This is a genomic window from Paracoccus sigandri, from assembly GCF_003709565.1.
GTDB classification, from domain to species: Bacteria; Pseudomonadota; Alphaproteobacteria; order Rhodobacterales; family Rhodobacteraceae; genus Paracoccus; species Paracoccus siganidrum.
Genome location: NZ_QNRC01000020.1, coordinates 1 through 56408, shown reverse-complemented (window position 1 = coordinate 56408; position 56408 = coordinate 1). Strand labels below are relative to the sequence as shown.

Sequence of the window (56408 nt, the reverse complement as noted above, 5' to 3'; positions counted from 1 at the left end):
GGGGCTGATCCTCTTCGCCATCGCCGTCTTGGTCACGGTGGCCGGCGGGCAGGCCTCGGCCCTGACGGCGGCCTGCGCCTGGATCTACCTGGGCGCGCGCCTGCTCTACATCCCCGCCTATGTCCTCGGCTGGGTGCCCTGGCGCTCGGTCATCTGGGCCCTGGGCTTCGCGGCGACAATGCTGATGATCCTGGCGAGCCTCATCTGACTTCGCCTTGGTCCAAATATCCTGCGGGGGTCCGGGGGTGCAAAACCCCCGGCTTGCCGCCACAGACGGAAGGAACGAGAAATGTATGATCTGATCGTCATCGGCGCCGGCCCCGGCGGCTATGTCTGCGCCATCCGCGCCGCGCAGCTGGGCCTGAAGGTCGCCTGCGTCGAGGGCCGCGAGACGCTTGGCGGCACCTGCCTGAACGTGGGCTGCATCCCCTCGAAGGCGCTCTTGCATGCCAGCCACATGCTGCACGAATCGCATGAGAATTTTGAGAAGATGGGCCTGACCGGCGCCAAGGTGAAACTCGATTGGGCGAAGATGCAGGGCTACAAGGCCGAGACCGTCGGCGGCAATACCAAGGGCATCGAATTCCTGTTCAAGAAGAACAAGATCGACTGGCTGAAGGGCTGGGGCAGCATCGAGGCGCCGGGCAAGGTCCGCGTCGGCGAGACCCTGCACGAGGCGAAGAACATCGTCATCGCCTCGGGCTCGGTGCCGTCCAGCCTGAAGGGGGTCGAGGTCGACAACGACAAGGGCATCGTCGTCGATTCCACCGGCGCGCTGTCGCTGCCGAAGATCCCGAAATCCATGGTCGTGATCGGCGCCGGCGTGATCGGGCTGGAGCTTGGCTCGGTCTATGCGCGGCTGGGCGCCGAGGTCACGGTGATCGAATATCTGGACGTGATCACGCCGGGCATGGATGCCGAGGTGCAGAAGCAGTTCCAGAAGGTGCTGACCAAGCAGGGGCTGACATTCATCCTGGGCGCGGCGGTCTCCGGGGTCGAGCATGGCACCGGCAAGGCCGAGGTCAAATACAGCCTGAAGAAGGACGGCAAGGAACAGGCGCTGAAGGCCGATTGCGTGCTGGTCGCCACCGGCCGCAGCCCCTTCGTCGACGGGCTGGGGCTGGACAAGCTGGGCATCGACCTGGATGCGCGCGGCTTCATCCCGGTGGACAGGCATTGGCAGACCTCCGCCTCCGGCATCTATGCCATCGGCGATGCGGTGCCGGGGCCAATGCTGGCCCACAAGGCCGAGGACGAGGGCATGGCGGTGGCCGAGGTCATCGCCGGCAAGCATGGCCATGTGAATTACGACGTGATCCCCGGCGTGATCTACACCATGCCCGAGGTGGCCAGCGTCGGGCTGACCGAGGCGGCGGCCAGGGAGGCCGGGCGCAAGGTCAAGGTCGGCAAGTTCCCCTTCATGGGCAATGCCCGCGCCAAGGCGGTGATGCAGGCCGACGGTTTCGTCAAGCTGATCGCGGATGCCGAAACCGACCGGATCCTGGGCTGCCACATCATCGGCCCCAATGCCGGCGAGATGATCCACGAGGTCTGCGTGGCGATGGAATTCGGCGCCTCGGCCGAGGACCTGGCGCTGACCTGCCACGCCCATCCGACGACCTCGGAGGCGGTGCGCGAGGCGGCGCTGGCCTGCGGCGACGGGGCGATCCATGTCTGAAGCGGCGGGGTCGGGAACGGCCGGCGGGGAAAGGGGGGCGCTGCCCCCCTCGGCGCTGGCGCGCCTCACCCCCCGGGGTATTTCGGCAACAGAGAAGATGGGACGGCGCGGGGTGCTGCTGGCGGTCCTGGCGCTGGCGGCCTGCGGCGGGGGCGGCAGGCGCGAGGAGCGCGGCGGGGCGGGGCTCTATCCCAACGAGACGCCCTATCTGCGGTCGCGGATCAATTACTGGGCGGCGCATCATCGTGTGCCGCCCTCGCTGGTGCAGCGGGTGGTCATCCGCGAATCCGGCCATCGGCCCGATGCGCGCAACGGGCCTTATTACGGCTTGATGCAGCTTCTGCCGCAGACCGCGCGGACGATGGGCTATCGCGGGCCGGACAGCGGCTTGCTGGATGCCGACACGAATCTGCAATACGGGGTGAAATATCTGCGCGGCGCCTATCTGGTGGCGGGCGGCAATCACGACGCGGCCGTCGGCTGGTATGCGCGCGGCTATTACTATGAGGCCAAGCGCAAGGGCCTGCTGGAGGAGACCGGGCTGCGCGGCTGATCCGCGCGGGGGCTTCGTGCGAAGGCGCCCCCTTGCGGAGGGCGCCTTCATTGTTCCGTGAGCGGCAGCGATCAGCGGGCGGTTTCGCGCACGACCTCTCCGGCGCTGTCGAGTTCCAGGGTGACCGGCTCTCCAGCGGGGTTCTGCGCTTCGAGAACCAGGCGCGGGCCGTCCTGGCGCAACAGGCCGAAGCCGGAATAGCCGGCCTCGGTCAGGCGCTGGTTGACCTCGACCGGGTCGAAGGCCAGTTCCGGGGCTTCTGCGCGCGGACCGCCCGAACGGCGCGGATCGGGGCGCATCCCTTCGCCGTGGAAGCGCGCGCGGGGGGCGTCGCCATGCGCGCCGCGTTCACCATGCGCGCCGCGTTCCTGCCAGCCGCCAGGGCCCTTGCGGCTGCCATCGTCGCGTCCGAAGCGCAGCAGCCGGCCGTCCTGGTCGACCATCACCCGGACATGCTGGCCGGTCTCGTCCCGGCCCTCGACGCGGAACCGGCCTTCGCCATGCAGCTTGATCTCGTCGATGCTGGCGAACTGGCCCAGCACGTCGCTGCCCAGCACCGCCTGGGGCAGCAGCGCGTCGACCAGCGATTGCGGCAGCGCGGTGTCATCGGCATCGATCGCGACCAGCCGGCCCTCGGCGTCGAATTCCAGCTCCAGGTCGTCGCCGTTCTGCTGATAGCCCTCGACCTCGATCCTGCCACGCTCGGTCTTGATGTCCTGGATGCGGGCGAACAGCCCCATCGCCTCGTGGCCGCGCACCGCGTCGGGCAGGACCGCGTCGATCACCTGCTGCGGCAGGGGCACGTCGTCGGCCTCGATCTCGACCGGGTTGCCGTCGCGGTCCAGCTTCACCTCGATCTTGCCGCCGCCGGGCAGCCGGCCCTCGATTTCCTGCCCGCCCTGCCGCTTCGTCTCGGTCTGCACGTTCTGCAGATCCAGCCCCTGCAGCCAGGCCGGCATCCGGGCCGCGTCCTGCGCCAGCGCCGCCCCCCCCAGCGCGCAGCCAAGCGCCACGATCGCGGCCGAGGTCGTCAGTCTGATCCTGCTCATAGGTCTTTCCTTCCTTGAATTCCCGTCCCGTCGGGCCATGCGAATCCGCGCCCCGGACGAATCAGGTTCTAGCGGGCCCTGTCCGAACGAACCGCCAACGCGCCATTTGGTTTCCATTGGGGCCGCGCCGCGCATGATCGCCGCCATGACGCGCCTTTCGACCAGCCTTGCCCTGATTCTGGCGGCCCTTTCCCCCGCGGCCCTGCCGGTTGCGGCGCAGGAGCCGCCGCCGATCTTCGACGAGTTCCGCCCCCTGCCCCTGCACGAGATCGCCCGCCGCGTCAGCGACCGCTATGTCGGCCGGCTGATCGCCGCCGAGGCGCGCCCGCCCCTGCCGCAGGAGCGTGATCTGGGCGCGGCGCTGGTCTACGAGTTCCGGCTGGTCACGCCGCGCCGGCAGATGCTGCAGATCCGCGTCGATGCGCGCGACGGGCGTTTCCTGGAGGTTGCGGGCCGGGGCCAGATCGAGGCATTGAGGACCGGCGCAAGATCCGGGCCGGGGCTGGGGCCGCGCGGGCGCCCGCATGGGCAGCCTTTCGGGCGCGGCATGAGGGATGAGGACTGAATGCGGGCATTGATCGTCGAGGATGATCCGGTGCTGGCCGGGCAGCTTGCCGCGGCCATGCAGGATGCGGGTTTCGTGACCGACCGCGCGGGCGACGGCGCCGAGGGCGAGTTCCTGGGCGCGACCGAAAGCTATGACGTGGCGATCCTGGACCTGGGCCTGCCGGGAATGCCGGGGATCGAGGTGCTGACCCGCTGGCGCGACCAGGGCATCGCCATGCCGGTGCTGATCCTGACCGCACGCGGCGACTGGACCGACAAGGTCGCCGGTTTCCGCGCCGGCGCCGACGACTATGCGGTCAAGCCCTTCCGCCTGGACGAGGTCGTGCTGCGATGCCAGACGCTGATCCGCCGCGCGGCGGGCCATGCGCGGCCGGTGATCGGCGCCGGGCGGCTGCAGCTGGACAGCCAGCTGGGGGTCATCACCCGCGACGGCGTGGCGCTGAAGCTGACCCCGTTCGAGACCCGCATCCTGGCCTATCTGATCCATCACCAGAACCGCATCGTCAGCCGAACCGAGCTGTCCGAACATCTCTACGAGGCCGATGCCGACCGCGATTTCAAGTCGATCGAGGTGGTGATCGGCCGGCTGCGCCGCAAGATCGGCGAGGGCGTGATCGAGACCCGGCGCGGCGAGGGATACGTGCTGCGGACGGATGGCTGATGCGCTCGATCCGCGCCCGGCTTCTGGTCCTTGCGGCGGTCTGGCTGACGGCGGCGCTGCTGGCGGCCTTCCTGTTCCTGTCGGCGCTGCTCGAGGATTTCGTCACCGACCGCTTCGATGCCGAGGCCGGGGCGCTGGCCGATGCGCTGATCGCCAGCCTGGAGATCGAGAGCAGCGGCCGGATCGAGGTCGACGACCCGCCCGCCGATCCGCGCCTGACCCTGCCGCTGACCGGCTGGTACTGGCAGGCCGAGGCCGACGGGCAGGTCTTCGCGCGCTCGGCTTCGCTGCTGGACGGGCGGCTGGCGGGACCGGGCGGCGAATTCACCGGCGGGCGCGGCATGGGCGCCGATGGCGCGGCGCTGCGGGTGCTGCGCCGCGAACTGACCATCCCCGACAGCGACGCGCTGATCGCCATCACCGTGACCGCGCCGCAGCAGCAGATCGAGGAAAGCCTGCGCCAGATCCGCGGCCCGCTGGGGCTGGCGCTGATCGTGCTGGGGCTGGGGCTGGCGGCGGCCAGCGTGGTGCAGGTGACGGCGGGGTTGCGCAGCCTCGACCGGCTGGGCGCGGATCTGCGGCAGGTGCGGGCGGGCAAGGCCGAGCGGCTGGGCCTGCCGGACGTGTCGGAACTGCGCCCCCTGACGACCGAGATCAATGCCGCGCTGGACCAGAACGCCACGCTTCTGGCCCGGTCGCGCCAGCACCTGGGCAACCTGGCCCATTCGCTGAAGACCCCCTTGGCGGCGCTGGCCAATGAACTGCCGGACGGCCATGCGGGCCACAAGCTGATCACTCGCATGGACCGGCTGATCGGCTGGCACCTGCGCCGCGCCCGCGCCGCCTCGCCCCGGATCCTGGGTCAGCGCACGCCCGTCGCGCCGGTGATCGGCGACATCATGCTGGTGCTGCGCTGGCCGATGGAGGACAAGGGCATCCGCCCGCTGATCGACTGCCCGCCCGACGCCAGCTTCGCCGGAGAGCGGCAGGACCTGGAGGAGATGATCGGCAACCTGGCCGAGAACGCGGTGAAATGGGGCCGAAGCCGGCTGGCCCTGCGGGTGACGGGTGGCGATGGCCGGCTGGTGATCCGCATCGAGGATGACGGCCCCGGCATGGCCGAGACCGACGCCCCCCGCGCGCTGATCCGCGGCGCGCGCCTGGACGAACAGGGCCCGGCCGGAAGCGGGCTGGGCCTGGCCATCGTCGCCGACCTGGCCGCCCTGCATGGCGGCGAACTGCGGCTGGGCCGCGCGGAAATGGGCGGGCTTGCCGCGATTCTGGACCTGCCCGCCTGAAATCCGGGCAGAAACCCCGCGCCGTGATTTTACCCTTTGATAAAATTTCGGACCTGTGCCAGCCTGAACGGACCAACAGGAGTGCCAGGAGACGCAAATGTCCCAAGCCAGACTGTCGCCCGGAGTGCTGCCCGGCCGCCTGAGCGCCGCGGAACTGGCGGCGAATTTCGCCGATGTCGCCCCGCCGCTGGATGCCCACGAGGCGCAGGTCGCCGCCGACCGCTGCTATTTCTGCCACGACGCGCCCTGCGTCACGGCCTGCCCGACCTCGATCGACATTCCGCTGTTCATCCGTCAGATCGCCACGGGCACGCCGGATGCGGCGGCGATGACGATCTTTCACGCCAATATCCTGGGCGGCATGTGCGCCCGCGTCTGCCCGACCGAGAACCTTTGCGAAGGCGCCTGCGTGCGGATGGAGGCCGAGGGCCAGCCGGTCGAGATCGGCGCGCTGCAGCGCCATGCGACCGACGGGCTGATGTCGCGCCAGGGCCATCCCTTCCGCCGCGCCGAACCCACCGGCAGGCGCATCGCCGTGGTCGGCGCCGGGCCGGCGGGCCTGTCGGCGGCGCATCGGCTGGCCGCCAAGGGCCATGACGTGGTGATCTACGAGGCCCGGCCCAAGCCCGGCGGGCTGAACGAATACGGCATCGCCAGCTACAAGGCGGTGGACGGTTTCGCCCAGGCCGAGGTGAAATGGCTTCTGGGCATCGGCGGGATCGAGCTGCGCCACGACCAGAGCCTCGGCCGCGACATCACGCTGGAGGGGTTGCGCGCCGAACATGACGCGGTGTTCCTGGGCATGGGTCTTGGCGGCGTCAACCGGCTGCGCACCGAGGGCGAGGAACGCGGCAACGTGCTGGACGCGGTGTCCTTCATCCGCGATCTGCGCCAGGCCGGGGACCTGACCGCCCTGCCCATCGGCCGCGACGTGGTGGTGATCGGCGGCGGCATGACCGCCGTGGACGCGGCGGTGCAGGCCCGGCTTCTGGGCGCCGAGAACGTCACCATCGTCTATCGCCGCGGCCGCGACCGCATGGGCGCCAGCCGGCACGAGCAGGACCATGCGACCAGCGCGGGCGTGCGGATCATCTGCAACGCGGTGCCGGTCGCCATCCACGGCAACGGCGCGGTGGCCGAGGTCGAATTTTCCTATTCCGAGGACGGCCCCGATGGGCTTATGCTGACCGCGAACCGGTTCCGCCTGAGGGCCGACCAGCTGTTTCGCGCCATCGGGCAGAGGCTCGACGGCATCCCCGAAGGACTTGCGCTGCAGGGCGGCAAGATCGCCGTCGACGCGCGCGGCCGGACCTCGGTTCCGGGCGTCTGGGCGGGCGGGGACTGCGCCTCGGGCGGGGACGATCTGACAGTCACCGCGGTCGCCGAAGGTCGGGACGCCGCCGAGGATATTCACGAGTTCCTGAATGAGCCAGACTGACGATTCTCTGCTGCTGGGCATCAGCGCCCCGATCTTCCGCGACGCCGCGGGACGGCTTTTCATCGAAAGCCAGACGATTTCGGGCCTGAAAGCCTGGCGCGAGAATTTCGCCCGCGTCACGGCCTTTTCCATCTGCCATGACGCCCCGCCCCCGGCCGGCTGGGCGGATGCGGCGGCCGAGGGGATCGCGGCGCCGGAAATCGCCATCGTGCCGCTACCCGACACCTATGACCTGAAGACCCTGCTGCGCCAGCGCCGCACGCTGTCCGGCCAGATGCTGCAACTGATGCGCGAGACGCAATATCACACCTTCGCCTATGGCGGCTGGATCGGCGATCCGGGCGAGATCGCGGCCTCGGTCGCGCGCCGGCACGGCATTCCCCATGCGGTCTGGTTCGACCGGGTCGAATCGCAGGTGGTTCGCGCGGAAAGCGGCAAATCGCTGCCCGCGCGGCTGAAATCGGCGCTGCGCGCGGCGATCTTCACCCGCAACGAGAACCGCGCCGTCCGCAGCGCCGACCTGAGCCTGCTGCATGGCGCGACGGTCTTTCGCCATTTCAGCAAGATCGCCCGGAATCCCCATCAGGTGGAGGACGTGCATTTCACCGATGGCGACCGGGTCGATGCGGATGTCATAGCGGCCAAGGCGAATGCCGCCGCCGAGGGTCCGCTGCGCATCCTCTATTGCGGGCGGGCGGCAGCGATGAAGGGCCCCCTGGACTGGATCCGGGTGCTGGTCGGGCTGAAGGCGCAGGGCGTGGATTTCGAGGCCCATTGGCTGGGCGAGGGCGAGATGCTGGCCGAGATGCGCGCCGCCGCCGCCGAGGGCGGGCTGACCGAGACGGAGCTGCGCTTCGAGGGCTTCGTGTCGGACCCGGCGCGGGTGCGCGACTTCTATCGCAGGGCGCATCTGCTGCTGTTCTGCCATCTCAGCGACGAATCGCCCCGCAACCTGATCGAGAGCCTGCATTCCGCCACGCCGCTGGTCGGCTATCGCGATCCCTATTCGGCCGAGCTGACCGGCGAACAGGGTGCCGGGCTGCTGGTGCCGCGCGGCGATACCGACGCGCTTGTCGCCTCGCTTGCCGCGCTGGATGCCGACCGGCCGCGGCTGTCCGAGCTGATCCGGCGCGCCGGGGCCTCGGCCGCCCATCTGACCCGCGACGAGGTCTTCCGCCACCGAAGCGACATAATCCGCAGTCAACTGAACCAGCCACATCGATGATGCAGCCACAGGGGGTGACATGGCAGATCTTCGCAGCGATTTCATAGGGATCAAGTCCCCGAACCCGTTCTGGCTGGCCTCGGCGCCGCCGACGGACAAGGAATACAATGTCCGCCGCGCCTTCCAGGCCGGCTGGGGCGGCGTCGTGTGGAAGACGCTCGGCGCGGAGGGCCCGCCGGTCGTCAATGTCAACGGCCCGCGCTACGGCGTGATCCACGGTCCCGACCGGCGCGTGCTGGGCCTGAACAATATCGAGCTGATCACCGACCGGGCGCTGGAGGTGAACCTGCGCGAGATCAAGCAGGTCAAGCGCGACTATCCCGACCGGGCGCTGGTCATCAGCCTGATGGTGCCCTGCGACGAGCAGAGCTGGCGCGACATCCTCGCCCGGATCGAGGATACCGGCGCCGACGGGGTCGAGCTGAACTTCGGCTGCCCCCACGGGATGAGCGAGCGCGGCATGGGTTCCGCCGTGGGCCAGGTGCCGGAATATATCGAGATGGTGACGCGCTGGGTGAAGCAGTATTCGCGGATGCCCTGCATCGTGAAGCTGACGCCCAACATCACCGATGTCCGCAAGCCGGCCGAGGCGGCGAAACGCGGCGGCGCCGATGCGGTCAGCCTGATCAACACGATCAACTCGATCACCTCGGTCGACCTGGACCTGTTCGCGCCGGAACCGACCATCGACGGCAAGGGCGCGCATGGCGGCTATTGCGGGCCCGCCGTCAAGCCCATCGCGCTGAACATGGTGGCCGAGATCGCCCGGCATCCCGAAACCCGCGGGCTGCCGATCAGCGGCATCGGCGGGGTGACGACCTGGCGCGACGCGGCCGAGTTCCTGGCGCTCGGCGCGGGCAACGTGCAGGTCTGCACGGCGGCGATGACCTATGGCTTCAAGGTGGTGCAGGAGATGATCACCGGGCTGCGCGACTATCTGGACAGCCACGAGATGGCATTGTCCGACCTGATCGGGCGCGCGGTGCCCAATGTGACCGATTGGCAATACCTGAACCTGAACTATGTCACCAAGGCGCGGATCGACCAGCAGGCCTGCATCAAATGCGGCCGCTGCTATGCCGCCTGCGAGGATACCAGCCACCAGGCCATCGCCATGAAACCCGGCCGCATCTTCGAGGTGATCGAGGAGGAATGCGTGGCCTGCAACCTGTGCCTGGACGTCTGCCCGGTGGAGGATTGCATCACCATGCGCGAACTCGCGCCGGGCGAGGTGGACCTGCGCACGGGCATCGCACGCGGCGGCTATGCCAACTGGACCACCCATCCCAACAACCCGATGGCGAAGGCGGCGGAATAAGCGCACGACCGGCATTGCGTCCCGCGACGGCGGGGGGCTTGACGCCCCCCGCACCCCCCTCGGGTATTTTCGCAACGAAGAAGCGGATGCGTTAATCCTTTTTCAACCGCGCCCGCCTAGGATCGGCGACGCGGTACAGGCTGGGGAGCCGATGACCGCCAACGGAGAAGCCGCCCCGGTCCCTGGGCCGATAACGCCTTACCCGCCGCAGGGCGGGAGGGGCCGGGGCGCAATCCCTGCCACTTCTTCCTTGCCGTTTCTTCGTTGCAGAAATACCCCAGCCCGGCCTACAGCCCGTAGATCCGGCCGAATTTCTCCTCCAGGTAATCCAGCAGCGGCTCGGGGCTGATGGGGCCGCCGGTGGCTTCCTCGATCAGGCGGCGCGGCGGCAGCAGGCCGCCGTGGCGCTGGACGTTCTCGCGCAGCCATTCGACGCCGGGGCCGGCATCGCCGCGGGCCAGGGCGTCGTCAAGGTCGGGCACGGCGGCGCGCATCGCCGCGTTCAAGCCGCCGGCGAGGACATTGCCGAGCGCATAGGTGGGGAAATAGCCGAACAGCCCCACCGCCCAATGGACGTCCTGCAGCAGGCCATTGGCCGGGCGGTCTACCGCGATGCCGAAATCCTTGAGGAAGCGGGCGTTCCAGGCCTCGACCAGGTCCTCGGTATCCAGCCGGCCCGAGATCAGGTCGCGTTCCAGGTCGAAGCGCAGCATGATGTGCAGGTTGTACTGGACCTCGTCGGCCTCGGTGCGGATATGGCCCGGCGCCACGCGGTTGACGGTGGCGTAGAAAGCATCCTCGTCGGCGATGTTCAGCCCGTCGAAGGCATCCGACATCCGCTTGAACAGCCAGCCGGTGAAGGCGCGGCCGCGGCCCATCTGGTTTTCGTAGATGCGGCTCTGGCTTTCATGCACGCCCATCGAGACCCCGCGCCCCAGCGGCGTGAAGGCGTAGTCGGGATCGATGCCCAACTCGTAGCTGGAATGCCCGACCTCGTGGATGGTCGAATAGAGGCAGTTGAAGGGGTCGGTCTCGACCACCCGCGTGGTGATGCGGCTGTCCTGCCAGCGGCCGCTGCTGAAGGGATGCACGGCCAGGTCGATGCGGCCGCGGGTCCAGTCATAGCCGAAGGCGGTAGCGCAGATGCGGGCCAGGCGCAGCTGGGTCTCCTGCGGGAAATGGCCGCTGAGCGCCTGCGGCTGGCGCTCGGCGCCCAGCACGTCCTCGCGCAACGCCACCAGACGCGGGCGCATGGCGTCGAACAGCGCCGCGAGCCCGGCCCCGGTCATGCCCGGCTCGTAATCCTCCAGCAGCGCGTCATACAGGTCGCCGCCATCGGCCAGCGCCGCCGCTTCCTCGCGCTTCAGCATCAGCACCTGGTCCAGCACCGGCAGGAAGTCGGTCGGATCGTCATTGGCGCGCGCCTCGGCCCAGATGCCCTGGGCCAGCGAGGTCAGCCGCGCCAGTTCCGTGGCCAGCCGCGCCGGCACCCGGCTGGCGCGGGTGAAGTCGCGGGCGATCAGCTCGATGATGCGGGCGTCGGCCTCGGATTGCGGCTGGGCGGCCTCCAGCCATTCGCCCAGGCGCGGATCGGTTCGGCGTTCGTGCAGCAGCGTCTCCATCGCGGCCATTTCCTCGGCCCGCTGTTCGGTGGCGCCGCGCGGCATCACGGTTTCCTGGTCCCAGCCCAGCCGCTCGGCGATCGAGGACAGCGCCTCGGTCTGGCGCTGAAAGGCAAGCAGATCGTCGAAGGCGCTCATTTCCTGGTCCCCCTGACCGAGGTTTCGATGGGATAGCGGGCGTGGTGGCGGGCACGCAGGATCAGCGAGAACAGCACCACCGCGCCAAGCTGATGGATCAGCGCCAGGGGCAGCGGCGAGGCGTGCAGCACGTTCAGGATGCCAAGCCCGATCTGCGCGGCCATCGCCACCAGCATGGCGGTAAATGCGCCCCGTGTCACCGGATGGGGCGAGCGGCGGGCGCGCAGCCAGACCACCACGGCGAAGATCGCCAGCAGATAGCCCGCCATGCGGTGGATGAACTGGACCGTCGCCGGGTTCTCGAAGAAGTTGCGCCAGCCCAGATGCGATTCCCAGATCAGCTCGGGGATCCATTCGCCGCCCATGGTCGGCCAGCCGGTATAGTGGCGCCCGGCATCGATCCCGGCGACCAGCGCACCCAGCAGGATCTGCACGAAGGCCAGGTGCATCAGCCCGGTCGAGATCCCGAACAGCCGCGGCTCGCCCGCCCGGCGGGCGCGCAACAGTTCGGCCTCGCTGCGCGACAGCTGCATCACATACCAGGCGATCAGGCCCAGGATCACGAAGGCCAGCCCCAGATGGACCGCCAGCCGGTAGGAGGCGACGCGGGTCATGCCCTCGACCAGGCCCGAGCTGACCATCCACCAGCCGATCGCGCCCTGCAGCCCGCCAAGCGCGCCGATGCCCAGAAGCCGCGGCGTCCAGCCGACGGGGACCTTGCGCGCCGCCAGGAAGCCCAGGAAGCCCGCCGCCCAGACCAGCCCGACCAGCCGGCCCAGCAGCCGGTGCGACCATTCCCACCAGTAGATCTGCTTGAATTCCGACAGCGACATGCCGGCATTCACCTCGGTATATTGCGGGATCTGCCTGTAGGCGTCGAATTCGGACTGCCAGTCGGCGTCGGACATGGGCGGGATCGTGCCGGTGACCGGCGCCCATTCCACGATCGACAGGCCCGAGCCGGTCAGCCGCGTCGCCCCGCCCAGAACGATCATCGCCAGGACCAGCGCGAACAGCACCACCAGCCACAGCCGGATCGCGCGGCGCGCGCCCTTCGGCGCGGCGTCGATCATGCCGGTGGTCTTCACGGGGCGGCTGGCGGTCGGGTCCGAGACTTCCTCGAAAACGGGGCGCTTGGCCATCGCTTGCTCCTTCAGGGTCGGGCGGACAGTAGGTCGCGCCTAGCGGCGGGTCAATTGGCGCAAGATGCCGTGCAGGATGCGCACGTCGCCCCGCGTCAGCGACAGGCGCGACCACATGTTGCGCAGGTTCAACCGCATCGAGGCGGCCTTGGTTTCCGGAAAGAAAAACCCCGCCGCCTCAAGGCCTTCCTCATAGCGGTCGCCCAGCCGCTCGATCTCGATGCGGTCGGCGGGGGCGTCGCTGTCGGAACGGCGCGCATGGGGGGCGGGCTCGGGCGGCAAATGGTCGCGGCCCCATTCGTAGCCCATCAGCAGCACCGCCTGCGCCAGGTTCAGCGAGGCGAATTCCGGGTTGACCGGCACCGTCACGATGGCATTGGCGCGGGCGACATCCTCGTTCTCCAGCCCGGCGCGCTCGGGGCCGAAGATGATCGCGCAGTTGCCGTCATGGGCGCGGGCCTTTTCCATCGCGCTGGCCGGGGTGAAGACCGGCTTGGTCAGCTCGCGCCCGCGCGCGGTGGTGGCGAAGGCATAGTCGATGCCCTCCATCGCCTCGGCCAGCGTGGGATAGACGCGGGCCTGGTCCAGCACCCGCCCCGCCGCGCCCGAGGCCATCGCCACCGCCCTGGGGTTCGGCCAGCCGTCGCGCGGCGCGACCAGCCGCAGCCGGGTCAGGCCGAAATTCAGCATGGCGCGGGCGGCCGCGCCGATATTCTCGCCCATCTGCGGGCGGACCAGGATGATGACGGGTTGACGCAAATCGCTCATGCCCTGCCGCATAGTCCGTCTGGCCGCGGGCGGCAAGCTGCGCTATCTGGGACGCAACGACTGGAGTATGCCATGACCGACGCCCCGCAGCTTTACCTGATGACCCCCGCCGGCGCGCTGGCCTCGGCCCTGGGGCCCCTGCTGTCCGAGGTCATGGACCGCTTTCCCCCCGCTTGCCTGCGCATCCGCGGCGGCGCCGAGGAGGAGGAACTGGGCCGGCTGGCCGACCTGGCACGCGAGATCGCCCATGGGCGCGACGTTGCCGTGGTGATCGACGACCATGTGCGGCTGGCGCAGCGGCACGGGCTGGACGGGGTGCATCTGACCGACGGCGCGCGCGGCGTCCGGGCGGCGCGCAAGGAGCTGGGCGCGGATGCCATCGTCGGCGCCTTTTGCGGGTCCTCGCGCCACGAGGGGATCAACGCGGCCGAGGCCGGTGCGGATTACGTCAGCTTCGGCCCGGTGGGCGACACCGCGCTGGGTCGCGGCACCCCGGCGCCGCTGGAGCTGTTCCAGTGGTGGTCCGAGATGATCGAGGTGCCGGTCGTCGCCGAGGGCGCGCTGAGCCGCGAGCTGATCGCCGGGCTGTCGCCGGTCTCGGACTTCATCGCCATCGGCCCCGAGATCTGGGGCCAGGAAGACCCGGTCGCCGCGCTGGCGGGGTTGTGGGGGTGAGGCGCGAGGGGTGAGGGGATAAACTTGCGACTTGAAGCGCGACACCCTCTGATGCCGCAAGACGGGATGGACACCACCTGATGCCGTTCGAGAACTGGATCGCCTATGTGATCGCCTATGCCGTGATCTCGATCATTCCCGGCCCCAGCGTGTTCATGGTGATCGGGCAATCCCTGTCTCGTGGAACCAGAGCCGCCTTTGCCTGCATCATGGGCGACCTTGCCGGAGGTATGGTCGTCATGACGGCATCCTATCTGGGGCTTGGTCTGCTGCTGGCGTCGTCCAGCATCGCCTTCATGGCGCTGAAATGGGCAGGCGTCATCTATATGGCTTGGCTGGGCATCATGCAGATCCGGGCGGCGCGCAACCTGCTGGAAGTCAAACCCACCAGCACTTCTTCCACCCGGGGAAGCCTCGGTGCCGGCTTCCTGACCGGTGTCCTCAATCCGAAAGCCATCATGTTCTACATGGCGTTTCTTGCCCAATTCATTGAGCCTACCGCCCCGCAACTTCCCCAGTTCATGATCCTCATGGCGACTTCCACTTTGGTTGTCGCCCTCGTGCTTGGTGGGTATGCTCTGCTGGCAGCACGGGTCAGCGCCCGCCTTCAAAGCCTCAGGGCACGGAAGAGAATGGGCTACCTGGGCGGCTCGTGCCTCCTCGGTGGAAGCGGCCTGATGGCGGCAACACGTTAGTGTGCTGCGGGGCACCAAGCCACGCCCAGCTAGAGCTCCAGGACGCCATTCTCCCCTGCCGCGAAGCGTCGCAGCACTTCCGGATAGAGCCGATGCTCCTGCGCCAGCACGCGCGCGGCCAGGGTCTCGGGCGTGTCGCCGGGCAGGATCGGGACCCGTGCCTGGCCGAGGATCGGGCCCGAATCCAGCTCCGGCGTGACCAGATGCACCGTCGCGCCGGCCTGCGCGTCCCCCGCGGCGATGGCGCGGGCATGGGTGTCGAGGCCGGGGTATTTGGGCAACAGAGAAGGGTGGATGTTCAGCATCCGGCCTTCGAAGCGGCGCACGAAGCCGGCGGTCAGGATGCGCATGAAGCCGGCGAGGCAGATGATGTCGGGCCGGGCCGCCAGCAGCGGCTCCAGCAGCGCGGCTTCGAAGCCGGCGCGGTCGCGGGGAAAGTCGCGGTGGCTGACGGCGGCGGTCGGCACGCCGAGCCCGGCCGCGCGCGCGAGCCCGGCCGCCTGCGGGTCGTTCGAGGCCACCAGGACCGGCCGCGCCGGGTGATCGCCGGTCATGCTTTCCACCAGCCGCAGCATGTTCGAGCCGCCGCCGGAGATCAGGATGGCGACGCGTTTCACGCAAGCGTCCCGCTGTAGCGCACGCCTTCGCCGGCCGTCACCTGGCCGATGCGGTGGACGATCTCGCCCTGGTCGGCCAGCAGGGCTTCCAGCGCCTCGGCGCGATCAGTGGCCACGGCCAGGATCATGCCGATGCCGCAGTTGAAGGTCTTCAGCATCTCGGCCTGGTCGATGCCGCCCGCCCGGGCCAGCCAGCCGAAGACCGGGGGCAGCCGCCATGCGGACAGGTCGATCCGGGCGCCCAGCCCTTCGGGCAGGACGCGCGGCAGGTTCTCGGTGATGCCGCCGCCGGTGACATGGGCCAGCGCATGGACCCCGCCCGCCCGGATCGCGGCCAGAGCGGGCTTCACATAGAGCCGCGTCGGCGCCAGCAGCCCCTGCCCCAGCGCGCCCGCGCCGAAGGGCGAATCCGCGTCCCAGCCGAGGCCGGCGCGTTCGGCCACCTTGCGCACCAGCGAATAGCCGTTGGAATGCACCCCGTCCGAAGCGAGGCCCAAGAGCACGTCGCCATCGGTCACGCCGCGGGGCAGCGCCGTGCCGCGCTGCATGGCGCCGACGGCAAAGCCCGCCAGGTCGAAATCGCCGTCGTGATACATGCCGGGCATCTCGGCCGTCTCGCCGCCGATCAGGGCGCAGCCGGCCTGGCGGCAGCCCCGCGCGATGCCTTCGACGACGCGCGCGCCCTCATCGACGCTGAGCTTGCCGGTGGCGAAATAGTCGAGGAAGAACAGCGGCTCGGCGCCCTGGCAGACCAGGTCGTTCACGCACATGGCGACCAGGTCCTGGCCGATGCCGTCCAGGTGGCCGGTATCGATGGCGATGCGCAGCTTGGTGCCCACCCCGTCGGTCGCGGCGACCAGCACCGGATCGTCATAGCCCGCCGCGCGCAGGTCGAACAGCGCGCCGAAACCGCCGAGCGCGTCCATCACCCCCGGCCGGGCGGTGGCGGCGGCGGCCGGCTTGATCCGTTCGACCAGCGCATTGCCGGCGTCGATATCGACGCCTGCGTCCCGATAACTGATCCCGTTCTTCGTCATGGCGGCCCCCGGCTGTGATCTGCGGCCCCCGATAGCCCAAGCGGCGCGCGCAGGCAACGCCACAGCGCGCTTGACCCCCGCCTTGCGGCCCATTACGCAGAAACCACCGCGCGGGCCTGTAGCTCAATGGTCAGAGCAGGGCGCTCATAACGCCTTGGTTGGGGGTTCGAGTCCCTCCGGGCCTACCAAACCATCCCCCACGGCGAACCGGCCCGGAAATGGCGGTCAGGGCTTGGGCGAGGGGAGGATCTCGCCCTCGGCCTCGGCGATTTCGCGCTGCCATTCGCGCCAGATCGAGACCAGGAGCGCCATCAGCACCGGGCCGACGAACAGGCCGACGATGCCCATCGTCTTCACGCCGCCGATCAGCCCGAAGAAGGTCGGCAGGAAGGGCAGCTTGACCGGGCCTCCGACCAGCATCGGGCGGATGGTCTTGTCGACGATGAACAGCTCGATCGCGCCCCAGAGAAACAGCCCCACCCCCGCGAAGACCGAGCCGCTGAACACCAGGTAGATGGAGATCAGCGAGAAGGACAGCGGGGCGCCGCCGGGGATCAGGGCCAGGACGCCGGTGATGACGCCGAAGACGATGGGGGAGGGCACGCCGGCGATCCAGTAGGCGACGCCCAGGATCACCCCCTCGCCGATGGCGATCAGCGTCATGCCGGTGACCGTGGCGCTGATCGTGGCCGGAACCACCCGCGACAGGCGCTGCCACCTGCCGGCCAGGATCCGCTTGCCCGCGCGGTCCACCTGGGCGACGATCTTTTCGCCGTCGCGATAGAAGACGAACAGCGCCACCAGCGTGAACAGGATGTTCAGCGCGACGTGGAAGGTGATCGCCCCCGCGGTCAGCACGCCGCGATAGACCGAGGCGATGCTGGAGCCGCTGATGGCGTGGATCAGCTCGCTGATCGCGCCGGGCCGGCCGATATAGGTGCTCCACTGCTCGTCCAGCCAGGCCCCGGCGCGGGGGATCTCGCGCATCCATTCCGGGGCCGGCGCGCCGAGGCTGTTGACCTCGATCGCCCAGACCACCCAGCTTTGCAGCTCGGCGATGGCATAGAGCAGGGCCAGCGACAGCGGCACCACCAGCAGGCACATGATCGCCAGGACCAGCACGGCGGCGGCGGCGGTCGGGCCGATGCCGGTCTCGGCCACCAGCCGCGCCCGGAGCGGCCAGCTGGCCACCGCGATGATCGTGGCGGCAAGGATCGGGATCAGGAAGCCGTGGAAGAAATAGATCGAGGCCGCGAGGACGCCGAACAGCAGCCAGCGCGCCGCGGAAATATCCGTGACCAGGGGCCGGGGACTCCGGGGGCGCGCCGAGGGCGCGAGGGGACCGTGGCTTTCGTCGGGACCGGCGGTTCCGGCCGGGCTGTTCTGCGCGTCGCTCATCGTCTCTCGTGCTGTTGCCGCCGCCTATCCTGACATCCTTGGGCAAGCTGCGGAATGGTGCAATCGGCCGGCATTCACGATTCCGAAGTCCATCCCTGCCAGAGGCGACGATTGCCGGCCACGGGCATCCGCGCCGAAGATTTCCAGGCCGGGCGACAGCGCCGCATCCGCGACCCCGCCACCACCGGCCCGGCCATAGTGGGGGCGGAAAGTTCCGCGTCAACCTGAAACGCGCGAATCTTCCGGTCATCCCCCGCGTTCTGCCCGCCGCGGGCAGCCGGCGAAGGGGTCATGCGCGCGAATAGCCGGCCGAGGCCGCGATCAGCCGGCGGGTATAGGGATCATCGCCCGCGCCGCGGCGCAGGGCATCGGCGCTCATGATTTCCAGGATGCGGCCCTGCTGCATGACCGCCAGCCGCTCGCACATGTGGCCGATCACCGCCAGGTCGTGGCTGACCATCACATAGGTCAGCCCGTGTTCGGCGCGCAGGTCGGCAAGCAGGTTCAGGATCTCGGCCTGGACGCTGACATCCAGGGCGCTGGTCGGCTCGTCCAGAAGCAGCAGGCGCGGCTCGGCCGCGAGAGCGCGGGCGATGGCGACGCGCTGGCGCTGGCCGCCCGACAGCTGGTGCGGATAGCGGAAGCGGAAGCCGCGGCCCAGGCCCACATCGTCGAGGAGCCGGGTGATGCGGCGGTCGATGTCGCCCATGCCCTGCAGGCGCAGCGTCTCGGACAGGACCGCATCGACGGAATGGCGCGGATGCAGGCTGGCATAGGGGTCCTGGAAGACCATCTGCACGGTCTTGTAGAAGGCCCGGTCGCGGCGGCTGCCGGCGACGGGTTTCCCGGCGACCTCGATCCGGCCGGACCAGCTGTCGATCAGCCCGGCGATGGCACGCAGGATCGTCGACTTTCCCGAGCCGGATTCGCCCACCAGCCCGAAGCTTTCGCCCGGCGCGACACTGAAGGCGGCCGATGTCACCGCCGCCACCCGGTCGGGGTCGTGGCCGAACCAGACGTCCAGGTTCTCGACATTCAGCATGGGCGGCACCGTCGCAGCGGGGGATTTTCCATCCCCCGCACCCCCTGGAGGATATTTGAGGACCAAAGCAGGGGCATGTCAGAGGCCCTCCGGAAGGTCGTCGCGCCAGCTGTCCTGGCGGTGCAGGACCGGCAGGCGGGCCACGGGCGCGTCGAGCCGCGGCAGGCTGTTCAGCAGGCCCTGGGTATAGGGGTGGCGGGCGCGGTGCAGGTCCTGGGCGGGAAGCGTCTCGACGATGCGGCCGGCATACATGATCAGCACCCGGTCGCAGAACTGCGCGACGAGGTTCAGGTCATGGCTGATGAAGATCAGCCCCATGCCGCGGTCGCGCACCAGCCGGTCCATGATGTTCAGCACCTCGGTGCGGACCGAGACGTCCAGCGCCGAGGTGGGTTCGTCCGCGATCAGGATCTGCGGGTCCGGGGCCAGCATCATCGCGATCATGATGCGCTGGCCCATCCCGCCCGAGACCTGGTGCGGATAGGCACCCATCACCCGTTCGGGATCGCGGATCTGCACCGCTTGCAGCATCTCCAGCGCCTTGCGCCGCGCCTCGGCCTTCGCGCCGCCGGCATGGAGGCGATAGGCCTCGATGATCTGCGCGCCGACGGTCATGACCGGGTTGAGGCTGAATTTCGGGTCCTGCATCACCATGCTGATCCGGCTGCCGCGGATCTTGCGCATCCGCCGCTCCGGCAGGTTCAGGATCGACTGGCCGTCGAGCTGCATCCGTTCGGCCGTCACCCGGCCGGGCGGGCGAACGAGGCCGAGGATCGCGCGGCCGGTCATCGACTTGCCCGAGCCCGATTCGCCGACCACCCCCAGCCTTTCGCGGCCGAGATCGAAGCTGACGCCGCGCACGGCCTCGAAGATGCCCTGGCGGGTGGGGAAGCTGACGCGCAGGTCGCGGATCGAGAGAAGCGGCGGGCTCATTGCCTGCCCCCCTTCGGGTCCAGCACGTCGCGCAGCCCGTCGCCCAAGAGGTTGAAGGCCATCGAGACGATGAAGATCGCGATGCCCGGCATCGCCGCGACCCACCAGAAATCGAGGATATAGGTGCGCCCGTCCGAGATCATCGCCCCCCATTCCGGCATCGGCGGCTGCGCGCCGAGGCCGAGGAAACCCAGCCCCGCCGCCGACAGGATGATGCCGGCCATGTCCAGCGCCACCCGCACGATCAGCGACGAGATGCAGAGCGGCCAGATATGCCGGATCAGAAGCCGCATCGGCCCCGCGCCCTGCAGCCGGGCGGCGGCGATATAGTCGGCATTGCGGATGGTCAGCGTCTCGGCGCGCGCCAGCCTTGCATAGGGCGGCCAGGCGGTCAGGGCCAGCGCCAGGACCGCGTTGCCGATGCTGGGGCCGAGCGCCGCGACGAAGGCCAGCGCCAGGATCAGCTTGGGGAAGGCCAGGAAGATGTCGGTGATCCGCATCAGCACCTGGTCGACCCAGCCGCCGGCGAATCCCGCCACCGTGCCGATGAACAGCCCGATCACCGGCGCGATCAGCGCCACGGTGCCGACGATGAACAGCGTGATGCGCGAGCCGTGGATCAGCCGCGACAGGATGTCCCGGCCCAGGTGGTCGGTGCCCAGCCAATGCGCGGCCGAGGGTGGCTGCAGCCGGCCGGCCAGGTTCTGGCTGAACGGGCTTTGCGGCGAAAGCCAGGGCGCCAGGATCGCCATGCCGATCAGCAGGACCAGCACGATCAGCCCCAGCATCGCCAGCTTGTTCGAACGAAACGTCAGCCAGCCCTGATAGATCGCCCCCAGCCGCGCCTGCCGGCGGGTCTGCGGCGCGTCGGAAAGCAGCCATTCGCGTCGGGATTGCGGCAGGGTCTGGTTCATTTCGACCTCGGGTCCAGCACGCGATACAGAAGATCGCTGAACAGGTTCAGGGCGACGAAGCAGGTGCCGACGACCACCGTGCCGCCCAGCACCGCGTTCATGTCGCCCGACAGCAGCGCCTTGGTGATGTATTGCCCCAGGCCCGGCCAGCTGAAGATGATCTCGGTCAGCACCGAGCCCTCCAGCAGCGAGCCGAAGCTGAGCGCGATCACCGTGATCAGCGGCACCGAGATGTTGCGGAAGGCGTGGCGCCAGATCACCGCCCGTTCCGACAGGCCCTTGACGCGCGCGGTGGTGATGTATTCCGAGGACAGCTGCTCCAGCATGAAGCTGCGGGTCATGCGGCTGATATAGGCCAGGCTGTAATAGCCCAGCAGGCTGGCGGGCAGGATGATGTGGCTGAAGGCGTCCCGGAAGGCGCCCCAGTCGCCCGCGATCAGCGAATCGACCAGGATCAGCCCGGTGACATGGGGCACCATGCCGTCATAGATGATGCCCTGCCGGCCCGGCCCGCCGACCCAGCCCAGGATGCCGTAGAAGACCAGCAGGCCCATCAGCCCCAGCCAGAAGATCGGCATGGAATAGCCCACCAGCGCCACCACGCGGGCGATCTGGTCGATGATGCCGCCGCGCCGCGCCGCCGCGACCACCCCCAGCGGCACGCCGATGAAGACGCCGATCAGCGTGCCGAGCGTGGCCAGCTCGAATGTCGCCGGAAAGACGCGCCGGATGTCGTTGACCACCGGCTGGCCGGTCGAGATCGAGCGGCCGAAATCGCCGGTCAGCACGTCGCCGATATAGCGCCAGAACTGGACGTAGAGCGGCTGGTCCAGCCCCATCGCGCGCCAGGCGGCCTCGTATTGCGCCTGGGTGGCGCGGTCGCCCACCACCTTCAGCACCGGGTCGATCGGCATGACGCGGCCGATGATGAAGGTGACCAGCAGCAGCCCCAGCAGCGTCAGCGCCAGCGACAGAAGCGTGCCGCCGATGCTGCGGGCGCGGCGGCGGGCGGCGTTGCGGCCGGGGCGGCCCGGAGGTGGGGGCGCGCCGGGTCCCTGCCCCGCCGGCCCCCCTCCTTGTGGTCCCTGCCCCGCAACCGCGCCGGTATCGGTCACAGCCAAGGTCTATTCGCCCTTGGTGACCTGGCGATACATGACCGAGCTGACCGCGCGGCCCGAGAACCAGTTCTGCACGTTGTCGCGCAGGCCGGTGGGCTCGATGCGCTGGAACATCGGCACGATCGGCGCCTCGGCCTGGTATTGCTTCTGGATGTCGAGATACATCTGGGCGCGGGTATCGGCATCCTGTTCCAGCGTCGCGGCGACGGTCGCCTCGTTCATCTCGTCGGGGACGGCATAGGCGTTGCGCCAGGCCAGAAGGCCGGTCGCCTGCGCCTCGTCGCTGTTGTCCGGATTATAGGCGAAGGTCGCGGCATTGGTGTTCGGGTCGGAATAGTCCGGGCCCCATTCGCCGATGAAGATCGGCACCTCGCGCGCGCGATAGGCGTCCAGGACCTGCGCGCCGGTCATCTGCTCGATGTTCAGCGTCAGCCCGGCCTCGGCCATGCTGGCCTGCAGCGCCTGGGCCACGTCGGTATATTCGCGCAGGTCGCGGACCCGGGTGGTGATGGTGCTGCCCGCCAGCCCGGCTTCCTCGATCAGCGCCTTGGCCTTTTCGAGGTCATAGGTCCAGGGCTGGTCCTCCAGCACGCCCAGATAGCCCTTGGGCAGGAAGGTCTGGTGGGGGACGAACATGCCCTTGAGGAAGCTGTCCGCGATGCCCTGGTAATCGACCAGATGCTTCATCGCCTCGATGACGGCCGGGTTCGACAGGACCTCGTCCTTCTGGTTCAGGCCCATGTAGAGGATCCGGCCGCGCGGCTCGTCCTGGATCCTGATCCCCTCGACATTGCGGATCGAATCCACGTCGGTCGGCGACAGGTTGCGCGCCACGTCGATGTCGCCCTGTTCCAGCAGCAGCCGCTGCGCGCTGGATTCGGCGACGTTGCGCACGATCACCCGCTTCATCGCCGGCGCGCCCTGCCAGTAATCGTCATGGGCGGTGAACTGCACCGCCTCGTTCGGGCGCCAGGCGGCCAGCAGGTAGGGGCCCGAGCCCGCGGCATTGGTCGACAGCCAGGCATTGCCGTGATCCTCGCCCTCGACATGCGGCAGCACGGCTTCCTTGTCGACCACGCTGGCGATATTGGCGGCCAGGCAGTTCAGCACGAAGGTCGGCGCATAGGGCTTGTCCAGGTGCAAGGTCAGGCTGGTGTCGTCGAAGGTGATCTTCTCCTCGACATTTTCCGGCGTGAAGCCGAACTGGGTCAGGATGAAGGCCGGGGTCAGGTTCAGCTTGACCGCGCGCTGCAGCGACCAGGCGGCATCCTCGGCCCGGACCGGATTGCCGGAATGGAAGCTCACCCCCTCGCGCATCTTCAGGGTGATGGACATGCCGTCCTCGGCCACCTCCCAGCTTTCGGCAAGGCTGGGCTTGAAGCCGGCATCGGGATCCAGCGGGTCGAAATCGACCAGCCGGTCATAGGTGTTCTGGTTCACGTCATTGCCCGAGAACTCGAAGCTCTGCGCGGGATCGAGGCTGATGATGTCGTCGATCGTATGGGCGATGACCAGCGTGTCGGCGGGCGTCTCGGCATAAGCGGCGGGCGCGACGGCCAGCGCCGAGGCCAGAAGGATCGCGCGCGGGGTCAGCAAGTGTTTCATGGATTTTCCCTGTGAGTCGTTTCCACCCCCGCTTCGGCGGGGTTGCATGACGTGCAGGTTGGCGCAACTGCGTTCGGCTGGCAAGCCCGCCGGGAATTTCGGTCGCCGCGTCGTGATCTCCGGCAGGGACAGGCCGGGGCACGACAAAGGAAAGCCGGGCGGAGATCATCCGCCCGGCAACTCGTTACAAAATCGGTGAGAGTCAGATTACCCGGAAACCGGCCGCCATGAGTGATCTGGATCACAGAGCCGATCACTTTCCTCGGCCAGATGCTGCCGGGCCGCGCGTCTCCGCGGCCCGGAACCTCCCTGTAGTAGACGACTCCCGTTATTCCGCGGTCACAAGGCCGGCCGCCTCGCAATCCGCCAGGGTGATCGCCTCCAGATCAAGGCCCGAGAAGCCGTCGGCATCGGCATTGCCGTCCGCGCCCTCGGCGCTGTCGGCCGGCACGTCGGTATCGGTCATCGTGGCCGCGTCGTCGGCATCGGCATTGCCTTCGGTGCCGTCGGTCGGCACGGCGCTGTCCATCGTGTCATCCGTGGCAGGCGCATCCGGGGCGGCGGCATCCGCGTCGGCATTGCCGGCGCCGGGATCGACGCTTGCGTCCGCGCCGCCGGCCAGCGTGGCGCAATGCTCGGTCACGGCCGGAAGGTCGGCGTCCGAGATCTCTTGCGTGCCGACCATGGTCTGGCCAAGCGCGGCGGTGCCGAAGGTGACGGCGGTCGCCGCCGCGATGGCAAAGGGTGAAGCGAAAGCTTTCAGGGACATGATTCCTCCTCCTGTCGGTCTTGGTGCGATATGCACGACACCCAACCCCAGAGGCGCGGGCTTGTTCCTGCAAATGCAGGCCCCGGCAGCACACATCATCGCGATCACTGGCGTGAGCGAAGGACGGGCGGGCAGCGGAGGCAGGGTGCAAGCCGCGATGCCGGGACAGGGGAAAGATGGTCGGGGCGAGAGGATTCGAACCTCCGACCTACGGTACCCAAAACCGTCGCGCTACCAGGCTGCGCTACGCCCCGACACAGGCGCTCTTAGCGGATCGCCGGGGCGGAGGGAAGCCCGCTTGCGGCGGCGGCGGGCCGAAAGGGTCGCGGCGATCAGGCCGGCCCCGGCGCATCCGCCGCGGGCGCATCCGCCGCCGCCGCCGCCGCCATCCGGGGCGGCATGTCGTGGCCGGGCAGCATGACCACGCCCTCCATCACCCCGCCCAGGCAGCGGGTCCTGGCGCCGACATCGCGCGCCAGCGCCCGCATCCGCTCGTTGTCGCTGTGCCACAGCATGTGCAGCCGCCGGATGCCCAGCTTGCGGGCGGCAAGGAACATCGCCAGCATCAGCATCTTGCCGAAACCGGATTGCTGATAGGGCCGCTCGACCGAGACCGAGACCTCGGCGCGCTGGGTGGCGCGTTCCGGATCGTCCATCGGGATCAGTTCGCCCACCGCGCGCAGGGTGCCGCGCACGAAGACGCCGAAGACGAAGGCCCGGCGCCAGTCCATGTGGCGGGCATAGCCCTGGATCGCGGCATCGCCGATGGCGGAATGGAAGCGGGCGCGGCGATCCTCGGGCGTCAGGCGCTGCAGGTGATCGGCGTGCTGGCGCCAGTCCCGTGCATTCAGGCCGCGCAGGCGGACACCCCCGCCGCTGGTCTGCGGGAACAGGGTCGCGCTGACCGAATCCCCGAAAAAGCCGCCCTGACGCAATCCGAACATGGCCCGTTCCCGCCCGTTCCCCAAGTAACCGCCGCGCAGCCCGGCCCCAGGACCGGCATCATGCTGCACCGCAGCAAATCTAGGATCGCCGCCCGATCCCGTCAATCGCAACGCGCCCCCGGACCACGGACCGGGACGCAGCGTCGCAAATTTTCCAAGCGTATTTCAATGCGTTGCAGATCGCTCACCGGATCTGCACGTTTCGGTGAGCCTAGCCGCGCAGCCGCAACCCGTCCGCGTCGAAATGGAAGGCACGCGCCGGGTCGGGGCTGAGCCAGACCGTCGCGTCGACCGCATAGTCATGCTCTCCGAACAGGCGCACGGTCAGCAGGCCGTGGTCCTCGGTCAGCACATAGACCAGCGTCTCGCCGCCCAGCTTCTCGACATGGCTGATCCGCCCCTCGATCTGGCCCCCGATCTGCCCCGCCTCGGCCGAGATCGCCAGATGCTCGGGGCGGATGCCCATCAGGTCCGAACGCAGCCCCAGGGACCCCGCCTTCAGGAAATTCATCTGCGGGCTGCCGATGAAGCCGGCGACGAAGGTATTGCCGGGATCGTTGTAGAGGTCCATCGGCCGGCCCACCTGCTCGACCCGGCCGGCGCGCAGCACGACGATCTTGTCGGCCAGGGTCATCGCCTCGACCTGGTCATGGGTGACATAGATCATCGTCGCGCCCAGTTCGCGATGCAGCCGCGCGATCTCGATCCGGGTGGCCACGCGCAGGGCCGCGTCCAGGTTCGACAGCGGCTCGTCGAACAGGAACAGCTTCGGGCGGCGCACGATGGCGCGGCCGATGGCGACGCGCTGGCGCTGGCCGCCCGACAGTTCCGCCGGGCGCCGCGCCATCAGCGGCTCCAGCCCCAGCATCTGCGCGGCCTTCCCGGTCGCCGCCGCGATCTCGGCCCTGGGCGTGCCCGCCTGTTTCAGCGCCAGCCCCATGTTGTCGCGCACCGTCAGATGCGGATAGAGCGCGTAGGACTGGAACACCATCGCGATCTCGCGCTTCGCCGGGGCCAGCTCGTTGATCCGCGCGCCGTCGATGGCGACCTCGCCCGAGCTGACATCCTCCAGCCCCGCGATCATCCGCAAAAGCGTCGATTTCCCGCAGCCCGAGGGGCCGACGAAGACGCAGAACTCGCCATGCTCGACATTCAGGTCGACGCCGGCGATCACCTCGGTGGCGCCGAAGCTCTTGGTGACATTGGACAGGGTCAGGGCTCCCACGTGGCGCCTCCTTTACAGTTTCACCGGCGCGCCCGTGCGCACGCTCTCATCCGCGGCCAGGCAGACCGCCAGCGAACGCAGCGCGTCGATCATGTGCCGCGTCAGGTCCAGGTTCTCGACGATGGCGCGGGCCATGAAGGCGGCCTGCGTGTCGCAAAGCTGCTGGTGGCCGGGCTCGCTGGCCATGGACAGGTCCCGCTGCCCCTGCCCCACGCGATGGATGCGCAGGGTCGAGGTCTTGGTATGCGTGTCGATGTCGTCCGAGCGCGCGCTGTCCGGCATCCGGATCGAGACCGCGCCATTGGGGCTGACCACGTCCTTCACGAAGAAGGCGGTGTCCGACATCATCGGCCCCCAGCCCGCCTCGTACCAGCCGACCGAGCCATCCGCGAACAGCACCTGGAAATGGCCGTAATTGTACATCTCGGGCGCGATCTCGTCCGAGAGGCGCAGGCCCATGCCGCGCACCTCGACCGGGGCGGCATCGGTGATCTGGCACATCACGTCGACATAATGGACGCCGCAATCGACGATCGGCGGCGTGGTCCGCATCAGCGCCTTGTGGATCTCCCAGCTGGGGCCGCTGGATTGCTGGTTCAGGTTCAGCCGGAACACCCAGGGGCCGCCAAGCCCGCGGGCCTCGGCGATCAGGCGCTGCCAGCTGGGATGGTGGCGCAGGATATAGCCCACGACCAGCTTGCGGCCGGTGGCCTGCGCGCAATCCACCACCCGCCGGGCATCCGCCACCGTGGTCGCCAGCGGCTTTTCGACGAAGACATGCGCCCCGGCCCGCATCGCCGCCACGGCGTAATCGGCATGGCTGTCGGAATAGGTGGCGATCACCACCAGATCGGGCTTCAGGCGGGCCAGCGCCTCGGCATAGTCGTGGCTCAGCGGATAGGCCCGCAGCGCGTCGGGCAGGTCGGGCGTGCTGCGGTTGACCAGGCCGACGATTTCGAAGGCCGGATCGGCATGGCAGGCCAGGGCATGGCTGATGCCCATCTGGCCCAGCCCGATGACAAGGGTGCGGATCATTTGACGGCTCCTGCGGTGATGCCGCGGATCAGCTGGCGCGAGAAGATCAGATAGAGGATCAGCACCGGCACGATGGCCAGCCCCAGCGCCGCCAGAACCGCGTTCCAGTTGGTGACGAACTGCCCGATGAAGACCTGGCTGCCCAGGGTGATGGTCTTGGTCGCCTCGGAGGGCGCCAGGATTAGCGGGAACCACAGGTCGTTCCAGATCGGGATCATGGTGAAGACCGCCACCGTCGCCATGGCCGGGCGCACCAGCGGCAGCACGAGGCGGAAGAAGATCGTGTATTCGCTCAGCCCGTCGATGCGGCCGGCGTTCTTCAGGTCGTCCGAGACGCCGCGCATGAATTCCGACAGGATGAACACGGCCAGCGGCAGGCCCTGCGCGGTATAGACCAGGATCAGCGCCGTCAGCGTGTTGACCAGCCCCGAGGCGACCATCATCTGCAGGATCGCCACCGTGCCCAGCCGGATCGGGATCATGATGCCAAGCGCCAGGTAGAGGCCCATCAGCGCATTGCCGCGAAAACGGTATTCCGACAGCGCGAAGGCCGCCATCGCGCCGAACAGCAGCACGAAGAACAGGCTGGCGCAGGTGACGATCATCGAGTTCTGGAAATATTGCAGGAAATCCCCCTGCGCCAGGACGGTGCGATAGCCGACCAGGTCGAAGGTCTCGCGCGTCGGCAGGGCCAGCGGCTCGGCAAAGATCGCCCGGCGCGACTTCAGGCTGTTGACGACGATCACGAAGACCGGAAACAGCGCGATCACCGTATAGAGGATCAGGATCGCGTGGGCGGCGATGCTGCGGGCGGTGGAATGGCGGGCACTCATCGGGGCACCTCAGAACTGATAGCGGCGCAGCCGCGTCTGGATGGCGAACAGGTAGATGCAGACGCCGACAAGGATGATGCCGAACATGGCGGTGGCGATGGTCGCCCCCATATGCGGATCGCCCAGCTGCAACTGGAAGCCGAAGAAGGTCCGGTAGAGGAAGGTCCCCAGGATGTCGGTCGCGTAATTCGGCCCCGCCAGCGCCCCCTGGCTGACATAGACCAGGTCGAAGGCGTTGAAATTGCCGACGAAGGTCAGAACCGAGATGATCCCGATCGAGGGCAGGATCAGCGGCAGCTTGATCTTCCAGAACTGCGACCAGCCGGTCACGCCGTCCATCTCGGCCGCCTCGATCACCTCGTCGGGGATCGACAGCAGCGCCGCATAGATCAGCATCATCGGAATGCCCACGAATTGCCAGACCGAGATCAGCGCCAGCGTGGTCAGCGCATATTCCTCGCGTCCCAGCCAGGGCGCGAACAGCCCCCGCAGCCCGACCGCGTCCAGCATGTTCGGCGCGATCCCCCAGATCGGCGACAGGATCAGCTTCCAGACGAAACCGACGATGACGAAGGACAGGATCGTCGGCACGAAGATCGCCGTGCGATAGAAGGCCGCCATGCGCAGCCGCGGCGAGGACAGCAGCGCCGCCAGCAGGATGCCGACCGGATTCTGGACCAGCATGTGGACCAGGAAGAACCAGGCATTGTTGCCAAGCGCGTTCCAGAAGGCCGCCGACCAGCGCGGATCGCCGAACAGGATGGCGAAGTTCCGCAACCCGACGAAGACCCGGCTGCCCTCGACCAGGCCGAACAGCGACAGGTTCAGCGTGCCGATCAGCGGCACGATCATGATCGCCGTATAGACAAGCACCGCCGGCGCCAGAAACACCGCGATATGCCAGCGAAACGCCTTCCTCCGCGCCATGACGCCTCCTTTCATCTCGGGGCACCCCCCGGCTGTCATCCTCGGGAAAACCCCCGGCTTTTCATCTTGGCGAAAATATCCCCGGGGGGTCCGGGGGGCAGGCAGCCCCCCGGCCTTCGCCGGGCCGCCAGGCCCGGCAGGTCAGCCGCTCACTGCTGCTGCGGCGCGTACCACGAGGCCAGCCCCTCCTGCAGCCGCTCGGCCGCCGCCTCAGGCGTCTCGGTCCCGTTCACGACATTGGCGCTAGCGTTCCAGGTCTCGTTCTCCAGGTTCGGCGTGCCGCGCGACAGGATCTGATAGGTGGACCGGATCGTCGGCTCGCAGCTTTCCCGCCAGCTGACGAATTCCTGCGCCAGCGGGTTCTCCATCTCGACCGGCGTCGCGTTCAGCGAGAAGAAGCCCGGCAGGGCATTGGCGTAAAGCGTCGCGAATTCGGGCGAGCCGACCCATTCCAGGAAGCTCCGCGCGGCTTCGGCATTGGCCGAGGCCGCGTTCAGCCCCAGCGCGATGTCGGTATGGTCGCTGATATGGCAGGTATCGCCCTCGGCCGGGACGGGCGGCGGGAAGGCGCCCATCTCGAAGGCGCCGTCGATCTGCGGGCCGAAGACGCCGATCTCCCAGCTTCCGGCCGGATAGATCGCGGCGCGGCCAAGCGTGAACAGGTTCTGGCTGTCGGGATAGGTCTGCGCCTCGAACCCGTCGCCCAGATAGTCCTTCCAGCGCGCCAGCTGGCGGAACGGCGCCACCCAGCCCTCGTCGGTCAGGCTCGCGCTGCCCTCGATCAGCGCCTTGCGGCCCTCCTCGCCCTTCCAGTAGTTCGGGCCGATGTTCTGATAGCCCATGGTCGCGGCCTCCCACTGGTCGGCGGTGCCCATGGCCATCGGGATATAGCTGCCGTCCTCCTTGATGCGGTCCAGAAGCGCGAAGAACTCCTCCTCGGTCGCCGGCGGCTCCAGCCCCAGCTCCTCGAAGGCGGTGCGGTTGTAGATGAAGCCGTGGATGACCGAGGCCATCGGCACGCAGAAGGTGGCGCTGCCGTCGTCGGTCTGCCAGGCGGATTTCGCCACGTCCGAGAAGTTCTCCATCGCCGCCAGGTCCGACAGGTCGGCCAGCTGGCCCTTGTTGAACAGCTCCAGCGAGGCGTCGAAGGGCCGGCAGGTGATCAGGTCGCCCGCCGAGCCCGCATCCAGCTTGGAATTCAGCACCGCATTGTATTCCGCCGGGGCCGAGGGCGCGAAATTGATGCGGATGCCGGGATGGTCGGCCTCGAAGGCGGGGATGATGACCTCCTGCCAGATCTGCAGGTCGTCATTGCGCCAGCTCTCGATGGTCAGCGTCACGTCCTGCGCGGCGGCGGCGCCGCCAAGGGCGGTGCTTGCCAGCAATGCAAGGCTCAGGCTTCGGGTCATGGTCGTCTCCCTGTCTGTGCGGGCCTTTTGGCGGCCCTTCGGTTGAAATCCGGTCAGTCGACCAGCGGCGCCAGGTGGCCGCCGGTTTCGCTCAGCGCGGCGGCGGCCTCGGCCGGGTCCATGCCGCGCGCCACCAGGATGGCGGGCTTGACCGCGCCGTCGGTGGCGACCAGCGCCGCCTCGGCCATCGGTCGCGGCACCTGCGCGACATCGGCCACGATCCGCGCCGCGCGGTCGATCAGCTTGGCATTGTCGGCGACCAGGTTGACCATGTGGCCGTCATGGACATGGCCCAGCCGGATCGCGACCAGCACCGACAGCATGTTCAGCGCCACCTTCTGCGCCGTCGCCGCCCCCATCCGGGTCGAGCCCGCGACCACCTCGGCCCCGGTATCCAGCAGCACCGGGATATCGGCCAGCTCCAGCAGCGGCACGCCCGCGACATTGGCGAAGCCCGCGACCGTCACCCCGCGCGCCTGCGCGGCCCGCGCCGCCGCCAGTGCATAGGGCGTCGTCCCCGAGGCCGACAGCACCAGCAGCAGGTCGCCCTGCCCCAGCCCGGCCCGCGCGACATCCTCAGCCGCGCTCTCGGCATCGTCCTCGACGCTGCCCTTCATGTGCAGAAGCGCCGCCGCCCCGCCCGCGAACAGCATCGGCGTGCGCTCGGGCGGCAGGCCGAAGGTGCCCGACAGCTCCAGGCAGTCGGCCATCGCCATCAGCCCGGAACTGCCCGCGCCCGCATAGCCCATCCGCCCGCCGCCCAGCAAGGCCCGCGCCCCCGCCTCGGCCGCATCCGCGATCGCCTGCGCGGCGGGCGGGATCGAGCCAAGGGCGGCGACCTGCGCCTCCAGCAGGACCGCCTGGACCTGCGCGGCGGGCTGGGCGTGCAGCCCTGCGGAATCGGAATGCCTGGCTTCGGTCGGTCGGACGGTCATGTGATTCCCCTGTTTCAACCGATAATGCCAAACTAATACCAATTGTAAACCCCCTTTGTAGACACGCCTGAAAACGGTCCATTATGCGGCGATTGTCACTTTGCCCTTTTCTTTTGGTATTGCTTTGGTATGCTTACCGGGCAAGGAGGCCACATGGTGCTTTTTCTGGGAATCGATGGCGGCGGAACCGGGTGCCGGGCGGCGGTCTGCGACCGCGACGGCCGCATCCTGGGGCGTGGCGAGGGCGGGCCGGCCAATATCAACACGGATACCGAACTGGCCGCGCGCAACATCCTGGCCGCGACCGGATCGGCGCTGGCCGGCAGCGGGGCCGCGCTTTCCGACCTGGTCGCCGTGCTGGGCCTTGCCGGGGGCACGATCCGCGCCGCCAGCGCGCGGCTGGACGCGCTGCTGCCCTTCGCCCGCACCCGCATCGTCAATGACGCGGTGACCGCCGCGCGCGGCGCGCTGGGGGAAGACGACGGCATCCTGGCCGCGCTCGGCACCGGCTCGGTCTTCGCGCGGCAACTGGACGGCGAGGTGCGCCAGTTCGGCGGGCGCGGCTTCCTGCTGGGGGACGAGGGCAGCGGCGCCGTCCTGGGCCGCAGCCTGCTGGCCGAGGCGATGCGCGCCGGCGACGGCTTCGCGCCGATGACGCCGCTGCTTGAAGACATCCTGGCCGAGCTTGGCGGGGCCGAGGGCATCATCTCTTTCGGCAACCGCGCCGCGCCCGCCGATTTCGGCGCCTTCGCGCCGCGGATCCTGGGCAGCGACGACCCCGCCGCCCGCCGCATCTTCGACGAGGCGGTTGGCTATGTCCGCCACGTCCTGACCGTGCTGCAGGCGGGGCGGAACCTGCCGGTGGTGTTCCTGGGCGGGCTGGGGCCGCATTACGCGGCGCGGCTGGACGGTCCCTGGCCGCTGCGCCAGCCGCTTGGCAGCGGCGTCGACGGCGCGCTGGCCATGGCCCGGCAGATGGAGGCGCCGGCATGAGCGACCTGTTCACCCCCGCCGATTTCGAGGAGAGCGGCGCCGGCCCGCTCTATGTGCAGCTGCACCGGCTGATCGCCGAGGCCATCGCCTCGGGGCGGCTGAAGCCGGGCGACAGCCTGCCGCCGGAACGCGACATGGCGGCGATGACCGGCCTGTCGCGCGTCACCGTCCGCAAGGGGGTCGAGGCGCTGGTCGCCTCGGGGCAGCTGGTCCAGAAGCGCGGCTCGGGCACCTTCGTCGCGCCGCGGGTCGAGCGGCTGGAACAGGCGCTGTCGCTGCTGACCTCCTTCACCGAGGACATGGCCCGGCGCGGCCGCCGGGTCGAAAGCCGCTGGATCGCCCGCGGCCTGCACGCCCCCGCCCCCGAGGAGGTGATGGCGCTCGGCCTCGGCGCCGGGGACCGCGTGGCGCGGCTGGAGCGGGTGCGCAGCTCCGACGGCGTGCCCCTGGCGATCGAGCGCGCCTCGCTGCCCGCCGCCCTGCTGCCCGATCCCGAGGCGGTCGAGGCCTCGCTCTATGCCGTGCTGGAAGCGCGCGGCAGCCGGCCCGTCCGCGCCGTCCAGCGCATCTCGGCCGCCAACCTTGGCCCGCGCGACGCCGAATTGCTGGGCGTGCCCACCGGCGTCGCCGGCCTGAGGATCGAGCGCGTCTCCTACCTGCCGTCCGGGCAGGTCGTCGAATTCACCCGCTCGCTCTATCGCGGCGATGCCTATGACTTCGCCGTCGAATTGAAGCTGGCCCCGCAGAACCAGGACAATGCTGCCGAAAGGATAGCCCCATGACCGACAGTCAAATGGCCCGCGAAGTGGCCGAGATCCCGCAGGCGGTGGCCCGCTTCCTGGGCCAGTCGCGCGATGCGCTGGCCCAGGCCGCCGATGCCCTGCGCCGCACCGATCCCGCGGTGATCACCACCGTCGCGCGCGGTTCCTCGGACCACGCGGCGACCTATGTGAAATACGCGATCGAGCTTCAGGCGGGCATTCCCGTGGCCTCGGTCGGCCCCTCCATCGCCTCGATCTATGGCCGCCCGCTGCGGCTGGCGGGCGCGGCCAGCATCGGCGTCTCGCAATCCGGCCGCAGCCCGGACATCGCCCGGATGATGCGCGCGGCGGGCGAAGGCGGCGCGCTGACCATCGCCGTCACCAACCATGCCGACAGCCCGATGGCCCAGGCCTCGGCCCATTGCCTGGCGCTGCTGGCGGGCGAGGAGAAAAGCGTCGCCGCCACCAAGACCTTCGTGAATTCGGTCGTGGCGGGGCTGGCGCTGCTGGCGGAATGGCGGCGGGACCAGGCGCTGCAGGAGGCCGTGGCCGCCCTGCCCGACGCCTTCGCGCAAGGAGTGGCGCTGGACTGGTCGCCCCTTGCCGCGCGCCTGTCGCGGGCGCAGCAGGCCTTCGTGCTGGGCCGCGGCCCGGCCATCGCCATCGCCTCGGAGGCGGCGCTGAAGTTCAAGGAGACCTCGGGCATCCATGCCGAGGCCTACAGCGCCGCCGAGGTGCTGCACGGCCCCGCCGCGATCGTCCAGGCGCAGTTCCCGGTCCTGGCCCTGGGGGTCGAGGATGCCGCCCTGCCGCAACTGACCGCCACGGCCGAAAGGCTGGCGGCGCAGGGCGCGGATGTCTTCGTGACCGGCGCCGATGCGCCCGGCGCCACCCGCCTGCCCTCGGTTTCCGGCCTGCATCCGCTGGTTGCGCCGCTGGTGCTGGTCGGCAGCTTCTATGCCATGGTCGAATCGCTGGCCCGGCGGCGCGGCTTCGACCCCGACACCCCGCCGCATCTGCGCAAGGTGACGGAGACGGTGTGATGCATCAGGTCATCGCCGCAAGGCGCCTGTTCGACGGGAACCGCATCCTGGCCGATCACGCGGTCGAGATCGAGGATGGCCGGATCCGCGCCCTGCGCCCCGCCCGCCCCGAGGAGGCGCTGCTGGAGGGGCTTCTGGCCCCCGCCTTCCTGGACTTGCAGGTCAATGGCGGCGGCGGGGCGATGGTCGACGGGACCACCGACCTGGCCGCCCTGCGCCATCTCTGCGCCACCCATCGCCGCCTGGGCGCGGCAGGCATCCTGCCCACGCTGATCACCGACACCCCCCAGGCCACCGCGCAGGTCGTCGCCGCCGGAATCGCGGCGGCGCAAGCGGATGTGCCCGGCTTCCTGGGCCTGCACCTGGAGGGGCCGCATCTGGACCCGCGCCGCAAGGGCGCCCATGATCCGGCGCTGATCCGCCCGATGGGCCAGGACGACCTGGCGCGCCTGTGCGAGGCCGCCCGCCGCCTGCCCGCGCTGATGGTGACGCTGGCGCCCGAGGCCGCGACGCCGGCGCAGATCGCCGCCCTGTCGCAGGCCGGCGCCATCGTCAGCCTGGGCCACAGCGATTGCGATCTGGACACCGCCCGCGCGGCTTTCGCGGCCGGCGCGCGCTGCGCCACGCATCTGTTCAACGCCATGAGCCAGATGGGCCACCGCCAGCCCGGCCTGGTCGGCGCGGTGCTGGCCGGCGAGGGCCATGCCGGGCTGATCGCCGACGGCATCCATGTCCATCCCGCCGCGATGCGGGTGGCGTTGGCGGCGCGGGATTCGGGGATCTTCCTGGTGACCGACTGCATGGCCTTCGCCGGCACCGAGCTGACCGAGATGCCGCTGAACGGGCGACGCGTGCTGCGCCATGACGGCCGCCTGACGCTGGAGGACGGCACGCTGGCGGGGGCCGACCTGACCCTGGCCGAGGCGGTGGGCAACCTGGTCCGCCTGGTGGGCCTGGCCCCCGAACGCGCCCTCGCCATGGCCAGCGCCGAGCCGGCGCGGCTGCTGGGCCAGGACCACCGCTTCGGCCGGCTTGCCCCCGGCCATGCCGCCCAGATGGTGCTGCTGGACGGCGATTACCGGCTGCTGGACGTCTGGTCGGGCGAAGGCTGGCTGAACCCGGCGCGCGACTGACCGGACGGCGGGGCGCGGCGGCAAACCCCGTCGCCGCGCCTGCGCCCCTCGCGGCCCGCGATCCTGCCCGGATCGCGGTCAGAGACCATTCCCGCATCACCGCCGCCGGTTCCTGCATGAAAAATCTCTTTCCCGTTGCCATGGCACATAAATTTGTTTGCCCCAGCGTCATTTTACACGCATAACGTGCATATGGGATTCGCCAATACGCCCTTACGGTGTGTTGTGGTTTCAGATTACGTTAACGGCAGTTCCCAATTTCATTGCCATTGTGCGGCTTTCCGTTCGCGAGGCCGGCTCAAGACAAAGGGGACAGTATGCCACATTATACCGAGATTCCGAACGCGGTTCTGGAAGTTGGCGCCGACCTGACGCTCGTCACGTTGCCCAGCACGCAGATCGTCAACCTCTTCGGACCATCCGAAGAGTTCACGCGGTACGGCGTTCTGGGTGGCGACGACGGAACCACGCTGTCCCAGGGCGACAACATGTCGCTGGTCGACGAAAATGACGATCCGGTCTTTTCGGGCGGCACCTATCTCGGCGAAGCAACGCTCAGTACCGCAGCCGCAACGGTTGGCATTCCGGGCGTCGCCCAGCTGGGCCTTCAGGTCAATCCCGTCAGCGGCCATCTGATGCAAGGCCCGGATGATGGCGTCTACATGATCACCGACGACGAGCTTTCGGCGGCGCGGCTGGGCGTGACTGCGACGATCACCGTCGCAGGCCAGCCATTTACGGTGACGGCTCCGATTTCCGAAATTGCCAATCAGCTTGCCGATCAGGTCGAAAGTACCCTGGGACCCATTCTTGGCGCGGTTCCGGCTGCGGCAATTCGCGGAGCCCAAAACACCATTCAGTCCGCGCTCGACCTCGCCATCGTCACCCTCGAATTCGACCCCGAAGGCACGCTGGAGCTTGACCCCGACGACGTGGTCCCCTGCTTCACCCGCGGCACGCTGATCGAGACCGCCTCGGGCCCCGTCGCGGTCGAGGATCTGAAGGTCGGCGACCTGGTGCGCACCCGCGACAACGGCCTGCAGCCCATCCGCTGGATCGGCAGCCGCAAGCTGGGCCGCGCGGGGCTGGCCGCCAAGCCCAACCTGCGCCCGATCCGGATCCGCGCCGGCGCGCTTGGCACGGGCACGCCCTCGGCCGACCTGCTGGTCTCGCCCCAGCACCGCATCCTGGTCCGGTCGCGGATCGCGCAGCGCATGTTCTCGACCGCCGAGGTGCTGGTCGCGGCCAAGCAGTTGCTGCAACTGGACGGCATCGAGATCGCCGACGATCTGGAGACGGTGGACTATTTCCACATCCTCTTCGACCGGCACGAGGTGGTCTATTCCAACGGTGCCGAAACCGAATCGCTCTATACCGGCCCGCAGGCGCTGGCCGGTGTGGGCAAGGCAGCGCGGGAGGAGATCTTCGCGCTGTTCCCGACGCTTGCGGAGACCGAAGACGAACCGCAAGCGGCGCGCCTTCTGCCCTCGGGGCGCCAGGCGCGCAAGCTGGCCGTGCGGCACCTGCAGCACGGCAAATCCCTGGTCATGTAACCACCTGCTTCCCTCACCACTCCGGTCATGGTCCGGCCCGCCTGTCCTGGCGGGCCGGACTGCTTTCGGGCCTCGGGCCGGGCATGGCGCGGCGATTGAACTCGACCCGCAGGCCCGGTATGGTCCGCGGGCGGCCAGGACCCGGATCCCCGCCAGATGGTTGTTATCGCTGACGGAATCCCGGCCGGAACCGGCAACGCCCCCTACGGAGAACGAGACATGAGCGAGATCAAGCGCATCGAATGCGGCAAGAGGATGAGCCAGGCGGTCGTCGCCAATGGCATGGTCTGGCTGGCCGGGCAGGTCGGCGAACCCGGCGCCAGCGTCGCGGACCAGACCCGCGCGGTGCTGGCGCAGGTCGACCGGCTGCTGGCCGAGGCCGGCACCGACAAGACCCGCATCGTCTCGGCCCAGATCTGGATGGCCGACATGGCCGATTTCGCGCAGATGAACGCGGTCTGGGACGAATGGGTCGCCGAGGGCCACGCCCCCGCCCGCGCCACCGGCGAGGCGAAGCTGGCCACGCCCGACTACAAGGTCGAGATCATCGTGACCGCGCTTCTGTAACCGCCCGCAGCACCGAGCGCGCCGCGCGAAGGCCCGGCGCCTCGCCTCCCTTGCCCAGCCGGTCCATGGTCAGGTCCATGGCATCCAGCTGCGCCTTGCGCGCGCCCATGTCCTCCAGCACCGTCTGCAGCGCGGCGGCCAGCGGCCCCGGCTGGCAGCGCCGGCCCAGGAATTCCGGCACCGCGCGGGTCTCGCTGACCAGGTTGACCAGCGTGACCGTGTCGGTGCGCAGCAGAAGCCCGACCAGCAGCCGGCTGACCGGCGCCATGTCATAGCCGATCACCATCGGCACGCGATTGGCGGCCAGCTCCAGGCTGACCGTGCCCGAGGCGGCCAGCGCCAGATCCGCCGCGGCGAAACCCGCGCGCTTCTCGTCGGGATCCTCGACCACCACCGGGGCATCGGGCCAGCGCCGGGTCATCTCGCGCACCATCGAGGCCACGCCGGGCACGGTGGGCAGCACGACGCGGATCTCGGGTACGCGGTCGCGCAGCCGGATCAGCGCCTCGTCGAAGCGGCCGGCCAGGCGGCCGACCTCCGAGCGGCGTGATCCCGGCAGGCACAGCACCACCGGCGCGTCCGGGGCGATGCCATGAGCGGCGCGGAACTGCGCGGCCTCGTCGGGGCCGGCGACGGGCGCGGTGGCGATCGGATGGCCGACGAAATCGCAGCTCATCCCGGCGGCATGCATGTAGGGCGGCTCGAAGGGCAGGATCGCCAGCACATGGTCGATCACCCCGGCCATCTTCGCCGCCCGCCCCGGCCGCCAGGCCCAGACCGAGGGCGCGACATAATGAATGGTGCGCAGATCCGGCCGCGCCGCACGGACCAGCCGCGCCACCCGCAGGCAGAAATCCGGGCTGTCGATGGTGATCAGCGCATCCGGCGCCGCGTCCTGGACCGCCTCCGCCGTCTGGGCGATGCGGCGCTTCAGCTGGCGGTATTTCGGCAGCACCTCCCAGATGCCCATCAGGCTCAGCTCGTCCATCGCGAACAGGCTCTCCAGCCCCTGGCCGGCCATCTCCGGGCCGCCGATGCCGACGAATTCCACATCCGGCAGCAATTCGCGAAGCCCGGCCATCAGCGCCGCGCCCAGCTGGTCGCCCGAGGGCTCTCCTGCGATCAGAAAGAACTTCATGCCGCCCGCCTGCCAGCTCGTTTCATGGGTATTTGGGACAACGAAGAAGACGCGACTTCGTTTCTCTGTTGTTCAAATACCCATTGGCGACCGCGCCCACAAGAACATCCCCGCCGTTTCCGCGCGGCGGATGGATTCGACCCGGTCCAGCAGGATCACGCCCCCGGCCTCCCAGGCGATGCCGGCAAGGCCCGCCGCGGCCGCCTGGGTCACGCTGTCGGGGCCAAGCGTCGGCAGGTCGATGCGCCGGTCCTGGCCCGGCTTCGGCGCCTTGTAGAAGACGCCGCGCGCGCCTTTGGGATTGGGCCGCAGATCGGCGTGGCAGGCGACGAAATCCAGCATGGCGGCGGTGCCGGGCAGGGTCTCGATCGCCATGCACAGCCCCTGCGCCACCACCGCGCCCTGGCCGATATCCAGCCCGCCGAGCGCGGCCAGGATGGCGGCGGCGCGGTCGGCGTCGCGCTGGTCCGCCTCTGACGGCGCGCCGGTCAGAATGCCGTCTTCCGGGATCAGTTCGGGGGCGATTTCGTTTACGGAACAGATCTTCAGGCCGTTTTCCTCGAACACGTCGAGGACCGCGCGCAGGGCCGCGTCGTCGCCCGACTGCATCGCCATCATGATCCGCGGCACCAGTTGCGCGGTGCGCGCGTCGAAGGCTTCGGGTTCCAGTCGCGGGCGGCGGATGGCGCCGGCGAAGACCACCCGTTCCACGCCCTGGTCGATCAGGCTGTCCAGGAACGGCACCAGCCGCTCCAGCCGGAAGGGGGCGGCGGCGACGCCGTCGGGGGCGAAGCCCTCCAGCGCATAGACCAGCGGGTCGCCCAGCGCGGCGATGATGGCCGGGGCAAGCGCGCCCTGCCCGGCGATGACGGCGATGCGGCTCATGCGGGTTTCGGGGTCAGGAAGCTGCGCTCCGAGGGGCCGAGGATGAAGTCCAGGACGTCGCGTTCCATCGCCGTCGCCTCGGCACCGGCGCGTGCGCGCGCCGTGTCGCGGAACGCCCCGCCGCCAAGCGCCGCCAGCAAGTCGCGCAGCGCGGCGATGTCGCTGCGGCTGGCCCCGCGGCGCTTGAGGCCCACCAGGTTCAGCCCGTCCAGATGGCCGCGCGGCCCCTGCACCAGCCCGTAGGGGATCACGTCCGCCGTCACCATCGTGACCGCGCCGATCATCGCGCCCCGGCCGATGCGCACGAACTGATGCACGCCCGACAGCCCGCCGACGATCACGTCGTCCTCCAGCACGCAATGGCCGGCGACCGAGGCGTTGTTGACCAGGATCACCCGGTCGCCAAGCTGGCAATCATGGGCAACGTGGCTGCCGGCCATGAACAGCCCGTCATCGCCGATCCGGGTGACGCCGCCGCCGCCCTCGGTGCCGGGATTCATCGTCACGTATTCGCGGATCCGGTTGCGGGCGCCGATCTCCAGCCGCGCGCGCTCGCCGCGGAACTTCAGGTCCTGGGGGATCTCGCCGATCGAGGCGAAGGGGAAGATCACCGTGCCCTCGCCCACCGAGGTCTCGCCGGTCACGACGACATGCGATTTCAGCACCACCCCGGCGGCCAGGCTGACCTGCGGGCCGACGACGCAAAAGGGGCCGATCTCGACCCCTTCGCCGATCTGCGCCCCCGGCTCGATCACGGCCGAGGGGTGGATGCGGGTGTCACTCATCTTCTTTGCGCGCCATCATGGCCGTGAATTCGGCCGAGGCGCAGAGTTGGCCGTCGACCAGCGCCCGGCCCTCGAATTTCCAGATCTTGCCGCCGCCGCGGATGGCCTTGACATGCAGCTCAGCGACATCGCCCGGCACCACCATGCGGCGGAACTTGCATTTGTCGATGCCCATGAAATAGGTCAGCATCGGCTGGTCGATGATGTTCATGCTGATGCCGACCACGATGGCCGCGGTCTGGGCCATGGCCTCGACCAGGGTGACGCCGGGCATCACCGGCTCGTCGGGGAAATGGCCCTGGAAATGCGGCTCGTTGCAGGTGACGTTCTTGATGCCGACACCGCCTTCGAAGGGCACGATGTCGCGCACCTTGTCGATGAACAGGAAGGGATAGCGATGCGGGATGATCCGCTTGATGAGGCTGAGATCGGCCTCGGTATAGGGGGCTGGATTGCGCGTTGCCTCTGCCATGTCCGTTCCTTCAGGCGATTTTCAACGGGTTACCAATGCCCATGACCATTGGCAAGCGCGACCGGATCAGGCCCGGCCCGGCGCGTCCGGCATCGGCGAGCCGCCGCCGCCGCCGCTTCCCCGCCGCCCCTCGGCCAGCCAGCCCGCCAGGATCAGCCCGGCGACCAGGCCCAGCCAGGCCCAGCCGGGCAGCAGCGGGCGCCGCTCCAGCCCGGTGACGGTGGCCGCGTCGCGGCTGGTGATCGCGATCCAGTCGCCCGCGACGCCCTGGCCATGGGCGCGGCGGCCTTCGGGCACCACGCGCAGGTCGGGGACGCCCTCGGACAGGTTCAGCACCGCGCCGCCCGAGGCCTCGGCCAGCGGGGCCAGGGCCTCGCCGCTGGCCACGGTCTGCTCGAACTCGCGCGGCGCGGCGGGCCCCAGCGCCAGCACCCGGCGCAGATCGCCGTCTTGCAACCGGTAGAGCCCCGGCTCGGGCGCGGTCCAGTCGCCGGTGAAGCGGCCCGGCCCGTCCTCGGCCAGCGGCACCTCCTCGACCGTGCCGTCGGGGCGGGTGATCGCCACGGGCCCGGCATCGGGCTGCATCGTCCGCCGCGTCAGCCGCACCTGCAGCCCGTCCGAGACATCGGCCAGCAGCGCCTCTTCCTCCAGCTCGGGCTCCTTCATCGACCAGTGCGCGATGCGGCGCAGCAGTTCCAGCTGCGGCCCGCCGCCCTCGAAGCCGCGCCCCCACAGCCAGACCTGGTCCGAGGCCAGAAGCGCCACGCGCCCCTCGCCCACCCGGTCCAGCAGCAGCAGCGGGCGGTCGTCCACGCCGGTCATCACCACCTGCGCCTGCGCATCGGGCGTCACCTCGACCATGCGCAACCAGCGACCCCAGCCGTCCCCGGCCCCGGCCTCGTTCCCGGCCCCATCGGCGGGCGCACCGGGCAGGGCCGTGGTCACCGGATGGCGCCGCCCGTCATCGCTCAGCTGCGGGCGGAAGGGCTCGTCGACGACCCGGCCGGTGGGGCGCGCGGGCAGGATCGGGCCCAGGGGCGACAGGCTGAGGCTTTCGACGCTGGCCAGTTCCGGCCCCGCCGCCACCAGGATCGCGCCGCCCTCGCGCACATAGCGGGCGATGTTCATGTAATAGTCGGGCGGTAGGATGCCCCGGACGCTGTAGCGGTCGAAGATGATCAGGTCGAAATCGTCGATCCGCTCCAGGAACAGCTCGCGCGTGGGGAAGGCGATCAGCGCCAGCTCGTCCACCGGCACGCCGTCGGACTTGTCGGGCGGGCGCAGGATGGTGAAATGGATCAGGTCCACCGCCGCGTCGGATTTCAGCAGGTTGCGCCATGTCCGTTCGCCGGCATGCGGCTCGCCCGAGACCAGCAGGACGCGCAGCCGGTCGCGCACGCCGTTGATGCTGATCGCGGCGGCATTGTTGCGGTCGGTCAGCTCGGGCGGCCCGGCCTCGCTGGCGGGCGCGTCGAAGCCGATCTGCACGGTGTTCTGGCCGGCATGGGCCAGCCGCAGCGGCATCTCCAGCGACAGGCCGGGAGGGACGGCGAAGACCTGTTCCTCCTCGCCGTCGATGCTGATGCGCAGGTTGGCGGAGCGGCCCTGCACGTCGTCGGGGACGGCGCCCTGGTCCTCGACGCGCAGGCGGATGCTGACCTCCTGGTCGATCAGGCCGAAGGCGGGGGCCTCCTCGATCACCAGGCGGCGGTCCCAGTCCTGGGGCTGGCCGGTCAGCAGCGTGTGGATCGGCGCGGGGGCGGCGGCGGGCAGCATCGCCGGGTCGTGCAGCCGGCCGTCGGTCAGCGCGATCACCCCGGCCAGCCGCGCCTCGGGCTCGGCGGCGATGGCGCGGGAAAGCGCGGTGGCCAGAAGCGTGCCGTCATCGTCGTCGCCCAGGGTCACGCGGCGCAGCTCGGTCCCCGGCAGCGCGGCGATCTGCGTCTCCAGCGCCTCCAGCGCCGCATCGGTCTGGCCCGCGCGGCCCGGCAGCGACTGGCTGGCGGAACGGTCGTCCAGCAGGATCACGATGTCCGACAGCCCCGCCCGGCTGCCCAGCTCCAGCGCCGGGCCGGCCAAGGCCAGCGCGGCGGCCAGCCCCGCAAGGCCCCGCCAGGCCCAGCCGCGCAACCCCCGCCACAGCGCGAAGCCCGCGACCAGCAGCGCCAGCCCGGCCAGCGCGGCGATCGCCCACCAGGGCAGCGCGGGATCGAAGCGCAATGCCGTCGCCGAAAGGTTCATCGGGCCAGATCCTCTTCCACGCGCAGCCGGTCCAGCAGCGCCGGCACATGGACCTGGTCGGACTTGTAGTTGCCGGTCAGCACATACATGATCAGGTTGACCCCGAAGCGCCAGGCCAGCTCGCGCTGATGCTCGCCCTCCCAGCCGCGGCCGATGGGAAACAGCGGCATCCCGTCATCGCCCAGGGCCCAGGCCTCGGCCCAGGAATTGCCGCCGATCACCACCGGGCTGACGCCGTCGTTCAGCTGCCGGAAGCCGCCCTCGACGGCGGCCTCGGACACGGGTGCCTCGGCCCAGACCGGCTGGCCCTGCCAGCGACCGGGGAAATCCGAAAGCAGGTAGAAGGTGCGGGTCAGGACGTGATCGTCGGGGATGGGCGCCAGCGGCGGGATCTCCAGCGGCGCGGCCAGGCTTTGCAGCGCCGCGCTCATGTCCGGGCCGCCCACGCCGGCGATGTCGCCGTCGCGCGTGTCGAACAGGATCATCCCGCCCGAGCGCAGGAAGTGGTTCAGCCGCAGATAGGCCTGCGGCGAAGGCAGCGGCTGGCTGTCGGTCACCGGCCAGTAGAGGAAGGTCAGCACCGACAGCTCGTCCTGGTCCAGGTCGATGGCGACCGGCGCGCCGGGCTCGACCGAGCTGCGCTGGCGCAGCACCATGGACAGCCCGCGCAGCCCCTCGTGCGAGATCTCGTCGACCTCCTCGTCCCCGGTCAGCACATAGGCCAGCGCGACCTCGTCGGCGGCGCGGATCAGCTCGGCGTTCAGCTCGCCCTGCTGCGCCGTCGCGGGCGGCGGCGACAACGCCAGCAGCCCGGCCAGCAGCAGCGCGGTGGACCGTCCCTGGCCGCGTCCCTGGCCCCGGTGGCCGCGGGCCAGCCAGGCCGATCCCAGCGCGTCCAGCGCCAGAAGGATCGCGGCGGCGGCCAGAAGCGCACCCTTCAGGTCGCGCCCCGCGCCCTCGGCCCGGTCCTCGATCCGGGCGCCGGGCCAGGTCGCCAGCGCGAAATCGCCGCCCGCGTTCAGCGCCACGTGGCGATCCCCGGCGGCATAGATCCCGGCGGGATGGTCGGGGCCGGGGCCATCGGCCAGCGCCTCGGCGGGCACCGGGGCCAGCCCCTCGGCCGGCTGGGCGCGGCCGAAGCCGTCCAGCAGCGTCCGAGGCGTCCAGAAGGGATGTTCGCGATCCTCGGCCAGCGCCTCGGCCGGGCTGCTGCGGGCGGTGGCGATCAGCCGTTCCAGCATCTGCACGAACAGGCCCGAGATCGGCAGGTTCGACCATTCGGCATTGGCGGTGACGTGGAACAGCACCAGCTGCCCCTGGCCTTGCCGGGCCTGGGTGACCAGCGGCGTGTTGTCGGTCAGCGCGGCGATGGTGCGCTCGGCCAGGTCGGGGGCGGGCTGCGGCATCAGCTGGGCGCGGATCGCCACGTCCTCGGGCGCGGGCAGCCCGGCGAACAGCCCGTCCGAGGCGAAGGGCCTGACGCCGCGCGGGTCGCCCCAGCTCAGCGCGCCGCCGATGTCGCGCCCGCCCTGGCGCAGCTGCACCGGCAGCAGCGGCTCCTCGACCAGCCGGTCATAGGCGGCCATGCGCGGCCCGGCGAAACGGATCAGCAGCCCGCCCTCCTCGACCCAGCCGGCCAGCTCGCCGGCCTCGGCCAGCTCGACCTGGTCGGCCAGGATGATGACGTCGGGCGCGGTGTCCAGGACGTCGCCAAGCCCGCCCTCGACCAGGTCGGTGGTCGGCGCCAGCGCCCGGCGCAGGTAATGCAGCGGAGACAGCAATTGCTGGCCCTCGGCCTGGCGGTCGGCATCGCCCACCAGCCCGACCTTGTGACGCCGCACCCGGTCGTCGGCCAGCACCACGGCGCCGGCATGGGCCACGCCCTCGACCTGGAAGCGGGTGATGCGGTTGCGCAGCTCGGGCGGCAGGTCGATGGCCACCGGCCGCGTGGCGACGCCGCGTTCGCCCGAGGCATCGCCCGGCGCCAGCCGCGCCAGCTCGCGCTCCACCCCCTGCGGATCGGGGCCGATGGCCAGCACGGCGGGCGCCGCATCGTCGGTCGAGGTCAGCGTCAGCGAGGGCGTCTCGCCGTCATGCAGGCTCAGCGCGCGGACGGGGCCCGAGGGCGGCAGCACGGTGACGCCGCCGCGCTCGGCCAGCGCGGACAGCCAGGCGGCGCGATGCGGATGGTCCAGCCCGTCGGCGATCCACAGGGTCGAGAACCGCCCCTGCGGCAGGTCGGCCAGCGCGGCGGCGGGATCCTCGGGCAGCGTGGTTTCCCATGCGACGGGCTGCGCCGCGCGCAGCCGCGCCAGCAGCGCATCGGCGGGCTGGAAGCTCAGCGCGCCGGGATCCGCGCGGCCATCCGCCAGCAGCAGCGCGGCGGGACGGCCATCGGCGGCGGCCTCGGCCAGGGCGCGCTCGGCGCGGGCCTGGCGCGCGGGCCAGTCGGGCGCGGCCGCCCAGCCGGCATCCATCAGCACCAGCAGCGGGCCGTCGGCATCGTCCTGCGGCGCCGGCTTCCAGACCGGCCCGGCAAAGGCCAGGATCAGCGCCGCGATCGCCGCCAGCCGCAGCAACAGCAGCCACCAGGGCGTGCGCCGCGCCACCGGCTGCCGGTCCACCAGCCCGCGCAGCAGCGCCACGCCCGGAAACTCCACCCGGCGCGGGCTGGGCGGCATGGCGCGCAGGATCAGCCACAGCACCGGCAGCAGGGCCAGCGCCGTCAGCACCCATGGCGCCGCGAATCCCAGGGGCCCGAGGATCAGCATCAGCCCCCCAGCACCTGATACAGCCATTCCAGCGCCACCGCGGGCGCGTGATCGGTCGCGTGATGGCCGAAATGCCAGCCCGCGCCCGCCGCCTGCGCCGACAGCCAGTCGCGCCGCTCGGCCAGCCGCTGCAGATAGGCGGCGCGCAGCCCCTGCGCGTCGCGGCTGTCATGCGAAAGCCGGCCGGACAGCGACCGGAAAACCACCGCGCCGGCATAGGGGAAGGCTTCCTCGTCCGGGTCCAGCAGCTGCATCATCGCGCCGCGCACCCCCATCGCCGAGGCGCGGGCCAGAAGCGGCGGCAGCCAGTCGGGGCGTTCCAGGAAATCGCCGATCAGCACCAGCCGCTGGTTGGGGCGCAGCGCGTCGGCATCGGGCTGGTCGTCGTCGCCGGCCACGGGCGCGGCCGTCACCAGCGCCTCGGCGATGCGATCGCCCTGGACGCGGCCGGCGCGGGCGGGCTGGCCCAGAAGGCCGACCTTCTCGCCCCCGCGCAGCAGCACCATGGCCAGAGCCAGCGCCAGAAGCCGCGCGCGGGCGGCCTTGGTCGGCCGGCCGGGCCCGCCGGCGAAATCCATTCCCTGCCCGCCCGAGACCCAGATCGCCACCGCCTGCGCCGTCTGCGCCTCGCGGTCGCGGACGAATTGCGCGTCCGACCGGGCCGAGCGGCGCCAGTCGATGGCCCGCGCGCTGTCGCCCTGCGCGGCGGGGCGGTATTGCCAGAAATCCTCGCCCGGACCGGCGCGGCGCAGGCCATGCGCGCCGGGCGCGACCATCGCGGCCAGCCGCTCGGCCGAGAGGATCAGGCCGGGCAGATGCGCGCTGGCCGCCTCGGCGCGCGAGCGCAGTTCGGCCATGCGTGGTTTGGGGGGCGTCATGGGCAGGCTGTTCGGCGGCAAGGGGCAGACCTCATGCGGCGTGGCGGCTGTGGGTCCGTTCGTCCAGGATGCGCCCGATCACGCCATCGACGTTTTCGCCCCGCGCGCGGGCGGCGAAGGACAGCGCCATGCGGTGGCGCAGGACCGGCGCGGCCATGGCCTCGACATCCTCCAACGTCGGCGCGAAGCGGCCGTTCAGCGCCGCCCGCGCCCGCGTGACCAGCATCAGCGCCTGCGCGGCGCGCGGCCCCGGCCCCCAGACCAGCGTGTCGCCGACGAATCCCGCCGCCTCGGGGGCGCCGGGGCGACAGGCGCGCACCAGGTCCAGGATCGATTCGACCACCGCCTCGCCCACCGGCATCTGCCGGATCAGGCGCTGCGCCGCGATCAGTTCCGCCGGGTCGAAGACGGCATGGGACGCGCCCTCCTCGATGCCGGTCGTGGCCAGCAGGATCTCGCGCTCGGTGTCGCGGTCCGGGTAATCGACGTCGATCTGCAGCAGGAAGCGGTCCAGTTGCGCCTCGGGCAGCGGATAGGTGCCCTCCTGCTCGATCGGGTTCTGGGTGGCCAGCACATGGAAGGGCCGCCCCAGCGGGCGGTGCTGGCCGCCCACCGTCACCTCGCGTTCCTGCATGGCCTGCAGAAGCGCCGACTGCGTGCGGGGGCTGGCGCGGTTGATCTCATCGGCCATCAGAAGCTGGGTGAAGACCGGGCCCTCGATGAAGCGGAAGGCGCGGCTGCCGTCGGGCAGCACGTCCAGAACCTCGGAACCCAGGATGTCGGCGGGCATCAGGTCGGGGGTGAACTGGATGCGCTGGCTGTGCAGCCCCATCACCGTGGCCAGCGTGTCGACCAGCATGGTCTTGCCCAGGCCGGGCTGGCCCACCAGAAGCGCGTGCCCGCCCGACAGGATCGCCGCCAGCACCTGCTCGACCACGCCATGCTGGCCGACGAAGCGCTGCTCGATGCTGCTGCGCGCCCCGGCCAGCTTCTGGCCAAGCTGCGTCACCTGCTGCACCAGAATTTCATCCGAAGCCATGACAATGCCTTTCTCCTGCTCTAGACCAGCATATGCAACCAAATCACGGGCGACCACATCCAATGGCCGATCAGTCTGACAAAAGCGTGAGTGCAGAGGGCATTGCCGAAGCCGCAAGCAAGGCGGCCAAGGCGGGCGGGCTGCCGCCGGTGCATCTGTGGAACCCGCCCTTCTGCGGCGACCTGGACATGGAGATCCGCGCCGACGGCACATGGTTCTATCAGGGCACGCCGATCGGGCGCCCGGCCATGGTGCGGCTGTTTTCCACCATCCTGAAGCGCGAGGGCGACAGCTTCTTCCTGGTCACCCCGGTCGAGAAGGTCGGCATCCGCGTCGTCGATGCGCCCTTCGTGGCGACCGATGCCGACATCCTCCGCGACCGCATCACCTTCACCACCAATGTCGGCGACCGGGTGACGGCCGATGCCGAACATCCGATCATCCTGCGCGGCGACGCGACCGAGCCGCGCCCCTATGTGATGGTGCGCGCGGGCCTGGAGGCGCTGATCGACCGCAAGACCTTCTACCGGCTGGCGGCGGCGGCCTCGGACGGGCCGGGCGGCCGGACCGGCGTGCGCTCGGCCGGGCAGTTCTTCGCCCTGGAACCCTGAGGTCCCGATGCCGCGTTTCGCCGCCAACCTGACCATGCTGTTCACCGAACTGCCGATGCAGGACCGCTTCGCCGCCGCGGCCCATGCGGGCTTCACCGGGGTCGAGATCCTGTTTCCCTATGACATCGCCGCGAAGGACCTGTCGCGGGCGGCCACCGCCGCCGGGGTCGAGATGGTGCTGCTGAACACCCCGCCGCCGAACTGGGCCGGCGGGCCGCGCGGCTTCGCCGCCGAGCCGGGGCGCGAGGAACGCTTCCGCCACGATTTCGACCGCGCGCTGCGCTTCGCCCAGGCGCTGCGGGCGCGCCACATCCACGTCATGGCCGGCCGGGCCGAGGGCGACGCCGCGCGGGCGGTCTTCGTCGAGAACCTGCGATGGGCGGTCCAGCGCGCGCCCCATGCCAGCCTGACCATCGAGCCGATCAACCGGATCGACATGCCGGGCTATTTCCTGGCGGATTTCGACCTGGCCGCGGCGATCATCGAGGAGATCGGCGCCCCCAACCTGGGCCTGCAGTTCGACGCCTATCACGCGCAACGGATCACCGGCGACGTGGCCGGCACCTGGGCGCGCGTGGCGCCGCATGTGCGCCATGTGCAGATCGCCGGCTATCCGGGCCGCCACGAGCCCGTGGGCGGCGAGATCGACTGGCCGGCCTTCTTCGCGATGGTCGATTCCAGCGGCTATCGCGGCTGGATCAGCGCCGAATACAACCCCGAGGGCCATACCGAGGCCGGGCTGGGCTGGCTGCCCCGCCGCTGAATCCCGTCCCAGAACCGCGCCGCCGCATCGGCAGGGAAAACGCCGCGGCGACGGAACCCGCCGCAAGCCGCGCTCGTTTCCCTGGCAAGGGCAACGGACGCGGCGATGCGCGACGGGGCCGCGAACCGACAAAGGGAGAAGCCCATGAACTCGATCATCTATATCGTCGGACTGGTCGTCATCGTCCTGTTCATCCTGTCCTTCCTGGGCCTGCGCTGACGCGCGGGGCAAGGCGGCCCACCCCGGCGCCACCCTGCGTCCCGGCCCGGCGGGGATGCGCGGTGGCGAAATCATCCGCATTCCGCCGCGGCGGGCGCCGGACGCAACGGCACCGCCGCGCGGAAGGATGCAGCAGGCCCCATGGCCGGCGTTTTTCACTGGTCATTCCGGCCATGCCACGTTAGGGCAGCCGCGAAACGCTGAAGAAGGCCCCCATGGATATCCGCAATATCGCCATCATCGCCCATGTCGACCACGGCAAGACCACCCTGGTGGACCAGCTGCTGAAACAGTCGGGCTCCTTCCGCGAGAACCAGGCCGTCGCGGAACGCGCCATGGACAGCAACGACATCGAGCGCGAGCGCGGCATCACCATCCTGGCCAAGGCCACCTCGGTCGAGTGGAAGGGCACGCGGATCAACATCGTCGACACCCCCGGCCACGCCGATTTCGGCGGCGAGGTCGAGCGCATCCTGTCGATGGTCGACGGCGTCTGCCTGCTGGTCGATGCCGCCGAAGGCCCGATGCCGCAGACGAAATTCGTGACCTCGAAGGCGCTGGCCCTTGGCCTCAAGCCCATCGTGGTGCTGAACAAGGTCGACAAGCCCGCCGCCGAGCCCGACGACGCGCTGAACGACGTCTTCGACCTGTTCGCCAATCTGGGCGCCAGCGACGAGCAGCTGGATTTCCCGCATCTCTATGCCTCGGGGATCGGCGGCTGGGCGGACGAGGTGCTGGACGGCCCGCGCAAGGACATGTCGGCGCTGTTCGACCTGATCCTGAAACATGTCGAGCCGCCCAGGCAGATCGCCCGCGCGGCCGAGCCGTTCCAGATGCTGGCCACCACGCTTGGCGCCGACAACTTCCTGGGCCGCCTGCTGACCGGCCGGGTCGAGGCGGGAACCGCCAGGGCCGGCGACACGCTGAAGGCCCTGTCGCGCGACGGCGAGCGGATCGAGCAGTTCCGCATCAGCAAGATCCTGGCCTTCCGCGGCCTGACCCAGACCCCGATCGACGTCGCCGAGGCCGGCGACATCGTGACCATCGCCGGCATGGCCAAGGCCACCGTGGCCGACACGCTCTGCGCGCCCGAGGTGACGACCGCCCTGCCCGCGCAGCCCATCGACCCGCCCACCATCAGCGTGACCTTCGGCATCAACGACAGCCCGCTGGCCGGCCAGGACGGCAAGAAGGTCCAGTCCCGCGTCATCCGCGAGCGGCTGATGCGCGAGGCCGAGGTCAACGTCGCCATCAAGGTCGAGGACACGCCGGGCGGCGAGGCCTTCGTGGTCTCGGGCCGCGGCGAATTGCAGATGGGCGTGCTGATCGAGAACATGCGCCGCGAGGGTTTCGAGCTGTCGATCAGCCGCCCCCGCGTCATCTTCCGCGAGGAAGACGGCCAGCGGCTGGAGCCGGTCGAGGAAGTCATCATCGACGTGGATGACGACTATACCGGCGCGGTGATCGAGAAGCTGACCGGCGAGCGCAAGGGCGAGATGGTCGACATGCGTCCCGCCGGCCACGGCAAGACCCGGATCGTCGCGCATGTGCCCTCGCGCGGGCTGATCGGCTATCACGGCGAATTCATGACCGACACGCGCGGCAACGGCGTCTTGAACCGCATCTTCCACGGCTGGGCGCCCTACAAGGGGGCCATCCAGGGCCGCCGCCAGGGCGTGCTGATCTCGATGGAGGATGGCGTCTCGGTGGCCTATGCGCTGTGGAACCTGGAAGACCGCGGCAAGATGTTCATCGGCGCGCAGGAACAGCTGTACCAGGGCATGATCATCGGCGAGCATTCGCGCGACAACGACCTGGAAGTGAACCCGCTGAAGGGCAAGAAGCTGACCAACGTGCGCGCCTCGGGCACCGACGAGGCCGTGCGCCTGACGCCGCCGGTCCGCATGTCGCTGGAAGAGGCCATCGCCTATATCAACGACGACGAGCTGGTCGAGGTGACGCCGCGAAACATCCGGCTGCGCAAGCGCTTCCTGGACCCGCACGAGCGCAAGCGCCAGGCCCGCGCGGAAGGCTGATGACGGATCGCCGGCCGGGGCAGCATGACTGCGCCCGGCTGGCAACCTGTCTAAAAGGCGAACTGGCGGCAACCGACAAGCTTCGGTAAAATATCACCATATTTGTCGCAGTTCCGGGAGGAGATCGGAAGAACCGACAGGCAGCCACGATCCGGCATCCCTGACGTTGCCGGGCATGGATTTGTCTTTTGGAATCATCGATCTGCCCCATGAAATTGCCATTACATAAGTAAATTTCAACTAGAAATTTAATAGATCAAGTTTAGTCTATTTTCAGTTGAAACGGTGCTTGCTTATGGTGCATCTCTTGCGAGAAGATTGAACGGTGTCGTTTAGCCATTGCTCTCGGTGCCATTCCCGACGCCGGTCAGGATCGCGTAACTTTGCCCTGCACTGGGGGAACGGAAATGTATGATCAGAAGCCGGACGGGAGCGGACTTCATCAGCGCACCATCGCCGCGGCGATGGACCTGCTGCGTCATCCGGCGGCAACGCCCCCGTCCCTGGCGCAGATCGCCGCCGAGGCCGGGGCGAACCTCGATGATGTCGCGGGGATCTTTCCCGACGTGGATGCGGTCTACGAGGCCGCGGCCGAACAGGCGCTGCTGTGGCTGCATGACAGCTGCGTCAAGGCGGTGGTCAAGGTCAATCCCGACGACGCGGTGGCCCAGTTCGGCGCGCTTGGCGAGGCCTATATCGAATGGGCCGTGCAGCATGAACGCTATTTCCGCCTGATCTCGGGCGGGCATCTGGTGCAGCTTGTCGGCAATCCGCGGCTGCAGCGCTATCACGATTCGATGCGCGAACTGATGCAGCGGATGCTGGAGCGGGCGCGCGATTGCGGGCACCTGGCCCCGAACGAGAACATTCCGCTGATGGTGATCTCGGGCCGCAGCTTCGCCTATGGGCTGGCGCGGATGATCGTCGACGGGCGGATGGCGGAATGGTATCCGGGCACGCCGCCGATGATCGCCGCCAAGCAGGCGCTGCACGACTTCATGACCCGCATCGCCCGCGGCTCGCGGCCAAGACCCTCTGCCGCCCCGGCCGCGACCGCCCCGGCCTGACGAATCACGCGCCGGGACAGGCGCGCGGATCGCGGCGAAAACCGCGCCGGCCGCCGCAAAAGCGTGTCCCTTGGGACGCGCGGGCGGCTTCCTGCGGGAACTGAACCGATTCGGACAGCTGATTGCGCGCATTTCCTTTGCCTTCCGCCGGGTAAGGGGGCAGAATTTTCCTGATTGGGGTTCGCCCCTCTGCCGAGACCCTTCCGCCGGGACCCGCCTTTCGCGGATCGGGCGCAGGGTCGCCGCGGGTCCGGCACCGTGGCCGGAGAACCGCCTGGCGGACGGATGGGCGAGGATCGGCGGCTTGACCGCCGACATCGAGGAGAGGGCAGCATATTGCCGCTTTCCAGGCTGCGGCAGGTCTGGGGTTCTGCCGCAGCCGCCCTGCGGGGTGCATCCGTTGCGATCAGCCCCCTGGCGCCCCATCGCCCCTTTCGGTCCGCCGCCGCTTGCGCTATCCCCCGGCAGGCACGGGACAAAAGAGGCAAGCGCAGTGACCGATTACATCATTCGAGACATCAGCCTGGCCGATTTCGGGCGCAAGGAACTGGACATCGCCGAAACCGAGATGCCCGGCCTGATGGCGCTGCGCGCTGAATATGGCGCGGCCAAGCCGCTGGCCGGGGCGCGGATCGCCGGCAGCCTGCACATGACCATCCAGACCGCCGTGCTGATCGAGACGCTGGTGGCGCTTGGCGCCGAGGTGCGTTGGGCGTCCTGCAACATCTATTCCACCCAGGACCACGCGGCGGCGGCGATCGCGGCCTCGGGCGTGCCGGTCTTCGCCATCAAGGGCGAGACGCTGGCCGAATACTGGTCCTATACCGACCGGATCTTCCAGTTCGCTGAAGGCAGCGCGAACATGATCCTGGACGATGGCGGCGACGCGACCATGTATGTGCTGCTGGGCGCGCGGGTCGAGGCCGGCGAGACCGGCCTGATCGACGTGCCGACCAGCGAGGAGGAAGAGGCGCTGTTCGCCCAGATCCGCATGCGCATGGCGGAAACCCCCGGCTGGTTCACCCGCCAGCGCGACGCGATCCGCGGCGTCTCCGAGGAGACCACGACCGGCGTGCATCGCCTCTATGACCTGCACAGGAAGGGGCTGCTGCCCTTCCCGGCGATCAACGTCAACGACAGCGTCACCAAGTCGAAATTCGACAACAAGTATGGCTGCAAGGAATCGCTGGTCGACGGCATCCGCCGCGCCACCGACGTGATGATGGCGGGCAAGGTCGCCGTTGTCTGCGGCTATGGCGACGTGGGCAAGGGCTCGGCCGCCAGCCTCCAGGGCGCCGGCGCGCGGGTCAAGGTGACCGAGGTCGACCCGATCTGCGCGCTTCAGGCCGCGATGGACGGGTTCGAGGTGGTGCTGCTGGAGGATGTGGTGGCGTCGGCCGACATCTTCATCACCACCACCGGCAACCGCGACGTGATCCGCATCGAGCATATGCGCGAGATGAAGGACATGGCCATCGTCGGCAATATCGGCCATTTCGACAACGAGATCCAGGTCGCCGCGCTGAAGAACCACAAATGGACCAACGTCAAGGACCAGGTGGACATGATCGAGATGCCCTCGGGCAACCGCATCATCCTGCTGTCTCAGGGCCGCCTGCTGAACCTCGGCAATGCGACCGGCCATCCGAGCTTCGTCATGTCGGCCAGCTTCACCAACCAGGTGCTGGCCCAGCTCGAGCTGTGGACCAAGGGCGGCGACTATGCCCCCGGCGTCTACATCCTGCCCAAGGCGCTGGACGAAAAGGTCGCGCGCCTGCATCTGGACAAGATCGGGGTCAAGCTGACACAACTGTCGCGCGAACAGGCCGATTACATCGGCGTGACGCCCGAAGGCCCGTTCAAATCCGATCATTACCGGTATTAAGCCCATGACCGAATATTCGCTGTTCACCTCGGAATCCGTCTCCGAGGGCCATCCCGACAAGATCGCCGACCAGATCAGCGACGCGATCCTCGATTCCATCCTGGAACAGGACCCCCGCGCCCGCGTCGCCTGCGAGACGATGGTCAAGACCGGGGTGGCGATCATCTCGGGCGAGATCTCGACCAATGCCTGGGTGGACCTGGAATCCATCGTGCGCGGCGTCATCAACGATATCGGCTATACCTCGTCCGATGTCGGCTTCGACGGCGCGACCTGCTCGGTCATCAACATCATCGGCAAGCAGTCGCCCGAGATCAACCAGGGCGTCGACCGCGAAAGCCTGGAGGAACAGGGCGCGGGCGACCAGGGGCTGATGTTCGGCTATGCCAGCGACGAGACCGACGTGCTGATGCCCGCCCCGATCACCTATGCGCATCGCCTGGTCGAGCGCCAGTCGAAGGTGCGCCGCGACGGCACCCTGCCCTGGCTGCGCCCGGACGCGAAGTCGCAGGTGACGCTGCGCTATGCCGAGGACGGCCGCCCCGAAGGGATCGACGCGGTGGTGCTGTCCACGCAGCACAATCCCGAGATCGCGCTGGCCGAGCTGCGCGAGGCGGTGATCGAGGAGATCATCAAGCCGGTCCTGCCCGCCGAATGGCTGTCCGAGGCGACCAAGTATTTCATCAACCCGACGGGCAAGTTCGTGATCGGCGGGCCGGTCGGCGATTGCGGGCTGACCGGGCGCAAGATCATCGTCGACAGCTATGGCGGCATGGCGCGCCATGGCGGCGGGGCGTTTTCGGGCAAGGATCCGTCCAAGGTGGACCGCTCGGCCGCCTATGCCGGGCGCTGGGTGGCCAAGAACATCGTCGCGGCCGGGCTGGCCAGCCGCTGCGAGATCCAGATCAGCTATGCCATCGGCGAGGCGCAGCCGACCTCGATCTCGCTGAATACCTTCGGGACCGAGACGGTGGCCCATGACCGGATCGTCAAGGCGGTGCGCGAGGTCTTCGACCTGCGGCCCTTCGCGATCATCCGCGACCTGGACCTGCTGCACCCGATCTATCGCCCGACCGCCACCTATGGCCATTTCGGGCGCGCGCCCTATCCGCTGGCCGGGGCGACGGCCTTCAGCTGGGAACGGACCGACCGCGCCGAGGCGTTGAAGGCCGCGCTGAGCTGAGATCGCGGGAAGGGGGGCGCTGCCCCCCTGGCCCCCCGGGATATTTGGGCCAAGATGAAAGAGGTTCAGGCGCCGGGGCCGTAGAGCTTGCTTGCGCGGTCCTCGAAGGCGCGGACGATGCGGGACATGGCCTCGTGGAAGACGACGCCGATCAGCTTCTGCAGGATGGCGTTGCGGAACTCGAAATCGACGAAGAATTCGACATGGCTGCCGCCCTCGGGGCGGTCGGTGAAGGTCCAGCCGCTGCGCATGTGGCGGAACGGGCCGTCCAGGTATTCGGTGTCGATCCGCAGCCTGCCGGTCTGGGGATCGGCGGGCCACAGCACGACCCGGCTGCCGAAGCGTTCGCGGAACACCTTGAAGCTGATGACCAGGTCGGCGGCGATCTCCTCGGCCCCGTCGGGCAGCGGGCGGCGCGCGCGGATCCGGGCCGCGCTGTTCCAGGGCAGGAACTGGGGATAGCTTTCGATGTCGGCGACCAGGTCGAACATCTGGCGGGCGCTGTAGGGAAGGTCGCGGCTGTCCTGGTGGTGGGGCAAGGGCGTCTCTTGAAGTTCGGCGCGGGATGGCTTTCGATACGCCGCGTCACTTAGCGGGGAAGCGGGCGATGAACAACCTGATCTGGCTGCTGCGCGCATCGAAATGGGCGCGAAACCCGCCAAGCGCGCGGCGGGTCAAGCTGGTGCTGGCGGTCATCGCGCTGGCCATCGCCATCGTGGCGATCGAGAAGCTGGGCTTCTGGCCCGAATGGGCGCAGATGGAACACGGCCGCGGCGGCCCGCGCCTGCCGCGCTGAGCCGGCCCCCGTCAGCGCCGG

At 69.4% G+C, this 56408-nt stretch carries 53 protein-coding genes and 2 tRNA genes (1 of these 55 running past the window's edge); 25 read left to right on the top strand and 30 right to left on the bottom strand.

The window, feature by feature from the left end:
• From C9E82_RS16640 to C9E82_RS16630, 3 genes are all read left to right on the top strand, one after another.
• On the top strand, positions 1–208 hold the 3' portion of the coding sequence (locus C9E82_RS16640; RefSeq protein WP_119900386.1) for an MAPEG family protein. 182 nt of this gene lie to the left of the window's left edge; 208 of the gene's 390 nt are visible here — the last part of the coding sequence; its start codon lies off the left edge, out of view; the stop codon is at positions 206–208.
• Between the two features lie 81 nt (positions 209–289).
• On the top strand, positions 290–1678 hold the full coding sequence (gene lpdA, locus C9E82_RS16635; protein WP_119900371.1) for a dihydrolipoyl dehydrogenase: 1389 nt from the start codon (positions 290–292) through the stop codon (positions 1676–1678).
• A 97-nt stretch (positions 1679–1775) separates the two neighbouring features.
• A complete protein-coding gene (locus C9E82_RS16630; RefSeq protein WP_122449331.1) occupies positions 1776–2231 on the top strand; it encodes a lytic transglycosylase domain-containing protein in 456 nt (151 codons plus the stop codon).
• 71 nt (positions 2232–2302) lie between these two features.
• On the opposite strand, the gene C9E82_RS16625 is transcribed toward C9E82_RS16630, so the two are convergent.
• Entirely contained in the window at positions 2303–3280 is a 978-nt protein-coding gene (locus C9E82_RS16625) for a PepSY domain-containing protein (RefSeq protein WP_119900931.1), read from the bottom strand.
• Positions 3281–3425: 145 nt separating this feature from the next.
• Between C9E82_RS16625 and C9E82_RS16620 the strand changes: the two genes are divergently transcribed.
• From C9E82_RS16620 to preA, 6 genes are all read left to right on the top strand, one after another.
• Positions 3426–3845, top strand: coding sequence for a PepSY domain-containing protein (locus C9E82_RS16620; RefSeq protein WP_119900932.1), 420 nt, complete (start codon positions 3426–3428; stop codon positions 3843–3845).
• Entirely contained in the window at positions 3846–4508 is a 663-nt protein-coding gene (locus tag C9E82_RS16615) for a response regulator transcription factor (RefSeq protein ID WP_119900933.1), read from the top strand.
• A complete protein-coding gene (locus C9E82_RS25305; RefSeq protein ID WP_119900934.1) occupies positions 4508–5806 on the top strand; it encodes a sensor histidine kinase in 1299 nt (432 codons plus the stop codon). The genes C9E82_RS16615 and C9E82_RS25305 overlap by 1 nt, the downstream gene beginning before the upstream one ends.
• Before the next feature lie 97 nt (positions 5807–5903).
• On the top strand, positions 5904–7244 hold the full coding sequence (locus C9E82_RS16605; RefSeq protein ID WP_119900935.1) for an NAD(P)-dependent oxidoreductase: 1341 nt from the start codon (positions 5904–5906) through the stop codon (positions 7242–7244).
• Complete coding sequence (locus C9E82_RS16600) at positions 7231–8469, top strand: glycosyltransferase (protein ID WP_119900936.1); 1239 nt, start codon at positions 7231–7233, stop codon at positions 8467–8469. The genes C9E82_RS16605 and C9E82_RS16600 overlap by 14 nt, the downstream gene beginning before the upstream one ends.
• 19 nt (positions 8470–8488) lie before the next feature.
• A complete protein-coding gene (gene preA, locus C9E82_RS16595) occupies positions 8489–9787 on the top strand; it encodes an NAD-dependent dihydropyrimidine dehydrogenase subunit PreA (RefSeq protein WP_119900937.1) in 1299 nt (432 codons plus the stop codon).
• Between the two features lie 287 nt (positions 9788–10074).
• Here the strand turns inward: preA and C9E82_RS16590 are convergent, their stop codons facing one another.
• Genes C9E82_RS16590 through C9E82_RS16580 form a run of 3 tightly spaced genes read right to left on the bottom strand, consistent with a single transcriptional unit; the run spans position 10075 to position 13457 of the window.
• Entirely contained in the window at positions 10075–11547 is a 1473-nt protein-coding gene (locus C9E82_RS16590; RefSeq protein WP_119901212.1) for a carboxypeptidase M32, read from the bottom strand.
• The gene (ctaA, locus tag C9E82_RS16585) at positions 11544–12689 is read right to left on the bottom strand and encodes a heme A synthase (RefSeq protein ID WP_119901213.1); all 1146 of its coding nucleotides are present in this window, start codon (positions 12687–12689) and stop codon (positions 11544–11546) included. The genes C9E82_RS16590 and ctaA overlap by 4 nt, the downstream gene beginning before the upstream one ends.
• A 39-nt stretch (positions 12690–12728) precedes the next feature.
• Positions 12729–13457: an RNA methyltransferase gene (locus tag C9E82_RS16580; RefSeq protein ID WP_122449329.1), complete on the bottom strand. Its 729-nt coding sequence runs from the start codon at positions 13455–13457 to the stop codon at positions 12729–12731.
• 72 nt (positions 13458–13529) lie between these two features.
• Between C9E82_RS16580 and C9E82_RS16575 the strand changes: the two genes are divergently transcribed.
• Together C9E82_RS16575 and C9E82_RS16570 are read left to right on the top strand one after the other, a co-directional pair.
• On the top strand, positions 13530–14132 hold the full coding sequence (locus C9E82_RS16575) for a thiamine phosphate synthase (protein ID WP_119900420.1): 603 nt from the start codon (positions 13530–13532) through the stop codon (positions 14130–14132).
• Positions 14133–14212: 80 nt separating this feature from the next.
• Positions 14213–14827 carry a LysE family translocator gene (locus C9E82_RS16570; protein WP_119900421.1) on the top strand — a complete coding sequence of 205 codons (615 nt, stop codon included), beginning with the start codon at positions 14213–14215 and terminating at the stop codon, positions 14825–14827.
• A 29-nt stretch (positions 14828–14856) separates the two neighbouring features.
• Here the strand turns inward: C9E82_RS16570 and purN are convergent, their stop codons facing one another.
• Together purN and purM are read right to left on the bottom strand one after the other, a co-directional pair.
• Positions 14857–15444 (bottom strand): phosphoribosylglycinamide formyltransferase, encoded by a 588-nt coding sequence (gene purN / locus C9E82_RS16565; RefSeq protein ID WP_119900422.1) that lies wholly within the window; start codon positions 15442–15444, stop codon positions 14857–14859.
• Positions 15441–16481, bottom strand: a complete 1041-nt coding sequence (gene purM, locus C9E82_RS16560; RefSeq protein ID WP_119900423.1) for a phosphoribosylformylglycinamidine cyclo-ligase — start codon at positions 16479–16481, stop codon at positions 15441–15443. Before purM ends, purN begins: the two co-directional genes overlap by 4 nt.
• Positions 16482–16593: 112 nt before the next feature.
• On the opposite strand from purM, the gene C9E82_RS16555 reads away from it, so the two are divergent.
• Positions 16594–16669 (top strand) — tRNA-Ile (locus C9E82_RS16555).
• A 37-nt stretch (positions 16670–16706) separates the two neighbouring features.
• Here the strand turns inward: C9E82_RS16555 and C9E82_RS16550 are convergent.
• From C9E82_RS16550 to C9E82_RS16480, 15 genes are all read right to left on the bottom strand, one after another.
• The gene (locus C9E82_RS16550; protein ID WP_119900424.1) at positions 16707–17879 is read right to left on the bottom strand and encodes an AI-2E family transporter; all 1173 of its coding nucleotides are present in this window, start codon (positions 17877–17879) and stop codon (positions 16707–16709) included.
• Positions 17880–18168: 289 nt separating this feature from the next.
• Entirely contained in the window at positions 18169–18921 is a 753-nt protein-coding gene (locus C9E82_RS16545; RefSeq protein ID WP_119900425.1) for an ABC transporter ATP-binding protein, read from the bottom strand.
• A gap of 78 nt (positions 18922–18999) precedes the next feature.
• Positions 19000–19854 (bottom strand): ABC transporter ATP-binding protein, encoded by an 855-nt coding sequence (locus C9E82_RS16540; protein WP_119900426.1) that lies wholly within the window; start codon positions 19852–19854, stop codon positions 19000–19002.
• The gene (gene nikC, locus C9E82_RS16535; RefSeq protein WP_119900427.1) at positions 19851–20768 is read right to left on the bottom strand and encodes a nickel transporter permease; all 918 of its coding nucleotides are present in this window, start codon (positions 20766–20768) and stop codon (positions 19851–19853) included. The genes C9E82_RS16540 and nikC overlap by 4 nt, the downstream gene beginning before the upstream one ends.
• Positions 20765–21757 carry an ABC transporter permease gene (locus C9E82_RS16530; RefSeq protein ID WP_119900434.1) on the bottom strand — a complete coding sequence of 331 codons (993 nt, stop codon included), beginning with the start codon at positions 21755–21757 and terminating at the stop codon, positions 20765–20767. The genes nikC and C9E82_RS16530 overlap by 4 nt, the downstream gene beginning before the upstream one ends.
• A gap of 135 nt (positions 21758–21892) precedes the next feature.
• Positions 21893–23491: an ABC transporter substrate-binding protein gene (locus tag C9E82_RS16525; RefSeq protein ID WP_119900428.1), complete on the bottom strand. Its 1599-nt coding sequence runs from the start codon at positions 23489–23491 to the stop codon at positions 21893–21895.
• Positions 23492–23819: 328 nt separating this feature from the next.
• Entirely contained in the window at positions 23820–24260 is a 441-nt protein-coding gene (locus C9E82_RS16520) for a hypothetical protein (RefSeq protein WP_119900429.1), read from the bottom strand.
• 177 nt (positions 24261–24437) lie between these two features.
• A tRNA-Pro gene (locus C9E82_RS16515) sits at positions 24438–24514 on the bottom strand.
• A 78-nt stretch (positions 24515–24592) separates the two neighbouring features.
• Complete coding sequence (locus C9E82_RS16510) at positions 24593–25204, bottom strand: GNAT family N-acetyltransferase (protein ID WP_119900430.1); 612 nt, start codon at positions 25202–25204, stop codon at positions 24593–24595.
• Positions 25205–25415: 211 nt separating this feature from the next.
• Positions 25416–26429 (bottom strand): ABC transporter ATP-binding protein, encoded by a 1014-nt coding sequence (locus tag C9E82_RS16505; protein ID WP_119900431.1) that lies wholly within the window; start codon positions 26427–26429, stop codon positions 25416–25418.
• Between the two features lie 12 nt (positions 26430–26441).
• Entirely contained in the window at positions 26442–27464 is a 1023-nt protein-coding gene (locus C9E82_RS16500) for a Gfo/Idh/MocA family protein (RefSeq protein ID WP_183154100.1), read from the bottom strand.
• Positions 27461–28297, bottom strand: coding sequence for a carbohydrate ABC transporter permease (locus C9E82_RS16495; RefSeq protein ID WP_119900432.1), 837 nt, complete (start codon positions 28295–28297; stop codon positions 27461–27463). Before C9E82_RS16495 ends, C9E82_RS16500 begins: the two co-directional genes overlap by 4 nt.
• 9 nt (positions 28298–28306) lie before the next feature.
• On the bottom strand, positions 28307–29224 hold the full coding sequence (locus tag C9E82_RS16490; protein WP_119900433.1) for a carbohydrate ABC transporter permease: 918 nt from the start codon (positions 29222–29224) through the stop codon (positions 28307–28309).
• A 149-nt stretch (positions 29225–29373) separates the two neighbouring features.
• Complete coding sequence (locus C9E82_RS16485) at positions 29374–30633, bottom strand: ABC transporter substrate-binding protein (protein ID WP_119899264.1); 1260 nt, start codon at positions 30631–30633, stop codon at positions 29374–29376.
• A gap of 53 nt (positions 30634–30686) precedes the next feature.
• Positions 30687–31568, bottom strand: a complete 882-nt coding sequence (locus tag C9E82_RS16480; RefSeq protein ID WP_119899262.1) for an N-acetylmuramic acid 6-phosphate etherase — start codon at positions 31566–31568, stop codon at positions 30687–30689.
• Positions 31569–31721: 153 nt separating this feature from the next.
• Here C9E82_RS16480 and C9E82_RS16475 point away from each other — a divergent pair, with 153 nt between their 5' ends.
• The 6 genes from C9E82_RS16475 to C9E82_RS16450 all read left to right on the top strand — a co-directional run bounded on the left by C9E82_RS16475 (position 31722) and on the right by C9E82_RS16450 (position 37618).
• Positions 31722–32561: a glucosamine kinase nucleotide-binding domain-containing protein gene (locus C9E82_RS16475; RefSeq protein ID WP_119899260.1), complete on the top strand. Its 840-nt coding sequence runs from the start codon at positions 31722–31724 to the stop codon at positions 32559–32561.
• Entirely contained in the window at positions 32558–33343 is a 786-nt protein-coding gene (locus tag C9E82_RS16470) for a GntR family transcriptional regulator (protein WP_119899258.1), read from the top strand. Before C9E82_RS16475 ends, C9E82_RS16470 begins: the two co-directional genes overlap by 4 nt.
• Complete coding sequence (locus C9E82_RS16465) at positions 33340–34365, top strand: SIS domain-containing protein (protein ID WP_119899256.1); 1026 nt, start codon at positions 33340–33342, stop codon at positions 34363–34365. Before C9E82_RS16470 ends, C9E82_RS16465 begins: the two co-directional genes overlap by 4 nt.
• Positions 34365–35498: an N-acetylglucosamine-6-phosphate deacetylase gene (gene nagA, locus C9E82_RS16460; RefSeq protein ID WP_119899254.1), complete on the top strand. Its 1134-nt coding sequence runs from the start codon at positions 34365–34367 to the stop codon at positions 35496–35498. The genes C9E82_RS16465 and nagA overlap by 1 nt, the downstream gene beginning before the upstream one ends.
• Before the next feature lie 317 nt (positions 35499–35815).
• Positions 35816–37051 carry a Hint domain-containing protein gene (locus tag C9E82_RS16455; protein WP_244936035.1) on the top strand — a complete coding sequence of 412 codons (1236 nt, stop codon included), beginning with the start codon at positions 35816–35818 and terminating at the stop codon, positions 37049–37051.
• Between the two features lie 219 nt (positions 37052–37270).
• Positions 37271–37618 carry a RidA family protein gene (locus tag C9E82_RS16450; RefSeq protein ID WP_119899251.1) on the top strand — a complete coding sequence of 116 codons (348 nt, stop codon included), beginning with the start codon at positions 37271–37273 and terminating at the stop codon, positions 37616–37618.
• Here C9E82_RS16450 and lpxB read toward each other — a convergent pair.
• From lpxB to C9E82_RS16410, 8 genes are all read right to left on the bottom strand, one after another.
• Positions 37596–38756, bottom strand: a complete 1161-nt coding sequence (gene lpxB, locus C9E82_RS16445) for a lipid-A-disaccharide synthase (RefSeq protein ID WP_119899249.1) — start codon at positions 38754–38756, stop codon at positions 37596–37598. The two genes, C9E82_RS16450 and lpxB, sit on opposite strands and share 23 nt — an antisense overlap.
• A gap of 72 nt (positions 38757–38828) precedes the next feature.
• Complete coding sequence (locus tag C9E82_RS16440) at positions 38829–39641, bottom strand: LpxI family protein (protein WP_119899247.1); 813 nt, start codon at positions 39639–39641, stop codon at positions 38829–38831.
• The gene (gene lpxA, locus C9E82_RS16435; protein ID WP_119899244.1) at positions 39638–40426 is read right to left on the bottom strand and encodes an acyl-ACP--UDP-N-acetylglucosamine O-acyltransferase; all 789 of its coding nucleotides are present in this window, start codon (positions 40424–40426) and stop codon (positions 39638–39640) included. Before lpxA ends, C9E82_RS16440 begins: the two co-directional genes overlap by 4 nt.
• Positions 40419–40898: a 3-hydroxyacyl-ACP dehydratase FabZ gene (fabZ, locus tag C9E82_RS16430; protein ID WP_119899242.1), complete on the bottom strand. Its 480-nt coding sequence runs from the start codon at positions 40896–40898 to the stop codon at positions 40419–40421. Before fabZ ends, lpxA begins: the two co-directional genes overlap by 8 nt.
• A 66-nt stretch (positions 40899–40964) precedes the next feature.
• On the bottom strand, positions 40965–43139 hold the full coding sequence (locus C9E82_RS16425; RefSeq protein ID WP_119899240.1) for a hypothetical protein: 2175 nt from the start codon (positions 43137–43139) through the stop codon (positions 40965–40967).
• Entirely contained in the window at positions 43136–45910 is a 2775-nt protein-coding gene (locus C9E82_RS16420) for a DUF4159 domain-containing protein (protein ID WP_119899238.1), read from the bottom strand. Before C9E82_RS16420 ends, C9E82_RS16425 begins: the two co-directional genes overlap by 4 nt.
• Entirely contained in the window at positions 45910–46788 is an 879-nt protein-coding gene (locus C9E82_RS16415) for a DUF58 domain-containing protein (protein WP_119899265.1), read from the bottom strand. The genes C9E82_RS16420 and C9E82_RS16415 overlap by 1 nt, the downstream gene beginning before the upstream one ends.
• A gap of 31 nt (positions 46789–46819) precedes the next feature.
• Complete coding sequence (locus C9E82_RS16410; RefSeq protein ID WP_119899236.1) at positions 46820–47827, bottom strand: AAA family ATPase; 1008 nt, start codon at positions 47825–47827, stop codon at positions 46820–46822.
• A gap of 62 nt (positions 47828–47889) precedes the next feature.
• Here C9E82_RS16410 and C9E82_RS16405 point away from each other — a divergent pair, with 62 nt between their 5' ends.
• From C9E82_RS16405 to metK, 6 genes are all read left to right on the top strand, one after another.
• Positions 47890–48438, top strand: a complete 549-nt coding sequence (locus tag C9E82_RS16405) for a DUF1285 domain-containing protein (protein ID WP_119899234.1) — start codon at positions 47890–47892, stop codon at positions 48436–48438.
• A 7-nt stretch (positions 48439–48445) separates the two neighbouring features.
• On the top strand, positions 48446–49201 hold the full coding sequence (locus tag C9E82_RS16400; RefSeq protein ID WP_119899232.1) for a hydroxypyruvate isomerase family protein: 756 nt from the start codon (positions 48446–48448) through the stop codon (positions 49199–49201).
• Between the two features lie 434 nt (positions 49202–49635).
• The gene (typA, locus tag C9E82_RS16395; RefSeq protein WP_119899229.1) at positions 49636–51456 is read left to right on the top strand and encodes a translational GTPase TypA; all 1821 of its coding nucleotides are present in this window, start codon (positions 49636–49638) and stop codon (positions 51454–51456) included.
• A 407-nt stretch (positions 51457–51863) separates the two neighbouring features.
• Positions 51864–52523 carry a TetR/AcrR family transcriptional regulator gene (locus tag C9E82_RS16390; protein ID WP_119899227.1) on the top strand — a complete coding sequence of 220 codons (660 nt, stop codon included), beginning with the start codon at positions 51864–51866 and terminating at the stop codon, positions 52521–52523.
• Between the two features lie 493 nt (positions 52524–53016).
• Positions 53017–54408, top strand: a complete 1392-nt coding sequence (gene ahcY / locus C9E82_RS16385; protein ID WP_119899225.1) for an adenosylhomocysteinase — start codon at positions 53017–53019, stop codon at positions 54406–54408.
• 4 nt (positions 54409–54412) lie between these two features.
• A complete protein-coding gene (gene metK, locus C9E82_RS16380) occupies positions 54413–55591 on the top strand; it encodes a methionine adenosyltransferase (protein WP_119899223.1) in 1179 nt (392 codons plus the stop codon).
• A 65-nt stretch (positions 55592–55656) separates the two neighbouring features.
• On the opposite strand, the gene C9E82_RS16375 is transcribed toward metK, so the two are convergent.
• Entirely contained in the window at positions 55657–56130 is a 474-nt protein-coding gene (locus tag C9E82_RS16375) for a type II toxin-antitoxin system RatA family toxin (RefSeq protein WP_119900453.1), read from the bottom strand.
• A gap of 68 nt (positions 56131–56198) precedes the next feature.
• Here C9E82_RS16375 and C9E82_RS16370 point away from each other — a divergent pair, with 68 nt between their 5' ends.
• Positions 56199–56387, top strand: a complete 189-nt coding sequence (locus C9E82_RS16370; RefSeq protein ID WP_119900454.1) for a hypothetical protein — start codon at positions 56199–56201, stop codon at positions 56385–56387.
• Positions 56388–56408 lie beyond the last annotated feature (21 nt).

Coding starts and splice junctions, on each gene's coding strand:
- C9E82_RS16500 (WP_183154100.1), bottom strand. CDS start 27,464: ATGATCCGCACCCTTGTCATCGGGCTGGGCCAGATGGGCATCAGCCAT.
- lpxA (WP_119899244.1), bottom strand. CDS start 40,426: ATGAGTGACACCCGCATCCACCCCTCGGCCGTGATCGAGCCGGGGGCG.
- lpdA (WP_119900371.1), top strand. CDS start 290: ATGTATGATCTGATCGTCATCGGCGCCGGCCCCGGCGGCTATGTCTGC.
- C9E82_RS16570 (WP_119900421.1), top strand. CDS start 14,213: ATGCCGTTCGAGAACTGGATCGCCTATGTGATCGCCTATGCCGTGATC.
- C9E82_RS16455 (WP_244936035.1), top strand. CDS start 35,816: ATGCCACATTATACCGAGATTCCGAACGCGGTTCTGGAAGTTGGCGCC.
- C9E82_RS16485 (WP_119899264.1), bottom strand. CDS start 30,633: ATGACCCGAAGCCTGAGCCTTGCATTGCTGGCAAGCACCGCCCTTGGC.
- C9E82_RS16510 (WP_119900430.1), bottom strand. CDS start 25,204: ATGTTCGGATTGCGTCAGGGCGGCTTTTTCGGGGATTCGGTCAGCGCG.
- typA (WP_119899229.1), top strand. CDS start 49,636: ATGGATATCCGCAATATCGCCATCATCGCCCATGTCGACCACGGCAAG.
- C9E82_RS16475 (WP_119899260.1), top strand. CDS start 31,722: ATGGTGCTTTTTCTGGGAATCGATGGCGGCGGAACCGGGTGCCGGGCG.
- C9E82_RS16415 (WP_119899265.1), bottom strand. CDS start 46,788: ATGACGCCCCCCAAACCACGCATGGCCGAACTGCGCTCGCGCGCCGAG.
- preA (WP_119900937.1), top strand. CDS start 8,489: ATGGCAGATCTTCGCAGCGATTTCATAGGGATCAAGTCCCCGAACCCG.
- C9E82_RS16470 (WP_119899258.1), top strand. CDS start 32,558: ATGAGCGACCTGTTCACCCCCGCCGATTTCGAGGAGAGCGGCGCCGGC.
- C9E82_RS16625 (WP_119900931.1), bottom strand. CDS start 3,280: ATGAGCAGGATCAGACTGACGACCTCGGCCGCGATCGTGGCGCTTGGC.
- C9E82_RS16440 (WP_119899247.1), bottom strand. CDS start 39,641: ATGAGCCGCATCGCCGTCATCGCCGGGCAGGGCGCGCTTGCCCCGGCC.
- C9E82_RS25305 (WP_119900934.1), top strand. CDS start 4,508: ATGCGCTCGATCCGCGCCCGGCTTCTGGTCCTTGCGGCGGTCTGGCTG.
- C9E82_RS16420 (WP_119899238.1), bottom strand. CDS start 45,910: ATGCTGATCCTCGGGCCCCTGGGATTCGCGGCGCCATGGGTGCTGACG.
- C9E82_RS16580 (WP_122449329.1), bottom strand. CDS start 13,457: ATGAGCGATTTGCGTCAACCCGTCATCATCCTGGTCCGCCCGCAGATG.
- C9E82_RS16405 (WP_119899234.1), top strand. CDS start 47,890: ATGGCCGATCAGTCTGACAAAAGCGTGAGTGCAGAGGGCATTGCCGAA.
- C9E82_RS16630 (WP_122449331.1), top strand. CDS start 1,776: ATGGGACGGCGCGGGGTGCTGCTGGCGGTCCTGGCGCTGGCGGCCTGC.
- C9E82_RS16615 (WP_119900933.1), top strand. CDS start 3,846: ATGCGGGCATTGATCGTCGAGGATGATCCGGTGCTGGCCGGGCAGCTT.
- C9E82_RS16480 (WP_119899262.1), bottom strand. CDS start 31,568: ATGACCGTCCGACCGACCGAAGCCAGGCATTCCGATTCCGCAGGGCTG.
- metK (WP_119899223.1), top strand. CDS start 54,413: ATGACCGAATATTCGCTGTTCACCTCGGAATCCGTCTCCGAGGGCCAT.
- C9E82_RS16465 (WP_119899256.1), top strand. CDS start 33,340: ATGACCGACAGTCAAATGGCCCGCGAAGTGGCCGAGATCCCGCAGGCG.
- C9E82_RS16495 (WP_119900432.1), bottom strand. CDS start 28,297: ATGAGTGCCCGCCATTCCACCGCCCGCAGCATCGCCGCCCACGCGATC.
- nikC (WP_119900427.1), bottom strand. CDS start 20,768: ATGAACCAGACCCTGCCGCAATCCCGACGCGAATGGCTGCTTTCCGAC.
- purM (WP_119900423.1), bottom strand. CDS start 16,481: ATGACGAAGAACGGGATCAGTTATCGGGACGCAGGCGTCGATATCGAC.
- C9E82_RS16605 (WP_119900935.1), top strand. CDS start 5,904: ATGTCCCAAGCCAGACTGTCGCCCGGAGTGCTGCCCGGCCGCCTGAGC.
- C9E82_RS16590 (WP_119901212.1), bottom strand. CDS start 11,547: ATGAGCGCCTTCGACGATCTGCTTGCCTTTCAGCGCCAGACCGAGGCG.
- C9E82_RS16620 (WP_119900932.1), top strand. CDS start 3,426: ATGACGCGCCTTTCGACCAGCCTTGCCCTGATTCTGGCGGCCCTTTCC.
- C9E82_RS16390 (WP_119899227.1), top strand. CDS start 51,864: ATGTATGATCAGAAGCCGGACGGGAGCGGACTTCATCAGCGCACCATC.
- lpxB (WP_119899249.1), bottom strand. CDS start 38,756: ATGAAGTTCTTTCTGATCGCAGGAGAGCCCTCGGGCGACCAGCTGGGC.
- C9E82_RS16550 (WP_119900424.1), bottom strand. CDS start 17,879: ATGAGCGACGCGCAGAACAGCCCGGCCGGAACCGCCGGTCCCGACGAA.
- C9E82_RS16600 (WP_119900936.1), top strand. CDS start 7,231: ATGAGCCAGACTGACGATTCTCTGCTGCTGGGCATCAGCGCCCCGATC.
- C9E82_RS16540 (WP_119900426.1), bottom strand. CDS start 19,854: ATGAGCCCGCCGCTTCTCTCGATCCGCGACCTGCGCGTCAGCTTCCCC.
- ctaA (WP_119901213.1), bottom strand. CDS start 12,689: ATGGCCAAGCGCCCCGTTTTCGAGGAAGTCTCGGACCCGACCGCCAGC.
- fabZ (WP_119899242.1), bottom strand. CDS start 40,898: ATGGCAGAGGCAACGCGCAATCCAGCCCCCTATACCGAGGCCGATCTC.
- C9E82_RS16370 (WP_119900454.1), top strand. CDS start 56,199: ATGAACAACCTGATCTGGCTGCTGCGCGCATCGAAATGGGCGCGAAAC.
- C9E82_RS16545 (WP_119900425.1), bottom strand. CDS start 18,921: ATGCTGAATGTCGAGAACCTGGACGTCTGGTTCGGCCACGACCCCGAC.
- C9E82_RS16520 (WP_119900429.1), bottom strand. CDS start 24,260: ATGTCCCTGAAAGCTTTCGCTTCACCCTTTGCCATCGCGGCGGCGACC.
- C9E82_RS16450 (WP_119899251.1), top strand. CDS start 37,271: ATGAGCGAGATCAAGCGCATCGAATGCGGCAAGAGGATGAGCCAGGCG.
- C9E82_RS16425 (WP_119899240.1), bottom strand. CDS start 43,139: ATGAACCTTTCGGCGACGGCATTGCGCTTCGATCCCGCGCTGCCCTGG.
- C9E82_RS16410 (WP_119899236.1), bottom strand. CDS start 47,827: ATGGCTTCGGATGAAATTCTGGTGCAGCAGGTGACGCAGCTTGGCCAG.
- C9E82_RS16490 (WP_119900433.1), bottom strand. CDS start 29,224: ATGGCGCGGAGGAAGGCGTTTCGCTGGCATATCGCGGTGTTTCTGGCG.
- C9E82_RS16575 (WP_119900420.1), top strand. CDS start 13,530: ATGACCGACGCCCCGCAGCTTTACCTGATGACCCCCGCCGGCGCGCTG.
- C9E82_RS16400 (WP_119899232.1), top strand. CDS start 48,446: ATGCCGCGTTTCGCCGCCAACCTGACCATGCTGTTCACCGAACTGCCG.
- C9E82_RS16525 (WP_119900428.1), bottom strand. CDS start 23,491: ATGAAACACTTGCTGACCCCGCGCGCGATCCTTCTGGCCTCGGCGCTG.
- nagA (WP_119899254.1), top strand. CDS start 34,365: ATGCATCAGGTCATCGCCGCAAGGCGCCTGTTCGACGGGAACCGCATC.